The sequence below is a fragment of the Sphingobium xanthum genome (assembly GCF_019737615.1).
Lineage (GTDB): Bacteria > Pseudomonadota > Alphaproteobacteria > Sphingomonadales > Sphingomonadaceae > Sphingobium > Sphingobium xanthum.
Genome location: NZ_JAHKKS010000001.1, coordinates 450,127 through 507,797, shown reverse-complemented (window position 1 = coordinate 507,797; position 57,671 = coordinate 450,127). Strand labels below are relative to the sequence as shown.

The 57,671-nt window shown below is 65.0% G+C and carries 53 protein-coding genes (1 of these 53 running past the window's edge); 26 read left to right on the top strand and 27 right to left on the bottom strand.

Going from position 1 to position 57,671, the window contains the following annotated elements:
* Window positions 1-85: 85 nt before the first annotated feature.
* The 6 genes from KM135_RS02445 to KM135_RS02420 form a co-directional block, all read right to left on the bottom strand.
* On the bottom strand, window positions 86-361 hold the full coding sequence (locus KM135_RS02445) for an osmoprotectant transporter permease (protein ID WP_221712304.1): 276 nt from the start codon (window positions 359-361) through the stop codon (window positions 86-88).
* 175 nt (window positions 362-536) lie between these two features.
* On the bottom strand, window positions 537-1,151 hold the full coding sequence (locus KM135_RS02440; protein ID WP_221712303.1) for a hypothetical protein: 615 nt from the start codon (window positions 1,149-1,151) through the stop codon (window positions 537-539).
* Between the two features lie 147 nt (window positions 1,152-1,298).
* A complete protein-coding gene (locus tag KM135_RS02435) occupies window positions 1,299-2,264 on the bottom strand; it encodes an IS1595 family transposase (protein ID WP_221712302.1) in 966 nt (321 codons plus the stop codon).
* Between the two features lie 170 nt (window positions 2,265-2,434).
* A complete protein-coding gene (locus tag KM135_RS02430; RefSeq protein ID WP_221712301.1) occupies window positions 2,435-3,322 on the bottom strand; it encodes a hypothetical protein in 888 nt (295 codons plus the stop codon).
* A gap of 79 nt (window positions 3,323-3,401) precedes the next feature.
* On the bottom strand, window positions 3,402-3,569 hold the full coding sequence (locus tag KM135_RS02425; RefSeq protein ID WP_221712300.1) for a hypothetical protein: 168 nt from the start codon (window positions 3,567-3,569) through the stop codon (window positions 3,402-3,404).
* A 75-nt stretch (window positions 3,570-3,644) separates the two neighbouring features.
* Window positions 3,645-4,499, bottom strand: coding sequence for a DUF4394 domain-containing protein (locus tag KM135_RS02420; protein WP_221712299.1), 855 nt, complete (start codon window positions 4,497-4,499; stop codon window positions 3,645-3,647).
* Window positions 4,500-4,783: 284 nt separating this feature from the next.
* Between KM135_RS02420 and KM135_RS02415 the strand changes: the two genes are divergently transcribed.
* The 3 genes from KM135_RS02415 to KM135_RS02405 all read left to right on the top strand — a co-directional run bounded on the left by KM135_RS02415 (window position 4,784) and on the right by KM135_RS02405 (window position 6,754).
* Window positions 4,784-5,359: a sigma-70 family RNA polymerase sigma factor gene (locus KM135_RS02415; protein WP_221712298.1), complete on the top strand. Its 576-nt coding sequence runs from the start codon at window positions 4,784-4,786 to the stop codon at window positions 5,357-5,359.
* Complete coding sequence (locus tag KM135_RS02410; RefSeq protein WP_221712297.1) at window positions 5,352-6,095, top strand: anti-sigma factor; 744 nt, start codon at window positions 5,352-5,354, stop codon at window positions 6,093-6,095. Before KM135_RS02415 ends, KM135_RS02410 begins: the two co-directional genes overlap by 8 nt.
* 98 nt (window positions 6,096-6,193) lie before the next feature.
* Window positions 6,194-6,754 (top strand): fasciclin domain-containing protein, encoded by a 561-nt coding sequence (locus KM135_RS02405; RefSeq protein ID WP_221712296.1) that lies wholly within the window; start codon window positions 6,194-6,196, stop codon window positions 6,752-6,754.
* An 85-nt stretch (window positions 6,755-6,839) separates the two neighbouring features.
* Here the strand turns inward: KM135_RS02405 and pnp are convergent, their stop codons facing one another.
* The 3 genes from pnp to truB all read right to left on the bottom strand — a co-directional run bounded on the left by pnp (window position 6,840) and on the right by truB (window position 10,667).
* On the bottom strand, window positions 6,840-9,188 hold the full coding sequence (pnp, locus tag KM135_RS02400; RefSeq protein WP_221712295.1) for a polyribonucleotide nucleotidyltransferase: 2,349 nt from the start codon (window positions 9,186-9,188) through the stop codon (window positions 6,840-6,842).
* A 197-nt stretch (window positions 9,189-9,385) separates the two neighbouring features.
* A complete protein-coding gene (rpsO, locus tag KM135_RS02395; RefSeq protein WP_221712294.1) occupies window positions 9,386-9,655 on the bottom strand; it encodes a 30S ribosomal protein S15 in 270 nt (89 codons plus the stop codon).
* 16 nt (window positions 9,656-9,671) lie between these two features.
* Window positions 9,672-10,667 (bottom strand): tRNA pseudouridine(55) synthase TruB, encoded by a 996-nt coding sequence (gene truB / locus KM135_RS02390; RefSeq protein ID WP_221712520.1) that lies wholly within the window; start codon window positions 10,665-10,667, stop codon window positions 9,672-9,674.
* 136 nt (window positions 10,668-10,803) lie between these two features.
* Here truB and KM135_RS02385 point away from each other — a divergent pair, with 136 nt between their 5' ends.
* A complete protein-coding gene (locus tag KM135_RS02385) occupies window positions 10,804-11,370 on the top strand; it encodes a GNAT family N-acetyltransferase (protein ID WP_221712293.1) in 567 nt (188 codons plus the stop codon).
* A gap of 7 nt (window positions 11,371-11,377) precedes the next feature.
* On the opposite strand, the gene KM135_RS02380 is transcribed toward KM135_RS02385, so the two are convergent.
* The 11 genes from KM135_RS02380 to KM135_RS02330 form a co-directional block, all read right to left on the bottom strand.
* The gene (locus KM135_RS02380; RefSeq protein WP_221712292.1) at window positions 11,378-11,770 is read right to left on the bottom strand and encodes a DUF6491 family protein; all 393 of its coding nucleotides are present in this window, start codon (window positions 11,768-11,770) and stop codon (window positions 11,378-11,380) included.
* An 83-nt stretch (window positions 11,771-11,853) separates the two neighbouring features.
* A complete protein-coding gene (locus tag KM135_RS02375) occupies window positions 11,854-12,441 on the bottom strand; it encodes a thymidine kinase (protein ID WP_221712291.1) in 588 nt (195 codons plus the stop codon).
* Window positions 12,434-12,973, bottom strand: coding sequence for a DUF2239 family protein (locus tag KM135_RS02370; protein WP_221712290.1), 540 nt, complete (start codon window positions 12,971-12,973; stop codon window positions 12,434-12,436). Before KM135_RS02370 ends, KM135_RS02375 begins: the two co-directional genes overlap by 8 nt.
* 61 nt (window positions 12,974-13,034) lie before the next feature.
* Complete coding sequence (gene rbfA / locus KM135_RS02365; protein WP_221712289.1) at window positions 13,035-13,433, bottom strand: 30S ribosome-binding factor RbfA; 399 nt, start codon at window positions 13,431-13,433, stop codon at window positions 13,035-13,037.
* A gap of 31 nt (window positions 13,434-13,464) precedes the next feature.
* Window positions 13,465-14,010 (bottom strand): DUF1697 domain-containing protein, encoded by a 546-nt coding sequence (locus KM135_RS02360; protein WP_221712288.1) that lies wholly within the window; start codon window positions 14,008-14,010, stop codon window positions 13,465-13,467.
* A 229-nt stretch (window positions 14,011-14,239) separates the two neighbouring features.
* A complete protein-coding gene (infB, locus tag KM135_RS02355) occupies window positions 14,240-16,795 on the bottom strand; it encodes a translation initiation factor IF-2 (RefSeq protein ID WP_221712287.1) in 2,556 nt (851 codons plus the stop codon).
* A 66-nt stretch (window positions 16,796-16,861) separates the two neighbouring features.
* On the bottom strand, window positions 16,862-17,533 hold the full coding sequence (locus KM135_RS02350) for a DUF448 domain-containing protein (protein WP_221712286.1): 672 nt from the start codon (window positions 17,531-17,533) through the stop codon (window positions 16,862-16,864).
* 183 nt (window positions 17,534-17,716) lie between these two features.
* On the bottom strand, window positions 17,717-17,956 hold the full coding sequence (locus tag KM135_RS02345; RefSeq protein WP_221712285.1) for a tautomerase family protein: 240 nt from the start codon (window positions 17,954-17,956) through the stop codon (window positions 17,717-17,719).
* A gap of 1 nt (window position 17,957) precedes the next feature.
* Window positions 17,958-19,532 (bottom strand): transcription termination factor NusA, encoded by a 1,575-nt coding sequence (gene nusA, locus KM135_RS02340; RefSeq protein ID WP_221712284.1) that lies wholly within the window; start codon window positions 19,530-19,532, stop codon window positions 17,958-17,960.
* A 5-nt stretch (window positions 19,533-19,537) separates the two neighbouring features.
* On the bottom strand, window positions 19,538-20,089 hold the full coding sequence (rimP, locus tag KM135_RS02335) for a ribosome maturation protein RimP (RefSeq protein WP_221712283.1): 552 nt from the start codon (window positions 20,087-20,089) through the stop codon (window positions 19,538-19,540).
* A 161-nt stretch (window positions 20,090-20,250) separates the two neighbouring features.
* The gene (locus tag KM135_RS02330; RefSeq protein WP_221712282.1) at window positions 20,251-20,454 is read right to left on the bottom strand and encodes a hypothetical protein; all 204 of its coding nucleotides are present in this window, start codon (window positions 20,452-20,454) and stop codon (window positions 20,251-20,253) included.
* Between the two features lie 181 nt (window positions 20,455-20,635).
* Here KM135_RS02330 and KM135_RS02325 point away from each other — a divergent pair, with 181 nt between their 5' ends.
* The 4 genes from KM135_RS02325 to KM135_RS02310 all read left to right on the top strand — a co-directional run bounded on the left by KM135_RS02325 (window position 20,636) and on the right by KM135_RS02310 (window position 25,832).
* Window positions 20,636-21,766 carry a PQQ-dependent sugar dehydrogenase gene (locus tag KM135_RS02325; protein ID WP_221712281.1) on the top strand — a complete coding sequence of 377 codons (1,131 nt, stop codon included), beginning with the start codon at window positions 20,636-20,638 and terminating at the stop codon, window positions 21,764-21,766.
* A 1,038-nt stretch (window positions 21,767-22,804) separates the two neighbouring features.
* A complete protein-coding gene (locus tag KM135_RS02320) occupies window positions 22,805-24,040 on the top strand; it encodes an SGNH/GDSL hydrolase family protein (RefSeq protein WP_221712280.1) in 1,236 nt (411 codons plus the stop codon).
* On the top strand, window positions 24,037-24,969 hold the full coding sequence (locus KM135_RS02315; RefSeq protein WP_221712279.1) for a Gfo/Idh/MocA family protein: 933 nt from the start codon (window positions 24,037-24,039) through the stop codon (window positions 24,967-24,969). Before KM135_RS02320 ends, KM135_RS02315 begins: the two co-directional genes overlap by 4 nt.
* Window positions 24,969-25,832, top strand: coding sequence for an SMP-30/gluconolactonase/LRE family protein (locus KM135_RS02310; protein ID WP_221712278.1), 864 nt, complete (start codon window positions 24,969-24,971; stop codon window positions 25,830-25,832). Before KM135_RS02315 ends, KM135_RS02310 begins: the two co-directional genes overlap by 1 nt.
* Here the strand turns inward: KM135_RS02310 and KM135_RS02305 are convergent.
* From KM135_RS02305 to KM135_RS02295, 3 genes are read right to left on the bottom strand one after another with little or no spacing between them, the layout of a single operon-like run.
* Window positions 25,820-26,461 carry a 2-dehydro-3-deoxy-6-phosphogalactonate aldolase gene (locus KM135_RS02305; RefSeq protein WP_221712277.1) on the bottom strand — a complete coding sequence of 214 codons (642 nt, stop codon included), beginning with the start codon at window positions 26,459-26,461 and terminating at the stop codon, window positions 25,820-25,822. The genes KM135_RS02310 and KM135_RS02305 overlap by 13 nt on opposite strands.
* Window positions 26,458-27,327: a 2-dehydro-3-deoxygalactonokinase gene (locus tag KM135_RS02300; protein ID WP_221712276.1), complete on the bottom strand. Its 870-nt coding sequence runs from the start codon at window positions 27,325-27,327 to the stop codon at window positions 26,458-26,460. Before KM135_RS02300 ends, KM135_RS02305 begins: the two co-directional genes overlap by 4 nt.
* A 10-nt stretch (window positions 27,328-27,337) precedes the next feature.
* Window positions 27,338-28,927 (bottom strand): DUF5060 domain-containing protein, encoded by a 1,590-nt coding sequence (locus tag KM135_RS02295; protein ID WP_343228127.1) that lies wholly within the window; start codon window positions 28,925-28,927, stop codon window positions 27,338-27,340.
* 119 nt (window positions 28,928-29,046) lie between these two features.
* On the opposite strand from KM135_RS02295, the gene KM135_RS02290 reads away from it, so the two are divergent.
* Entirely contained in the window at window positions 29,047-30,330 is a 1,284-nt protein-coding gene (locus KM135_RS02290; RefSeq protein ID WP_221712274.1) for an MFS transporter, read from the top strand.
* Between the two features lie 565 nt (window positions 30,331-30,895).
* Here the strand turns inward: KM135_RS02290 and KM135_RS02285 are convergent.
* The 4 genes from KM135_RS02285 to KM135_RS02270 all read right to left on the bottom strand — a co-directional run bounded on the left by KM135_RS02285 (window position 30,896) and on the right by KM135_RS02270 (window position 37,282).
* A complete protein-coding gene (locus KM135_RS02285; protein WP_221712273.1) occupies window positions 30,896-33,937 on the bottom strand; it encodes a TonB-dependent receptor plug domain-containing protein in 3,042 nt (1,013 codons plus the stop codon).
* Between the two features lie 116 nt (window positions 33,938-34,053).
* Entirely contained in the window at window positions 34,054-35,538 is a 1,485-nt protein-coding gene (locus tag KM135_RS02280; protein WP_221712272.1) for an FGGY family carbohydrate kinase, read from the bottom strand.
* Window positions 35,535-36,497, bottom strand: coding sequence for a transketolase family protein (locus tag KM135_RS02275; protein ID WP_343228126.1), 963 nt, complete (start codon window positions 36,495-36,497; stop codon window positions 35,535-35,537). The genes KM135_RS02280 and KM135_RS02275 overlap by 4 nt, the downstream gene beginning before the upstream one ends.
* A complete protein-coding gene (locus KM135_RS02270) occupies window positions 36,494-37,282 on the bottom strand; it encodes a transketolase (protein WP_246605662.1) in 789 nt (262 codons plus the stop codon). Before KM135_RS02270 ends, KM135_RS02275 begins: the two co-directional genes overlap by 4 nt.
* A 371-nt stretch (window positions 37,283-37,653) precedes the next feature.
* Here KM135_RS02270 and KM135_RS02265 point away from each other — a divergent pair, with 371 nt between their 5' ends.
* The 17 genes from KM135_RS02265 to KM135_RS02185 all read left to right on the top strand — a co-directional run.
* A complete protein-coding gene (locus tag KM135_RS02265) occupies window positions 37,654-38,427 on the top strand; it encodes a DeoR/GlpR family DNA-binding transcription regulator (RefSeq protein WP_221712270.1) in 774 nt (257 codons plus the stop codon).
* Window positions 38,428-38,452: 25 nt separating this feature from the next.
* Window positions 38,453-39,433: a sugar phosphate isomerase/epimerase family protein gene (locus KM135_RS02260; RefSeq protein ID WP_221712269.1), complete on the top strand. Its 981-nt coding sequence runs from the start codon at window positions 38,453-38,455 to the stop codon at window positions 39,431-39,433.
* Window positions 39,434-39,493: 60 nt separating this feature from the next.
* A complete protein-coding gene (gene lldD, locus KM135_RS02255) occupies window positions 39,494-40,633 on the top strand; it encodes an FMN-dependent L-lactate dehydrogenase LldD (protein ID WP_221712268.1) in 1,140 nt (379 codons plus the stop codon).
* Entirely contained in the window at window positions 40,630-41,394 is a 765-nt protein-coding gene (gene lra1, locus KM135_RS02250) for an L-rhamnose 1-dehydrogenase Lra1 (RefSeq protein ID WP_221712267.1), read from the top strand. Before lldD ends, lra1 begins: the two co-directional genes overlap by 4 nt.
* Window positions 41,395-41,406: 12 nt before the next feature.
* Window positions 41,407-42,900: an FAD-linked oxidase C-terminal domain-containing protein gene (locus KM135_RS02245; protein ID WP_221712266.1), complete on the top strand. Its 1,494-nt coding sequence runs from the start codon at window positions 41,407-41,409 to the stop codon at window positions 42,898-42,900.
* A gap of 1 nt (window position 42,901) precedes the next feature.
* Window positions 42,902-44,035, top strand: a complete 1,134-nt coding sequence (glcE, locus tag KM135_RS02240) for a glycolate oxidase subunit GlcE (RefSeq protein WP_221712265.1) — start codon at window positions 42,902-42,904, stop codon at window positions 44,033-44,035.
* A complete protein-coding gene (gene glcF / locus KM135_RS02235) occupies window positions 44,036-45,346 on the top strand; it encodes a glycolate oxidase subunit GlcF (RefSeq protein WP_221712264.1) in 1,311 nt (436 codons plus the stop codon).
* Between the two features lie 84 nt (window positions 45,347-45,430).
* A complete protein-coding gene (locus tag KM135_RS02230; protein WP_221712263.1) occupies window positions 45,431-46,828 on the top strand; it encodes a glycoside hydrolase family 140 protein in 1,398 nt (465 codons plus the stop codon).
* A 13-nt stretch (window positions 46,829-46,841) separates the two neighbouring features.
* On the top strand, window positions 46,842-48,029 hold the full coding sequence (gene rhmD / locus KM135_RS02225) for an L-rhamnonate dehydratase (protein ID WP_246605660.1): 1,188 nt from the start codon (window positions 46,842-46,844) through the stop codon (window positions 48,027-48,029).
* 10 nt (window positions 48,030-48,039) lie between these two features.
* Entirely contained in the window at window positions 48,040-48,897 is an 858-nt protein-coding gene (locus KM135_RS02220; protein WP_221712261.1) for a fumarylacetoacetate hydrolase family protein, read from the top strand.
* A complete protein-coding gene (locus tag KM135_RS02215; RefSeq protein WP_221712260.1) occupies window positions 48,894-49,625 on the top strand; it encodes an SDR family NAD(P)-dependent oxidoreductase in 732 nt (243 codons plus the stop codon). Before KM135_RS02220 ends, KM135_RS02215 begins: the two co-directional genes overlap by 4 nt.
* On the top strand, window positions 49,625-50,536 hold the full coding sequence (locus tag KM135_RS02210; RefSeq protein ID WP_221712259.1) for an amidohydrolase family protein: 912 nt from the start codon (window positions 49,625-49,627) through the stop codon (window positions 50,534-50,536). Before KM135_RS02215 ends, KM135_RS02210 begins: the two co-directional genes overlap by 1 nt.
* Window positions 50,537-50,539: 3 nt before the next feature.
* A complete protein-coding gene (locus KM135_RS02205; RefSeq protein ID WP_221712258.1) occupies window positions 50,540-53,641 on the top strand; it encodes an alpha-L-rhamnosidase in 3,102 nt (1,033 codons plus the stop codon).
* Window positions 53,642-53,644: 3 nt separating this feature from the next.
* The gene (locus KM135_RS02200) at window positions 53,645-54,328 is read left to right on the top strand and encodes an aspartate/glutamate racemase family protein (protein ID WP_221712257.1); all 684 of its coding nucleotides are present in this window, start codon (window positions 53,645-53,647) and stop codon (window positions 54,326-54,328) included.
* Complete coding sequence (locus KM135_RS02195; protein WP_221712256.1) at window positions 54,325-55,578, top strand: MFS transporter; 1,254 nt, start codon at window positions 54,325-54,327, stop codon at window positions 55,576-55,578. Before KM135_RS02200 ends, KM135_RS02195 begins: the two co-directional genes overlap by 4 nt.
* Before the next feature lie 14 nt (window positions 55,579-55,592).
* A complete protein-coding gene (locus tag KM135_RS02190; RefSeq protein ID WP_221712255.1) occupies window positions 55,593-56,999 on the top strand; it encodes a glycoside hydrolase family 140 protein in 1,407 nt (468 codons plus the stop codon).
* Window positions 56,996-57,671, top strand: the 5' end (the start) of a protein-coding gene (locus KM135_RS02185) for a beta-galactosidase (RefSeq protein WP_221712254.1). Its footprint extends 1,400 nt past the window's final position; the window shows 676 of its 2,076 coding nt (coding positions 1-676); it begins with the start codon at window positions 56,996-56,998; the stop codon falls past the right edge of the window. Before KM135_RS02190 ends, KM135_RS02185 begins: the two co-directional genes overlap by 4 nt.

Below are 57,671 nucleotides of genomic sequence, written 5' to 3'. Positions count from 1 at the left end.
CGGAAATATTGACCCGGCGCAAGGCACGTTTGAACGAGAACATTCCCGTCAAACGCGCCTGTTCGCGCGCGCCGCGGCTCCGCCTCTATTGCCAGTTCGGCTGGGTGATCACGATCAGCAGGACGAACAGCAGATAGACAAATGGCGGGATCGCGATCACGCCGAGCAGGGCCGAGGCCTCCCGCCTCTTGCCACCGCTGTGCAGCGCCCACGCCCCGCCCAGCACGCCGAACGCCACCAGCAGGATCGGCGCCCATGCCTCGAAATAGCCGCTGGAGGCATAACGCAGCCCGTCCATGAAGAAGTAGAGCAGCACGGCCAGCGCCAGCAGATCGAAGACGAGGAGGATGCGGAAGAGCATGGGCCGCAGGCTAGCGCATCCGGGAACCGACGCAATGGCTTTTGGGGCCTCATAAGCCCCTCCTCTTTAGAGGAGATTATATACATGACAAAGCATCACGAAACAGTTAAGGATGCTGGCGACAGGCCGGTGTTCGAAATTACGCAGGAAATGATTGAGGCAGCTAGCGCTCGCCTCAATCATCTAGCGGCGTGCTGGCTGGAAGAATGCCCATACTCAATTGAATTGCTTGCGGAGGAACTGTTACGGGCCGCCCTTTATGCTTCCAGCGCTCGTATGAAGTGCAAAGGAATGGCATGTGAAGCATGATAAGTGCAGTTCGCTGAGTTAGGTCTGCTATCTCGCCAACATGAGAAGGAACTGGAACGCTCTTCAGAATAGATTTTGTCTCGCCCGCTCCAAGCTTACGAATTTTGATAGCGTTATTCTGCCGAGTTATTACGTCTTCTTGAGCAAACCAGTCATCATGCACCAAGCGATTGCGCTTTTCAGAAAGGTTGGTGATCTGTATGCACATGCCTATTACACAGTCTCGCCATTCATCCGATGGCGAATGGCCTGGCCGAAGCGCAAACCGTTGAATTAGCCCAGCCCTGCCTTCTGCCTTGCCTATCGATGTGGCAATGCAGTCGCTGGTCCATTCATCTACGGATGCGAGTTTTTGGAGGCAGAACGATAGGGTGTTTTCTAGTGAAGCCCAATAGATGACAAGCAGCCCGAGTGCCTCAGCATATTCGCGAATGAGATTGTATTCTTGGTCTTCAGATGGAGCGCCGGTCATGTCAGACACCGATCAACAGCAAGAGGATGACGTGCTGCGCCGGATGCTCAGCACGCCACCTAAGCCGCATAAACCGGCGAAAGAGTCGAGTCCGAAAGAAAAGAAGCGGCCTAGCGCTTCTTCGTCCAGCGCTGATTCCTAGGCGGCTTGCCGGCCTTAGGCTGCGGCGAGGCCGTCAGTCCGCCGATAGGTGAGGCGCTTGCCTGCGATGCCCTGTAGAGCGATCACGGCGCGCTGGTCATCCTCAACGCCCATTTTGGCGCGATGGGTGTAACGAAAATCGAACTCAGCCAGATAGCGGTGCAGATGCTGCTTTCCGCAGTGCTGATAGACGCCGCGCATGCCGCGCTTGAAGATGGAAAAGCTGCCCTCGATCGTGTTCGTGTGGATGGTGCGATCGTCGGGATCGACGTAGACGCCTTTCATATGTGGCGTCGTTCTGTGACTGGCAAAGTGCGAAGCCATGAAGCGATATTGGCCTGCGTCGTCAGTGAGAAGGTTCGTCTCGCGATCGATGTTGGCACGCAGAATCGGCGTTATTTCGGCAATGGTTACGCTGTTGACGACCATGGAGCGCTTCTCGCCGGTGTCGCGGTCCAGAAGGCTAAGCACCTTCATCTTGTGCTTGTAGCCGCCCTTGGCGGCATCGACGCCCGGCTCGCGGCCGATGAACGTCTCGTCCACTTCCACGGTGCCGCCATTGCCGCCCATGGGAGGTGAACCAATCGGACGCATCGCCTCGCGGATGCGGTGGAACATGAACCAAGCCGACTTGTAGGTGATGCCAAGCATGCGGTGCAGCTGGTGGGCGCTCATGCCCTTCTTGCTGGCATTCAACAGGTGGTTGGCCAGCAGCCACTTGTTAAGCGGGATTTTGCTGCTCTCAAACACAGTACCGACCGTCACACTGTACTGCTTACGGCAGTCGTTGCACTGGATCACGCCAGCGCGCAGCGCGCCCTCAGGATGAGCCTTCGTCGGGCGGCCACGCTGCGCCGGAAGCCGCTTCGCACCGAATGAACCACAATGCGGGCAGAACGGACCCTGCGGCCAGCGCAGAGCCTCAAGATACTCGCGGGCCTTGTCAGCGTCGGTGAAATGAGGGGAGGTCAGGTTCGTCATGCCCTCTGACTACTGCCAGAGAGATTGCTTTGTCAAGTATATAATTACCTCTTTAGAGGAGGGGTTGGGGTGGTGGCGATGCGCCCGCATCGCTCGCGCAGCGATCATCCGGCAAGTCACAGCACCACCCCCAACCCCTCCTCTAAAGAGGAGGGGCTATAAGAAGCTCACTACTGCTCCGTCCCCGCCCAAATCCTCAATCCCCGCACCGGCACGCCCGCCGGATCGCAACGCTCGCCCTGCGCCGCGCTCTCGTCGCCCGCCACCTCGCCCTCCGCCGCAGCCCCCTCCGCCGCAGCTTTCGCTGCCGCCTTCATCTCCCGCTGTGCCTTCCGCGCCGCCTCGCGCTCGTCGAGCCTCGCAATCGCCTCGATCTTACGCAGGATGCTCTTGCGCACCTCGTCCATGTCCGGCGGCCCCGCCAGCCGCCCCGGCCGCTTGCCGATGCCTAGCACGCCATGCTTGTGCATATGGAGCAGGTGGATCGCCTGCGCCGTGGTCATGTCGGGCAGCGGATGATCGAGCGGATAGTCCTCGCGCGAATAGAGATTGGCCGCATTCTCCACCAGCGTGCCCTCCAGCCGGATATAGCCATTCTCCAGCGCCTCGTCCCAGCGCCGCTGAAACGCCGGCCAGCGATTGCGATGCCCATAGGCCGATGCCGGCGTCATGCCGACTTCCGCGCAAGCCGCCTTCACATTGCAACTGGCGGCGAGCTTGGCGAGGAACCGCGTCTCCACGCGCGGCGACCATTGCTTGAGGCGCGATCGGGCGATCTGCGTGCGCCGCCCCCTGCTCCCGCGCACGACCAGCTCGTCGCCATCCTGCCAGCGCAGCGCCTTGTCCTCCGGCCGCCGCTCGGTCGCCGCATCGAGCCGCGCCTTGGCCGCCGCGATCGCCTCGTCCATCCGCCGCCGAAACTCCGGATCGCCCGAGCGATGCAGCGTCACCCAGCTGCGCGACACCTTGGCATGCTCGCACGCCAATGCCTGATTGCCCGTGCGCGCCAGCGCACGAAAAAATGCCTCGCGACGCGCGGCGGTGAACTTGGCGGTCATGATGTGCCTCCGGGGTTCGGATTGAGGGAGGCAGCTTAGGTATGATGGATTGAGGGCTGTAGGACAGGGGGAATTGTCATCAATGCCTCGGCCACTGCATCCTTTTGGGCAGCGTGCGCATCAGGTGACACTTGGACCAATCCAGCAGCTCATGCTTGCGCGTTTCGAATTCGCGTGTCGACACCGCCCCGGTCTCGCGTGCATGAAACAGCCACCGAAGCTCGTCGCCCACCGTGATCCGTTCCATAAGAGCTCTCCTTACTGAGAGGACGAAGTTGGGGGCGGGCACTGCGAGGCACCCGCCCCCGCCGGGGGCTTTCCGTCAGGCGAAGCGGATGGTCTTGCGACGCTTGCGCATTGCGCCGCCCACCAGCGTCATGCCGCCAATCATCATCATCCAGCTTGCCGGCTCGGGTACCGGAGCGATTGCGATCCCGAAGAGCGCCCGATCGGTCATGCCGAGGCTGGTCAGTGCACCGGTGGCGAGGTTGACCCGGTAGAGCCTGCTGCCGTTGAAGGCGAAGGCATCACTTCCGAAGATGTCGAAACTCGTGCGCGATCCGACGTCGATGCCGAGCGCGCCCACGGTCGTCAGAATGCCGGCGCTATTCGCCTGCTTGGCGAGCACGTCGAGCGCGGTGTCGATGCTGTAGAGCTGCGTAGAGGAGCCCGGCGCACCGAAGATCGAACTCGTATAAGCGCCGGCCGTGACATCCGGGTCGGTACCATTATTCGGATCACCGGCGGCATAGAAGACCGAGGTCGCGATCGTCAGGACCCCATTGTTGGGATTGACGACATAATTGTCATTCAGGTTCGACACGATCCGAAGCCGGTCGATCGTCGGGTTGAAGTCGAAAGCGAAGCTCGTGCCGTTCAGCGCAAGCACGCCGCTGACCGCCGTCGCGGCGCCCGTGTTCATATCGATCCGGTAGACGACGCGGTCGAGGCCGAGACCGTAGAGCATCCGGTCGAACGGACGGAAGTCGATCGCACCCAGGCCGGCATCCGTGCCCGTGATCGACACGGTGGACAGCATCGTGCCCGGATTCGCGCTGTCGAATGTGACGAGATTATTGTTCTCGTCCACGCCGTAGATCGTCGCCGCCTGCGCAGCGCCAATCCCGGCCCCGGCCGTGCCGATCAATGCGCAAGCCGTCAGAATCGCTTTGTACATGCTACTCTCCCACAGTGAAAACGGACGATGATCGCCGGCAAGATGGTGCGGTCGCGGGCCGCGGGAAATCGTCATCTTGCCCTTTCCCTACGAAGAATATATTCTTAACATATTGATTGCATTATATTTATTTTTTTATCGCGATGCATCCGGCGGGCTTTTCCTCTCGTATCTACAGTTCCGGTTGATCGTCGGGCGTTCGTCGCATCGGTGCTGGCGGGAGACAGTTTCGGCCTAGGCAGGGCGATCTATTACGGGCACTCTTCCGGCAGGAAGCGAGAGGGATGACGACGGGCGATCTCATCACGCAAGCGGACGAACGACGGGCAAGGCTGACCGCCGCGCTCGACGCCGTTGCGCGTGGCGATCGCGCCGCCCTGCGGGACGTTTACGACCTCACCTCCGCGAAACTATTCGGCGTCTGCCTCCGTATCTGCCAGGACCGGGAGGTTGCGGCGGACATCGTGCAGGAAACCTATCTCAAAGTGTGGCAGCGCGCCGGCCGGTTCGATCCCGCGAAGGCCAGCCCTATCACATGGCTGTGCGCGATCGCGCGCAACGGCGCGATAGACTGGCGCCGCACGCATCGTCCGGCCACCACCGGCATCGAGGCGGCCGACAATGTCGTCGATGACTCTGCAAGCGCCCCGGAGCGGATCGAAGAGGAGCAGAGCCAGGCCCGCATCGTCCATTGCCTCGACGCACTTGGCGGCAGCCCGGCCGAGGCCATCCGTGCCGCCTTCTTCAATGGCTTCACTTATGCCCAGCTCGCCGAGCGCATGAAGGTACCGCTCGGCACCATGAAGAGCTGGATCCGCCGCGGCCTCGCCCAGCTCAAGGAGTGTCTCGCCGATGGCTGACGACACGCCCCTGACGCCCGAGGAGCGCGACCTGCTCGCTGCCGAGCTGGCGCTTGGCGTGCTGGAGGGAGAACTGCGGGCCCTCGCTCTGCGCCTGCAGATCGGCGATCCGGACTTCCGCGAGGCCGTCACCGCATGGCAGACGCGCTTTGAGCCGCTGCTGCATGGTTATGGCGAAGTCGAGGCGCCCGATCTCTGGCAGGCGATCGAGCTGCGCCTCCCCTCCGCCGATCCGGCCGTTGCCGGCCTCGGCGTCGTCACCCGCATCGAGAGCCATGCCCGCGCCTGGCGCTTCGGTGCGCTCGGGGCCGGCGCGCTCGCCGCTGCCCTCGCCGCCTTCCTCGTTTTCCGCGCGCCACCTGCGCCGCCTGCCCAGACCCGTGTCCAGGTCGCGCAATCGGCAGAGCCCTCCGTCGCCCGTCTTGGCGAGGCGGAGAGCCCCGCGCAGTTCGCCGCCAATTACGATGCCGCAACCGGCGAGCTCCGCGTCCGCACGATCAAGCTCCCACCGAGTGATCTCGCGCCCGAGCTCTGGGTTATCCCGGCCGACAATGTGCCGCGCTCGCTCGGCCTGATCCCCGCCAGCGGATCGATGCGCGTCACGCTCACCCCGGCCCAGCGCGCCCATCTCAAGGACGGCGTGACCCTCGCCGTCACCATGGAGCCGCGCGACGGCGCCCCGCACGCGGCACCGAGCTCAACCCCGATCGCCGCCGGCCAGATCCACAAAATCTGATCCCCCATTCCGCAGGCGCTGCATCCGCGCATGCGTCCCTCTCGTAGCTGTATCGTCCCCGCCCCTAGGGGACGCACAGTCAGAGAAAAGGACCAGACATGCGCATTTCCAGCAAGGCTCCCGGCATCGCCGCGGCTCTCCTGCTCGTCTCCACGGCCGGCATCACACTCGCCAAGGCCAATCCGATGGTGGGCGGCGCGGCCATGTATCCGAGCAAGACGATCGTCGAAAACGCCCTGAACTCGAAAGATCACACGACGCTCGTCGCCGCCGTCAAGGCCGCCGGCCTCGTCGATACGCTCTCGGGGAAGGGACCGTTCACCGTCTTCGCGCCCACCAATGCCGCCTTCGCCGCGCTTCCGAAAGGAACGGTCGACAGCCTGCTCAAGCCCGAGAACAAGACGATGCTGACGCAGGTGCTCACCTACCATGTCGTCCCCGGCAAGCACAGCGCGGCCGAGATCGCCTCGATGGCCGCCAAGCACGGCGGCAAGGCCATGTTCAAGACGGTCGAGGGCGAAGAGATCACCCTCGCCAAGGGCCCCGAAGGCGGCTGGTGGGTGATCGACGAGAAAGGCGGCAAGGCCCGCATCACCATCGCAGACGTTAACCAGTCGAACGGCGTCATCCATGTGGTCGACAAAGTGCTGATGCCCTGACGCACCGCGCCGAAAGACAACCAAAAAAGCCCCGCATCTCTGCGGGGCTTTCTCATTCGTATCGAACCTAACGAGGCTCTAACCCTCAGTCGTCATCCCGCGTCAGGAACGCCGGTGCGAACTCGGGTGCCGGACCGTCGTCGTCCGAGCGCTCGCGGCGCGGGCCGCGCTCGCCGCGCTCCCCGCCCCGGTCACCCCGGTCGCCGCGATCACGACGCGGGCCACGGTCGTCACGGCCGCGGCCGCCACGATCGCCACCCCGGCCGCGATCACCGCGGTCGCCACGGTCCCCGCGCGGTTCGCGCGGCTCGCGGGCGGGACGGGTGTCTTCCAGCTCGGCGCCGGTCTCCTGGTCGACCACGCGCATCGACAGGCGGACCTTGCCGCGCTGGTCGATCTCGAGGACCTTGACCTTCACTTCCTGGCCTTCGGAGAGGACGTCGCTCACCTTCTCGACCCGCTCGTTGCGGATCTCGGAGACGTGGACGAGGCCGTCCTTGCCGCCCATGAAGTTCACGAACGCGCCGAAGTCGACCAGATTGACGACCTTGCCGTTGTAGATCTTGCCGACTTCCGCTTCCTCGACGATGCCGAGGATCCAGGCCTTGGCCGCCTCGATCTGGCTGACGTCGGACGAGCTGATCTTGATGATGCCCTCGTCGTCGATGTCGACCTTGGCGCCCGTCTCCGCGACGATCTCGCGGATGACCTTGCCGCCCGTGCCGATGACGTCGCGGATCTTGCTCTTGTCGATCGAGATGGTCTCGATGCGCGGAGCATGAGCCGAGAGCTCGGTGCGGGTCTCGCCCAGCGCCTTGTTCATCTCGGCCAGGATGTGCGCCCGGCCGTCCTTGGCCTGGTGCAGCGCCGCCTCGAAGATCTCCTTGGTGATGCCGGCGACCTTGATGTCCATCTGCATCGTGGTGATGCCTTCGGAGGTGCCGGCGACCTTGAAGTCCATGTCGCCGAGATGGTCCTCGTCACCCAGAATGTCGGAGAGGACGGTGAAGTCCTTGCCTTCCAGGATGAGGCCCATGGCGATGCCCGAGACCGGGCGCTTGAGCGGAACGCCCGCGTCCATCATCGAGAGCGAGCCGCCGCAGACGGTCGCCATAGAGCTGGAGCCGTTGGACTCCGTGATGTCGCTGAGCACGCGGATCGTATAGGGGAACTCCTCCTTGGTCGGCAGCACCGGGTGCAGCGCGCGCCAGGCGAGCTTGCCATGGCCCACTTCGCGGCGCCCGGGGGCACCGAAGCGGCCGACTTCGCCGACCGAATAGGGCGGGAAGTTATAGTGCAGCAGGAAGCTCTCGTAGCTGAGGCCGGTCAGACCGTCGATCATCTGCTCGGCGTCCTTGGTGCCGAGCGTGGTCGTGCAGATCGACTGGGTCTCGCCGCGGGTGAACAGCGCCGAGCCGTGCGTGCGCGGCAGGAAGCCCACCATCGCCTCGATCGGGCGGATCTGCGTGGTCGTGCGTCCGTCGATGCGCTGGCCGTCCTTGAGGATGGCGGTGCGCACGATCTCGGCTTCCAGCTTCTTGACGAGCTTGATGCCGGCCATGACGGTCTGCGCGTCGAGGCCCTGCTCCGTGAAGTGGGCCTTCGCCTTGGCGCGGGCTTCGTTCAGGGCGTTCGAGCGGGCGGACTTGTCGGTCAGCTTGTAGGCTGCCGCGATGTCCTTGCCGATCAGGTCCTTGAGCTTCTTCTTGAGGTCGGCATTGCCGTCGCCCAGGTTCAGCTCCCACGGGTCCTTCGCGGCCTTCTCGGCCAGCTTGATGATCGCGTCGATCACCTTGCGGCTCTCGTCATGCGCGAACAGCACCGCGCCGAGCATCACCTCTTCCGAGAGCTCCTTGGCTTCGGATTCGACCATCATCACGGCCGTGTCGGTGGCGGCGACGACGAGATCGAGCTCGCCGGTCTTCACCTCGTCGAGGCTCGGATTGAGCTGATATTCGCCATCCTTGTAGCCGATGCGCGCCGCGCCGATCGGGCCCATGAACGGCACGCCGGAAATCGTCAGCGCCGCCGACGCCGCGATCATCGCAACGATATCGGGCTCGGATTCGCCATCGAAGCTAAGCACCTGACAAATAACGTTAATCTCGTTATAAAACCCCTCAGGGAAGAGAGGTCTGACAGGACGATCGATCAGGCGCGAAACCAGCGTTTCCTTCTCGGTGGCGCCGCGTTCGCGCTTGAAGAAGCCGCCCGGAATGCGTCCGGCGGCCGAGTATTTTTCCTGATAGTGAACGGTCAGGGGGAAAAAGTCCTGGCCATCCTTCACGGACTTGGCGGCCGTGACAGCGCACAGCACAACCGTTTCGCCATAGGTCGCGATCACCGCGCCGTCGGCCTGGCGGGCAACACGGCCCGTTTCGAGTTTGAGGGTCTTTCCGCCCCACTCGATTTCTACAGTCTTCACGTTGAACATTGGGTATCCTTCCACCCGCGGCGCCCTATTGCACGGCGGGGCTTGCGTGCGGACAAAGGCCGGTCCGCGGCGGCGTGTGGAGCTTTTGCTCCCGGACGGAAAGCCGGATTGCCTCCGCGTCCCGCATGGGTGGCGCCACTGGTCCTTCCGGGCGCCCCATATGAAAAGAGCGCCCGGATGGGCGCCCCTTCCCTGTCTTACTTGCGAAGGCCGAGCTTCGCGATGAGGGCCGTGTAGCGCGCCCCATCCTTCTTCTTCAGATAATCGAGCAGCGAGCGACGCTTGTTGACCATCATCAACAGGCCGCGACGGCTGTGATTGTCCTTGTGATGTCCCTTGAAGTGCTCGGTGAGGTTCGAGATGCGCTCCGTGAGGATCGCGACCTGAACTTCCGGCGAGCCCGTGTCGCCCGGGTTCTGGGCATTGTCTTCGATAAGCGCTTGCTTGCGCTCCGCAGTGATCGACATCGTGACTCCTTTCGAACTAAAGATTGAAGCCCCGCACGACCCGGATGTCCGGCCCCAAAGCCTCCACCAGCGCGACGGGCACATCGCCCTGCGTCGCCAGCATCAGACCCTGCGTGCGAGGATCCCCTGCAAGCGTCCGGCCCTGTTTCAGCGCCATGGCTTGTTCGGAGGTGACGGGGAGAGCCGGGATGTCGTCCAGCCCCGCCGTCAATGGCAGCATATGCTGCGCAATGGCGCGCGCCTTAGCAGCATCGTTCAGAATGTCCAGAGAAATCGCCTGTTTCAGCGTGAACGGACCGGCCTTCGCACGGCGCAGCATGGACACATGACCGACCGTCCCGAGCGCCAACGCGACGTCGCGCGCGAGGCTGCGGATATAGGTGCCCTTGGAGACATGGGCGGTCAGGGTGACCTCCTCCAGATCCTCCCCGGTACGGGGAGGGGGACCGCCGGCATCGCCGGTGGTGGAGGGGGTAGGCGACGGAGCGGCTCCGCTCCACCCCTCCACCAGCTTCGCTGGTCCCCCTCCCCGTGCCGGGGAGGATTGAAGGGAGAGCGCATATATCGTCACCGCCCGCAACTTCATCTCCACGTCCTCGCCCGCCCGCGCACGGTCATAGGCGCGCACGCCGTCGATCAGGATCGCGCTGTATGCCGGTGGCGCCTGCTCGATCGGCCCGGTGAAGCGCGGCAGAACGGCCTCGATATCCGCAAGCGTCGGCCGCACATCGGAGGACGCGATCACCGCCCCTTCCAGGTCCAGCGTATCGGTCTGCGCGCCGAAGCGGATGGTGAAGTCGTAAATCTTGTCGCTGTCGAGCATCCGCCCGGCCAGCTTGGTCGCCTCGCCGATCGCGATCGGGAGCACGCCCTGCGCAAGCGGATCGAGCGTGCCGCCATGACCGACCTTGGCCTTGCCATAGCCCGCCTCGCGCAGCGCGCGCTTGACGGCGCTGACCGCCTGCGTCGAGCCGAGCCCCACCGGCTTGTCGAGGATCAGCCAGCCATGCAGCGGCGGGAGCGAAGGATCGGATGCGGCCATGCCGGCGCCATAGCCACGTCGCGACGATCTGTCAGGCCCCCGCCTTACGGCCCTGTCGTGTCATTGCATATTGACGCAGCGGCCGAGTTGCGGCCTTGGCGCAGGCATGACGACGAGACTTTCGAGCCGGCTGCTTACACCGCTCCACGACGCCGGCCTTTGGCTGATGCCGATGGACGAAACCCATCGCGACGCCTTGCGCGAAGCCTGCGCCGCCGACGCCGACATCTGGGTCATCTATGCCACCAGCTTCGCCCCCGCGCAGTTCGATGCCAGCTTCGACGCCCTCATCGGCAGCGCAACCCGCCTGCCCTTCGCTGTGTTCGTCGATGACGCGCTGGTCGGCATGTCGGCCTATTTGCGGCTCGATGAAGGCGCCCAGACGCTGGAGATCGGCAACAGCTATATCGTCCCGGCCCAGCGCGGCACCGGCCTCAACGGACGGATGAAACGGCTGATGATCGATCATGCCTTCGCCTGCGGCGTCCGCCGGATCGAGTTTCGCGTCGATACGCGCAACAGCCGCAGTCAGGCAGCGGTGCGCAAGATCGGTGCGCAACAGGAAGGCCTGCTCCGCGCCGAAAGGATCACCTGGAACGGCCATGTCCGCGACACGGCACTGTTTGGCTTGCTGGAAAGCGACTGGGCGGCCGTCCGGGATCGGATCGCCTGATCCCGGATCAGCCCTTTTTCTTCGGCGGCGGCGGGCCGCTTTCGGTCAAGGAACTCAGCGGATAGCGCGTTCCCGCGACCACCACGGCGCCAAACTTGTCGAGCTTGTCCACGCCCTTGGTTTCGAAGCCGATCGCCGTCGCAAAGGGCAAGTCGGGCGAGGATATGGCGAGCGTTGCCAGATACCATTTGCCCTTGCTGTCCTGGATGTAGATCTTGTTGTCGTCCGCGACCTGCCAGTCGCGCACGCCGCCATGATTGATGAACGGGATCGACGCTTCGGCCGGCTTGGCGGCAATCTCTGCCTGCACGGCCTGCTCGGCGGCACGCACGCCACCGCTTGCGACGAAGGCAAGCGTCGCCATTGCCGTGGCAAGGGCAAAACGATTGATCTGGCTCATGTCGGGCCTCCTTTCGGCGCAACGCTTAAACGTGTGATGATCCGTCTAGCACGGCCCGCCTGAAGCGGCCATGAACCGCCCTGTCAGCTTGCCCGCTCGCGCAGCCGCGCCATGAAATGCTTGCGGCAGAGCGCCACATAGCGCTCGTTTCCGCCGATCGCGGTCTGCGCGCCCTCATTCACGGCCTTGCCGGCCTCGTCGACCCGCAGGTTCATCGTCGCCTTGGCGCCGCACTCGCAGACAGCCTTGAGCTCGATCAGATGGTCCGCCAAGCCCAGCAAGGCAGCCGACCCCTCGAACAACTCCCCCTGAAAGTCCGTCCGCAGCCCATAGCACAGAACCGGCACGCGCAGCTCATCGCAGACCCGCGCCAGATCGAGCACCTGTGCCCGTGTCAGAAATTGCGCCTCGTCGATCAGCACGCAGGCAAGTGGTCCTTCGTCCATGCGCGCCGCAACAGCCGTGAACAGCGCCGTATCCTCCTCGAAGCTGCGCGCCCGCTCGGCAAGGCCGATGCGCGAGCTGATCCAGCCCGGCCGCCCGCGATCGTCCACGCCCGCCGTCCACAGCATCGTCGCCATGCCTCGCTCGCGATAGTTGAAATCGGCTTGCAGGAGGTTGGTCGATTTGCCGGCATTCATTGATGCATAATAGAAATAGAGCTTAGCCATTGCCGTCCGCTATCACGGCCTCGTCGCCCCAGGCCAGCCCAATCGCATGCTGGCGTATGCCGATCGGCCAGGGCGCGGTCAGCGCCTCAAACCGCGTACGATCGTCAGCATAGAGCGCGCGAACGGCTTCCTCGAAACCGGTGCGATCGCCGGCGATGGCCGACAGGAAGCGGTAGGCGGCGTCCGGGCCTGCGCCGCTGGTGGCCGAGGCTTTCATCCCCTCCTCGACCATGCGGCGCAGCGCAGCAGATGCGCCACCACGCTGCTTGCCCAGCCACTCCCAATGACGCGGCAGCAGCGTCACTTCCCGCGCAGTCACGCCGAGCTTCGGCCGCCCCGGCCCGCGGGGCGCGGTCGGCTCCGGCTCTGTCTCGCGCAGATCGAAATCGATTTGCGCGCCGGTAATATCATCGAACACCAGCAGATCCGATGCGCGTGGCGGAGCGTCCATCGCTCGCAACGTCTCGACGACATGCGCGCGCGTGCCCGTCGCAAGCCAGAGATCGTTGGCGAAGGCGGTATAAGTGGTCATCGGCAACTCCTCGGAGAAGCCAATTATACCCGGACGATAATCCGGTCAATATACCCGGGTCTTATTCTTCGTCCGCGCTCAGATCGCGCGCCACGTTGGGCGAACGCAGTATGGCATCGATATGGCTGCCTTCCTCGAAGCTCTCATCGCCGATGAACTTGAGCTTGGCGGCGAATTTCATCTTCACCCGCTTGGCGACTTCGCGCTGCAGATAGGCGGTGTTGGTGCGCAGCGCCTTGAGAACCACCTCCTCGTCCTTGCCGAGCAGCGGTTTCACGAACACCGTCGCATGCCTGAGATCGGGCGACATGCGCACTTCAGTGACGCTCACCATATGCGCCGCCAGCACATCGTCATGCACGTCTCCGCGCTGGAGAATGTCCGCCAGGATGTGACGCACCTGCTCGCCGACGCGCAGCAGACGGACCGAAGGCTCGCCGGTTCCGGGTTGCTTGGCCATCAGCGCGTCTCCGTCTGCGGGGGAGCATCGATCATTTGCGTGTCTCCATTGCCTCGACGATCCGCTCCAGCGATCGCAGGTTGCGGGCCGTGCCCATGCAGCCGAGATGCTTTTCGAGAAATGGCCGCGTCACCTTGCTGTTCCCCACCCCATCGACGAAATCGATATGGACATGGGCCGATCCGGGCGCGAACTTTTCCTGCCCCTTCCCTTCATGCGCCGCCAGCAGCGCCTTGTAAGCGGCATCGCGCAGCGGCGTGTCTAGAAAGTGGATGTGGATGAACTTGTCGTCGCTATCGCCGCGAAACGGGCTCTCCTTGACCGCCGCCGTCAGCTCTGCCGCCGTGCGCACCGCGGCGAAGGTCCGAAAGCCGAAGCGCTCCTGCACGCAATCGCCGATCTGCTTCGCCAGCGCCGCGTCGGCCGCCTGCGGATGATCGAAGATGACATTGCCGCTCGCCGTCACGGTCGAGACATTCTCAAGGCCGCACGATTCGAGCGCGGCCTTGAGATCCGTCATTTTCACCTGATTGCCGCCGACATTGACGCTGGAGAGGAGAGCTACGTAGCGGGGCATATGAACTCCTGACGAAGCCCTCTCAATAACACTCCGATGCGCTCCTGTGGAGCCGAAGGCGTCGGTCGTTCGAACAGGCGGCCTTAGGTCGTGTCGACATTTGGCTCAGAGCGAGCCGAAAATGGTGGTTTCGTGTGAACCCGGAGCGCAGCGTACCTGATGTACGTGAGCACCGGAAGCGCACGGAACCGCCATTTGCAGGCCGCTATGGGCCGAATGGCGATGCGACCTAGAGCGAGCGCGCCCGCTCCTCGACGTCGAAGAGCTCAAGCATGTCGCCGACCTTGATGTCGTTCGTATCCTGCAGCACCGCGCCGCACTCGACGCCCGCGCGGACTTCGGACACGTCGTCCTTGAACCGACGGAGCGAGGCGATGGTCGTCGCCGAGACGATGACGTTGTCGCGCGTGAGGCGGGCATTGAGGCCCTTGCGGATGACGCCGTCGACCACGAGCAGACCGGCCGCCTTGTCCTTCTTGCCGGCCGGAAAGACCTGCAGGACTTCGGCCATGCCGACGATCGTTTCGATGCGCTCCGGCGCGAGCTGGCCGGCCATTTCGTTCTTCACTTCCTCGATGAGGTCGTAAATCACGTCATAATAGCGCAGCGACACCTTGTCCCGCTCGGCCAGGGCACGCGCCTTGGCATTGGGACGGACATTGAAGCCGATCAGCGGCGCCCGGCTTGCGGCCGCCAGCGTCACGTCGCTCTCGGTGATCGCGCCCACGCCCGAATGCAGCACGCGGACCTTGATCTCGTCCGTGGAGGCGCGGGTCAGCGATCCGACGATCGCCTCGACCGTGCCCTGCACGTCGCCCTTGATGACCACCGGATACTCGATCTGCGTGGTGTTGAGCGCCGAGAACATATGCTCGAAGCTGGTCGGTGCGGAGGTCGTGCGCTTGCGCGTCGCCAGTTCGGAACGATAGGCCGCGACCTCGCGGGCACGTGCTTCGTTCTCGACAACGTTGAGCTGATCGCCCGCCATCGGCACGCCGGAAAGACCCAGCACCTCGACCGGGGTCGAGGGACCGGCTGTCTTCACTTGCTGGCCCTTGTCGTTGACCATGGCACGCACCTTGCCGCTCTGCTCGCCGACGACGAAGATGTCGCCGACCTTGAGCGTACCGCGACCGACCAGGATCGTGGCGACGGCGCCACGGCCCTTGTCGAGCTGCGCTTCCACGACGGTGCCTTCGGCGGCACGATCGGGATTGGCCTTGAGGTCGAGCAGTTCGGCCTGCAGCAGGATCTTCTCGATCAGCTCGTCCAGACCGGTCTTCTTGACGGCGGAGACCTCCACGTCCTGCGTATCGCCGCCCATGCCCTCGACCACGATCTCATGCTCGAGCAGACGTTCGCGGATGCGCTGCGGATTGGCCTCGTGCTTGTCCACCTTGTTGATCGCGACGATCATCGGAACGCCGGCGGCCTTGGTGTGGTTGATCGCTTCGATGGTCTGCGGCATCAGCCCGTCGTCCGCCGCCACCACCAGGATGACGATGTCGGTGACGTTGGCGCCGCGCGCGCGCATCTCCGTGAACGCCTCATGGCCGGGCGTGTCGAGGAAAGTGATGATGTCGCCGCCCTTGGTCTTCACCTGATAGGCGCCGATATGCTGCGTGATGCCGCCCGCTTCGCCCGCGACGACATCGGTCCCGCGCAGCGCGTCGAGCAAGCTGGTCTTGCCGTGATCGACATGGCCCATGATCGTGACGACCGGCGCGCGCGGAAGCAGCGTGCTGTCGGCATCGACGTCGGCGGCCGTGTCGATCTCGACGTCAGCGTCGGACACGCGCTGGATGCGGTGGCCGAATTCCTCGACCAGCAGCTCCGCCGTGTCCTGGTCGATCACGTCGTTGATGGTGACGGGCGTGCCCATCTTGAACAGCGCCTTCACGAGGTCGGCGCCCTTCTCGGCCATGCGGTTCGCAAGCTCGCCGACCGTGATGCCCTCGGGCACGACGACGTCACGGACCTGCTTGGCCTGCGGCTCGCGCGGGCCGCCCAGACGGCGATGTTCCTTCTCGCGAGCCCGGCGCAGCGCGGCGAGGCTGCGCGCGCGGGCGCTGTCGTCATCGGCCAGGGCGCGATTGACGGTGAGCTTGCCCGACTGACGGCGGTCATCGCCGCCGCCGCGCTTGTTGCGGTCCGGCTTGGCCGGCTCAGGGCGCTTGACCGGCGCCGGCACGGGCGTGAACCGGCGCGGCGCGGGCGCACGCTCTCCGGCACCGGCACTGGCGGCGGTTCCGTTTCCGGCGCCTGCTTCGGCTGGTTCCGCGACCACTTCCGGTTCGGGCTGCGGCGCGGCTTCCTTGGCTTCCGGTTCAGCCTTGCGACGCTCGGCTTCCTCTTCGGCGCGACGATTTTCCTCGGCGCGGCGCTTTTCTTCCTCGCTCGCGGCCAGCTTGTCGGCTTCCTCGCGGCGGCGGGCCTCCTCGAGCGCGGTCATGCGAGACTCTTCGGCCTCGCGCAGCAGCTTGGCCTGCATTTCCTGACGGGTCAGGAGCGAGTCGGTCGCCGAGGGACGCTGCGGCGGCGCGACAGCCGGGCGCTGCGGGGCCTGCTGGACAGGCGGCGGCGGCGGCGGCGCTGCCGGTTCCGGCGCGCGCGCGACTTCGGTCTCCCCGGGCTTGCCGAGGATGCGACGGCGCTTGACCTCGACCACGACCGTGTTCTTGCGGCCATGGCTGAAGCTCTGCTGCACCTGGCCGGCCTCGACCGTCCGCTTCAAGCCCAGCGGCTTGCGGCCCAAGGTCGGCTTGTCATTCCCATTGTCACTCATCGACGCAATCTAACCCTTCATCTTCCCGTCCGGCACGGTCCTTGGGACCAGCCGAGTCGTGCGTCCTCACGCTTCCGCGTTCGGACCTTCGTCCATATGCTCACGTTCAGCCGAACCGGAGTTCGGCGGCGCGTTAGCGCATCCCAGATAGCTTTGCCAGCGACCGAGCAGAGCAGAGATTCGGTCCGCTGCCTGAGCGTTCGTCACCGCGACATGGACGACGTTGTTTCGCCCCAATGCCATAGATAGGGCCTCGCGGTCCACCGGCAAGCTGTCCCCGCCAAATTCCTCGCCCTCGCGCTCCTCGCCGACCCGCCAGGCCTGATCGAGCTTGCGCTTGCCGTCATCGCCCGCATCGGCCGCGTGCAGGAGCAGGCGCACCTGCCCACGCCGCGCTGCGACGTCGATCTTGTCGAAGCCGTTGATGAGGTTCGACGCGCGCGCTTCGAGACCCAGCCGCGCCATCAGATCGGCACGCAGCGCCTCATCGATCCGCTCGGGCAGATCGTCCGGCACGCGCAGCGCCTCGCCCTTGAAAGCCCGCGCCAGCGCGCCCTTGAACTTGCCCTTGGCGATCGCCTGCTCGAGCTCGGCGCGCGCAACGCCGATCCAGGCGCCACGCCCGGGCGCTTTCGCCCGGACATCCGGCAACACCTCACCGTCCGGCGAGATCGCCAGCCGGATCAGATGGGCCGGGTCGGCATGTTCGCCCGAGAGGATGCAGCGACGCTCGCTCATGAGATCCTCCCCGGCACGGGGAGGGGGACCGCCGGCGAAGCCGGTGGTGGAGGGGACTTGCCCCGTCGCCAATCAGAATCCATCTCGCCGGAGAGGGTGAGCCCCCTCCACCATTTGCCATGCAAATGGTCCCCCTCCCCGTTCCGGGGAGGAATTGGGTAGCGCTGTCGGAGCCTTAGCCTCTCATTGGGAGGAAACCGCAGCATGGGCGTCCTCCCTTGACGGGGCAGCGGCTGCCATGCGGTCTGCGGCCAGACCGCCGGCAACGCCCCAATTGTCCGCAGGCACGTCATCGATGACGACCCAGACCTGCTCCGGCTTCTTGCCGAGATGCGCGACGACCGCCTGGGTCACGTCGGCGACGAGCGCCGCCTTCTGATCCCGCGTCGCGCCGGCAATGGCTTCGATCCTGACATAAGGCATATCAGGCCTCGCTTTCTTCGTCGGCGAACCAGTGCGCGCGGGCCGCCATGATGATCTCGTTGCCGACTTCCTCGCTCAGGCCATATTCGGCCAGCACGCCGCCCTTCTCCTCGGGCGCGTCGCGGCGACGGCGCGGATCGACGCGCTTCTTGGCGACCAGCTCGTCCGTCGCCAGATCGGCGAGGTCGTCGAGCGTCTTGATGCCGGCCTTGCCGAGCGTGACCAGCATCGCTTCGGTGAGGTGCGGCATTTCGGCCAGCGCATCCTCGACGCCGAGCCCGCGGCGTTCCTCGCGGGCAGCGGCCTCGCGGCGCTCCAGCGCCTCGGCGGCGCGGCTCTGCAGTTCCTGCGCCAGCTCGTCGTCGAAGCCCTCGATCGAGGCCAGCTCGTCGATGCCGACATAGGCGACTTCTTCCATCTCGGTGAAGCCCTCGGCCACCAGCAGCTGGGAGAGCGTCTCGTCGACGTCCAGCTCGTTCTGGAACATCTCGGAGCGCTGGATGAACTCGCGCTGGCGCTTCTCGCTCGCGTCGGCCTCGGTCATGATGTCGATGCCCTTGCCGGTCAGCTGGCTGGCAAGGCGGACATTCTGGCCGCGACGGCCGATGGCGAGGCTGAGCTGATCGTCGGGAACGACCACCTCGATACGCTCCTCGTCCTCGTCGATGACGACGCGGCTGACGGTGGCGGGCTGCAGCGCGTTGACGACGAAGGTCGCCGTGTCCTCGCTCCAGGGAATGATGTCGATCTTCTCGCCCTGCATTTCCTGGACGACCGCCTGCACGCGGCTGCCCTTCATGCCGACGCAGGCGCCGACCGGATCGATCGAGCCGTCATGCGAGATGACGCCGATCTTGGCGCGCGAGCCCGGATCGCGAGCAGCGGCCTTGATCTCGATGATACCGTCGTAAATCTCGGGCACTTCCTGCGCGAACAACTTCTTCATGAACTCGGGATGCGCGCGGCTCAGGAAGATCTGCGGGCCACGGTTCTCGCGGCGCACATTGAGGATCAGCGCACGGACGCGATCGCCGACACGGACGACTTCGCGCGGAATCTGCTGGTCGCGGCGGATGACGCCCTCGGCACGGCCAAGATTGACGACGACATGGCCGAACTCGACCGACTTCACCACACCGGTGATGATCTCGCCGGCGCGATTGTGGAACTCGTTATACTGGCGCTCGCGCTCGGCATCGCGAACCTTCTGGAAGATCACCTGCTTGGCGGACTGGGCGTCGATGCGGCCAAGGTCGATCGCCGGCAGCGGATCGACGATGAAGTCGCCGAGCACGGCGTCCTTCTGCAGCTTCTGGGCGGCCTTGAGATCGACCTGCTTGAAATAATCCTCGACGACCTCGACCACCTCGACGACGCGCCACAGGCGAAGATCGCCGGTCTCCGGGTCGAGCTTGGCGCGAATGTCGTTCTCCGCACCGTAGCGGGCGCGCGCCGAACGCTGGATCGCGTCTTCCATGGCCTCGATGACGATCGCCTTGTCGATCATCTTCTCCGAAGCGACCGAATTGGCGATCGCGATCAGCTCTGCCTTGTTGGCGGAAATGGCGTTGGCCATGGGAGTTAGTCTTCCTGTTCCTGGGTGACGATTTCGTCCGCACCCTCGGTCGAGAGCGGGACAGTAGCAGAAATGAGTGCGTCCGTCAGCACGAGCTTGGCGCTGGCGACGTTGGAAAATGCAGTGACGACGCGGCCGGACTTGGGATCGTCGAGCAGCACCGTGCTGCCGTCGACGCCCGCGAGCACGGCCTTGACCTGCTTGCGCCCGCCCTCGATCGCTTCGGCGAAGGTGACGCGCGCCTCATGGCCGGACCAGTCGGCAAAGTCCTTGAGGCGGGTCAGCGGCCGGTCGATGCCCGGCGAGCTGACCTCCAGCCGATAGGCACCCTCGATCGGGTCCTTGCCCGCCTCTTCCAGCGCATCGAGCCGCGCCGAGACGCCGCGCGACAGGGCGGCGCAATCGTCGATCGTGAGCTGCCGCGTCTCCGGCCGCTCGGCCATGATCTGCAGCGTGCGGTCATCGTCCTTGCCGAACAGGATCACGCGCACGACGTCGAACCCGAGCGCTTTCGCTTCGGCTTCGACGATCTCAACGACAGGCGCGATGTCCGACACAGACTCTCCGGATGAAAAACCATGCAGCTTCGTCGCCGGTCCCTTGCGGAGCCAGCCCTAACAGTCTCGCGATGTCAGGAAAGCAAGGCGCATATAGGCGCGACGGTCCGCAAAAGCAATCGACAAAAGCGCATCGATCAGCCCCGCTCCGAACTCAAGCGTCAGAAACGCCAGCCGATCATCCCTGCCGCCTTCTGCCCCCGCGCGACCCGCCCATAATCGGAATAGCGAAACGCCGCGCGCAGGAAGAGATTGTGCGATAGCGCCAGCTCGCCGCCGCCGCCGATCCGCCAGCCGTCGCCCGTGTAGCGGACCGGCCCGGAGAAGCGGCGATCGGCATGCCGAGCCGCGCGCCGAGACAGCAAGACGGAAATCAGGCATGGGCCGTACCTCCTCAAACAAGCACTGCCCGGCGCTCAAATGGGAGCGCATTTGCCGCCGCGCGAGGTCCGTTTCATTGCCGGCCGCGCGCTTGCCGCGCCACGCGCCGCCCGGTATCGCTATGTCACGACAGGATCGACAGATTCCCTCCGGAGACACCACGCCATGAACGTCCGCACGCTCGGTTTCGCCGCCCTCGTTTCCGCCACCCTTCTCGCCTGCTCCGGCGCCTCGACGCCGAGCGATGCGCAGACGCCGCCGAGTGGCGCACCCTTCGCGGTGAAGGCGGTCGGCACCTTCGATGCGCCCTGGGCCATGGCCTTCCTGCCCGATGGCAAGCTGCTGTTGACGCAGAAGATGGGCGCAATGATCCTGTTCGATCCCGCCAGCGGCGACAAGAAGACCGTGACCGGCACACCCGCCGTGGTGAGCGATCGGCAAGGCGCACTGATGGACATCGTCCCCGCTCCCGATTTCGCGAGCAGCAAGACGCTCTACTTCAGCTATTCCGAAGCGGGCGAAGGCAAGAGCAGCCGCGTCGCGCTGGCGACCGCGACCCTCGATCAGACGACCCCTGCCCTCAAGGACGTGAAAGTCATCTTTCGCGCCAATCAGGATGCCGAGACCGGCGGGCATTATTCCGGCCGCATCGCTTTCTCGCCGGACGGCAAATATCTCTTCTTCACCAATGGCGACCGCCAGCTCTTCGATCCCGCCCAGGACCCCAAGTCGACCCTCGGCAAGGTGCTGCGCCTCAATCTCGACGGCACGCCCGCCGCGGGCAATCCGCTGGCGTCCAGGGGCTTCCATCCCGCCGCCTGGTCCTATGGCCACCGCAATCTGCTCGGCATCGCCTTCGACAAGGACGGGCGCCTGTGGGAAATGGAAATGGGTCCCCGCCACGGCGACGAGATCAATCTGGTGAAGCCCGGCCTCAATTATGGCTGGCCCAAGGCTTCGAACGGCGACCATTATGACGGCCGCAACATCCCCGATCATACGCCGGCCGACGGCTTCGAAGCGCCCAAGATCTTCTGGAACCCCGCCATCTCGCCGGGCGGCCTCGCTTATTACAACGCCAACCTGTTCCCCGCCTGGAAGAACTCGCTGTTCATTACCGGCCTCTCGGGCAAGTCACTGGACCGCATCGCCCTCGACGGCGAAACCGCAACCAAGGCCGACCACTGGGACATGGGCGAGCGCATCCGCGCCGTGCGCACCGGCCCCGACGGCGCGGTCTGGCTGCTCGAAGATGCGCCGGGCGGTCGGCTGCTGAAACTGACGCCGAAGGAGTGAGGGGTTGGCGCTGGGACCTATGAAACAGCATCACCGTAAGGTCCGCTTTACGGTAAAGGCGAGATAGTGCCCTCTGGCTAATTGGGGGTGGGAGGCGGACAATACGAACAATGATGACACGTAGCTCTGAGCGGCCCATAAAGGCCCATCCGTCACAGCTTGCGGCATCCCCGCTCACCCTATGTCCAATCTTTACCGCGCCATTCCAGTTTGGCGTAGAGCGAATGCAACCACCTCGGTTAGATATACTTGCTTTGAGAACCTGTCAGAGGGTGGCTTCTGCGTCCTAACCGCTGACTTTGTCCGATTGCCGTTGGACCCAAAGGCTCAAGCCTATCAGGACGACAACGTGCTTGAGTTGTTCATGGCGCAGGAGTTGTCGTCACGAAATGCATGGTTTCCCAGTCTCGCTGAAGCCATTCAGTGCCACGACCAGGACTTCGAGAATGACTGGCCGACCTAATGTCCGCAAAGTCGTCGTGTCCGGACATTCCGCTTTGCAGGATTGCAACCGTGCTCGCTCCCAGAAGCAGCACTGCTCAACGCGATCAGAACAGTCGTCACAACAACTGTCCTACACCGACTCGAGATGGCATCCTCATAAGCTAACGCCGAGGACACCGGCGCCGCTCCTTCTCATCGTCCAAAAAACCGCAGAAATCCGAGGCCGCCTTGCGGTCGCGAGCCGACTTTTGCGCAATCACCATGGCGCACACGCGCGAACAAGGAGAAGTCAAGATCGTAAGCTCTTGAAATCGCGCGAGCGATGACGGCACCGATATCGCTCAAAAACGGCAAAATCACCGTTCAGCGAAGACCTCCGATAACGTTGAACGTCAGAAGAACCGAAAATCCGATCGACGACTCGCAGCGGCAAGCCTCTCGGCACATCGGCTCCGAGGATCAGCCGCATCCATCATCGAACATCCTCTTTGAACATATATAATATGATGATAATCGGGCCGCGATAATACTTTGTCCGGAGGGGTCGATTTGAAGAGGATTGCCGTTTTCTGCGCGGCCGCAGCCTGCCTTGCCTTGTCATCGCCGCTTTCGGCCCGCAGCGGCGCGGAGACCTGGATCGAGGCCCATCAATCCAGCCCCGCCGACTATGACTTCGTCATTCCGGCCTCGCTTAACCTGCCGCCCGAGGCCCGACAGCGTCTGCGCGACCGCCCGCCGGTCGTCGGCACGCTGCGGATGCGCGTCATCGTGGCGATTGGCGGCAAGGCAATGCGCGTTCGCTTCTCGAACGAGGAAGGTCTTGCACCGCTACGCATCGACGCGGCGACCATCGGCCTTGCCGGCAACGGTTTCGACGCCCGGCCGGGGACGATCCGACCGCTAACGTTCGGCGGGGCGAAGGCCGCGACCATCCCCCCCGGTGCGCCGATGCTCAGCGATGCCATAGCCTTGCCGATCGATGCCCCGACGGAACTGGTCGTCAGCGTCCAGTTGCCCGACGGTCTGAAACTCAAGCCCTTCGGCAATGCCGTGATGGCGATGGCCGAAGGCGACCAGACATCGGCTGAAACGCTCGTTGCCTCCGACACGATCATCGGCCGGCCGCTGGTCAGCGGCGTGTCGATCCTGACCGAGAAGCCCACGCAGATCGTCGTCGCGCTGGGCGACTCGTTGACCGATGCCAATCGGCCCGTCCTCATGCAGGACGGGGGCTGGCTCGCCAAGCTGCGGCGGCGGTTCGTGACCGAGCGTCCGTCGCATTCCGTCAGCTTCCTGGCCGCCGCTATCGGTGGAAATCGCGTGCTCTCGACCAGTTGGGGCAAGTCCGCCCTCGTTCGACTGGATCGCGACGTCCTGCGGATCGCTCATGTCTCGCATGTCATGATGCTCGAAGGCATTAATGACATCGGCAATGGCGGTTGCAGCGCCCTGCTCGGCTGCAATCCCGCGCTCGATCCGGCCGATCTCATCAACGGCTATCGACAGGTCATCGCCCGCGCGCGCGCAGCCGGTGTGAAGGTCGTCATGGCCACCTTGCCGCCCTTTGCTGGCGCGAACTCCTTCACGGCGGAGCGGGAGGCACAAAGAGCCGCAATCAACCACTGGATCAGAAGCTCCGGCGAGCCGGACGCGATCGTAGACTTCGACGCTGCCTTGCGCGACCCGGCCGATCCTTCCAGACTGGCGGTCGCGTTCGATTCCGGCGATCATCTTCACCCCAGCGAAGAGGGCTATGCCGCCATGGCGCGAGCGGTCGATCTTTCCATGTTCGAGACCAGCGGCCGGCGCCGCAAACGAGCCGCACAATGACGGATCGTCGAGCCATCGCCATTGCAGGCGTCGGCAAGATTGCCCGCGATCAGCACATCCCGACGATCGCGGCAGACCCGAATTTCCGCCTCGCCGGGACCGTCTCGCGCCACAGCACGTTCGACGGTGTTCCCGCCTTCACCAGCTTGGCCGACCTGCGAACCGCCCTGCCCGACGTCGCGGCAATCGCGATCTGTACACCGCCCCGCGGCAGGCTGACGCTGGTGCGCGAGGCGCTCGCGCTCGGCCTGGACGTGATGTTGGAGAAGCCGCCGGCCGCGACGATGAGCGAAGCGGAAGCGCTGGTGGCGGCCGCCGCGGCGAGCGGCAGCGTTCTTCATGTTACCTGGCATTCCCGCGAAGCGGCGGCCGTCGAGCCGGCACGGGCCTGGCTTGCCGAGCGAACGGTTCGACGGGTCGCCGTGAACTGGAAAGAGGATGTGCGCGTCTGGCACCCGGGGCAGGAATGGATCTGGGAACCCGGGATCGGCGTGTTCGATCCGGGCATAAATGCGCTCTCGGTCGTGACCCGGCTGCTGGACGGCGACCTGCTGCTCGACCGCGCAACGCTCCGTTTCCCCGCCAACAAGGCGGCCCCAATCGCGGCCGATCTTTCGCTCACCGGCGCGGAGGGCGTGCCGATCGCTGTCGCATTCGACTTCGACCAGCGCGGCCCGCAAAGCTGGGATATCATCGTCGAGACCGATCGCGGCACGCTCATGCTCAGCCACGGCGCGTCGAAAATGGCGGTGGACGGCATGGCAATCGACGTCCCGGATACTCCTGAATATGCCCGCCTCTACCAGCGTTTCGCCGAGCTGATCGCGACACGACAAAGCGACACCGATCTTGCGCCGTTCCGCCTCGTCGCCGACGCCTTCCTGCTCGGCGAACGCGAGACGGTCGGCCTATTCGACTGGAACGGGTGATGGACGAGGTGCGGATCATAAGGCGCGACCGGCCCGACCAGCTGGGGGAGGGCCTGCTCTGGTCGGATCGCGATCAGGCCGCCTACTGGACGGACATTCTCGGCCGCCGCGTCAATCGGCTGCTGCTGGCCGATGAAAGTGTTGCAAGTTGGGACGTACCGCAGATGATCGGCTGGCTGATCGAACGGCGCGATGCACCGGGCTTCATCGCCGGGCATGGAAGCGAGATCGTGCGGCTCAAACTGGACCCGCTGGCCATAGAAACGGTCGTGGCGCCCGAGCCGGACCTCGACGGCAATCGCATGAACGACGCCAAGGCCGATCCACAGGGACGCATCTGGGCCGGCACGATGCCGATCTCTTGCGACCGCCCGAGCGGCGCCTTCTATCGTCTCGATCCGGACGGCAACATCGCGCAGGTCGACGGCCCCTATACTATCGCCAACGGTCCCGCGATCGCGCCGGATGGACGCTCGCTGCTTCACACCGACACAGCGCTCGGCACGATCTTCCGCTTCGCCATCAACGACGACGGATCGCTGGGACCGCGCGAGCCATTCATCCTTTTCGACGACAGCTGGGGATGGCCAGACGGCATGACGCTCGATGCGGACGGTTGCCTGTGGGTGGCCTGCTGGGGCGGATCGGGCGTGATGCGCTTCGACGCGGACGGGAAGCGTCAGCGATTGATCCGGCTGCCCGCCTCGCAGATCACCAACGTGACGTTCGGCGGGCCAGCGCTCGATCGGATGTTCGTGACCTCCGCCGCCGATGGTGTCGAACAGGCCGAGCCGCATGCCGGTGCCCTGTTCGAGGTCGATTCCGGTTGTCGGGGCCTGGCAACGGAGCGTTACGCGGGCTGACCGGCCATGGCGGCGCGCCAGTTCGCGATGAAATCCCGTGCGGCGATGCCCACCTGCTCAGCGCTCGCGCCGGGCTTGTAGAGCGCCGAACCCAGACCGAAACCGGCCGCGCCGGCCGCGAGCCAGGGCGCCATATTGGTCGGCGAAATCCCGCCAACCGCCAGCACCGGGACATGCTTGGGTAGCACGGCGCGCTGCGCCTTCAGCACAGCGGGGCTGGCGCCCTCGGCCGGGAACAGCTTGAGCGCGCTCGCGCCGGCGGCAAGTGCGGCGAATGCCTCGGATGGCGTGAAGTAACCCGGCAGCGAGGCCATGCCCGCGGCCACGCTGGCGCGGATCACCGCTTCGTTCGTGTTGGGCGAGACGACCATGCGGCCGCCGGCATCCGCCAGCCGCTCGACGGCCGCAACGTCCAGCACCGTGCCGGCGCCGATCGTCGCCTGTCCGCCGAAGCGCCCGGCGAGGCGCGAAATGCTCTCGAACGGGTCCGGCGAGTTCAGAGGCACCTCAATCAACGTGAAACCCGCACCGATCAATGCGGCGCCGATTGCCTCGACCTCATCGGGCCGGACACCGCGCAGGATCGCCACCAGCGGGCATTGCGCGAAAGCTTCATCGAACGTCATCATCGCATCAACTCCCAAAGCCTGACGATCCCGGCAACGAAGGCGGCATGGCTATCGACGAGCATTGCCGTGCCGCCGTTGGCCGAAATAGCGGTCGCGTAGAGTCCGCCCAACACGGGGTCGGCGAGCAGGAAGACGTCGCGCCCGCCATGGCGGAGCCGCGCGCGACAATCGCTGCCGATCAGCAGCCCGCTGACATAGGAAGCGGCGTCCGGATCGTTGCGCAGCCCGAGCAAGCTCGCCGGCCGCACGCCGAAGAGGCGCGCCAGCAAATCATCGTCCGCGGCATCGGCGACGCCCTGCGCGAAAACTGTGTCATTTGCGACCTCCCCCGCCATCGCGCTGCCGATCAGGGCATGCCCCTTGAGAAGGGCGAACAGTTCGCCAGTCATGGCCGTGACGAAGTCGGTGATCGCGCCGTCCTGCATCGTCGCCCATTTGCAATGGGTGCCGGGCTGGCAGAGCAAGGCATCGTGCGGCGCCATCCCCGAAGCGACCGCGCCGAGCAATTGGACCTCCTCGCCGCGCATCACATCGGCGCGGTGGTCATCGATGCGCGAGACGCCGGGGATGACGTGGACGCCGTGGATCGGCGTTTTCGCTGCAGCCGCCAGCGCCTCAAGCCCGGCCGGGCAGCCGACGTAACCGGCATCGATCCAGCCCCGGTTCGATCCGACCATGCCGGCAAGGATCATCGGGACCGCGCCGTAACGGACACGCAGAGCGGCAATCTCCGCCGCGAAGCCGCCCGGCGGCACCGCCAGGATGCCGGTCGCGTCGCGCTCCGTCGATACCACCGCGCCGTTCTCGATCAGAAATGCACGCCGGTTCGTCGTGCCCCAATCGACCGCCAGGAAGATGTCGCTCACGCGCAATCACTCAGACTTTGGTCAGGCGAAGCGCGATCCAGGGCTTGCCCGGTAGCGTGATCTTTTGTCTTTCAGGATCATGCACTTCATAGTCGTTCTTGCGCGCCATAGTGAATACCCCATCGACCGGCGTCACGGTCATGTTCCAGGTATCGATAACCTCTGCGCGATAGCGCAGTTGCGCTTCCTGGCCCCGCCCGGGCAGCACGACCGCCCACTCCGTCAGCGCCTCCGCACCGAAATATTTGAGGTAATATTCGTTCTGCTTGCCGCCGAGATGATAGTTCCACCAGGGCTGGATCGGCTCGATGCCCGGCACTGGACCTTCCTCCATCACCTTGCGCAGGAAGGCGAGCCGCGGCACGCTGCTGCCGACGAGCTTCCCGCCCTGCCCCAGCCACGAGAAATCGGCGTTGCGGTTGGGATCGAAGGTCTCGCTATGGCCCACATAAGTGCCGCCGATCAGGCCCCACCAGAAGCGCTGCACCATATCCTCACCGGTCAGATTGCCCCAGCGCTTCTCCGAATTGCCCTCATAGACCACCTCGTCGAAGATCACCGGCTTGAGCGTCATCGTGCGGTGCAGTTCGGCGCGCAGGTCATCGAGCACGGCAGCGCCGTTCTGCACGCTCGCGTGCGTGATCCACGGCTTGCGGTGGTCGTAATAGACGTTGATCTGGTGGATCGAGCGCAGCCTGTCATGCGGATCGGCCGCGACGAGGATCTGGAACAGATGGTCCCAGTCCGCCATTTTCTTGGTTTCGATAGCGTCATATTCGTTGGCCATCGACCACCAGACGTTGCGATAGGCACCCCAGCGCGCGACAACGTAACGCAGATAACGCTCGTCATCGGCGCGCGTCATGTCGTTATAGCCGCGCTTCTCGTCATAGGGATGGAAGAGGATGACATCCGCCTCGATGCCAAGCGCACCGAGGCGCTGGATGCGGTCCTCGTAGCGACGGAAATAAGCGGGATCGAAGCGGGTCGGGTCCCAATCGCGCGGGCCATCGCCGGTGCGGACGAACGGATTGGTCGCGACCGACTCCACATTCGGAAAGACCAGCATGCGCATCTTGTTGAACGGGGCGCCGGCCAGCGTCTTCAGCGTCTCGGCGCATTTCGCATCCGACTGGAGCGCCCAACTATAGCAAGTCGTGCCAATCTGGCGGAAGGGCGTGCCATCGGCATAAGCGAAGTGGTAGCCATCTTTGGTTACGCGCACAGGGCCGCGATTGCCCCGGATCGGCGCCGTCGCCGCGAAGCTACCGGAGCGCCCGTCCATCGCCGGCGCATTGCTCTCGACCCGCCATTGCCACGTGCCAATCTCCGGCGGGCTGAAGCGAATGCGGTACACGCCCTCGCCATCGTAGAATCCCGGCACGCGCAGTTGCCTGCCCGCGCTCTCGAATGTCGCGACGAGTGCCATGTCGATGAAGGGATTGCCTTCGCGCGGGCCATCGAGAACGATTTCATAGACACCCCAGCGCTCGACACTGCGCGGCGGCTCCGGAAACCGGGCGGCAGCGAGCGGCCCAGCGGCGGACACAGCGCCGATCGCGGCTGCCTGAGCGAGGAGCCCCCGTCGCGAAATCGTCACTTCCAGCTCTCCTTTTCTGCATGTTCCCGGCATTCTCGCGCTGCGAACGCTTGCTCGCGGGGCCGACCGTCGCTAGTCTATAAATAATACTATCATATGTTCAAAGGGAGAGTCTGTCCATGTCGAGCAGCAGCGCTGCGGGGGAGCCGCGAAACGAGGACTGGAAGAACACGATCCTCGCCGGACTCGCCAACTATATCGATGCCGGATCGATCGTCTCAGGCTCCGCCGCGCTCGCCTTGTGGCAGGAAGCCTATCGCCTCGACAATGACCTGATCGGGATGATCGGCGCTTTCGGCCCCAACGCCATCTCGGCAGGCGTCGGCGCGCTGATCGGCGGACGGCTCTGCGACCTGTTTGGGCGCAAGAAGATCTACCAATATGACATGCTGTTCTACGCATTCGGCATGTTGTGGCTGGTCTTCGCGGTCAATGCGTGGATGGTCGTGCTCGGCTTCTTCCTCGTCGGCCTCGCGGTCGGCGCGGACATCCCGGCCTCCTGGTCGTTGATCGCGGAAATGGCGCCGAAGGACGGGCGCGGCAAACATAGCGGCGTGGCGCAGATGCTCTGGTATCTCGGACCAGTTGTGGTGCTGCTGATGTTCCTGGTGCTCGCACCTTTAGGCCTGCTCGGCGCACGGATCGTGTTTGCGCATCTTGCCATCCTCGCGATAGGGCTGACATTCCTGCGATCCCGCATGCAGGAGTCCAAGCGCTGGCTGGAGGCGCAGGAATCGGCGCCACGCGAAACCAAGCAGGCCCGCCCCGGCCGGATCCGCGAGCTCTTCACGCGCCAGCATATCGGCTCGATGGCCTTCCTCAGCGGCATGTATCTGTTCTGGAATCTCTGGGCCGGCACCAACGGCTTCTTCTTCCCCTACATCTTGCGGACCGTCGGCGATCAGAGCCAGGCAGTCGCCGTGGCCGTGCAGACACTGAGCTTCCTGCTGGGCATGGGATCGATCTTCTTCATCTTCATGAAGCTCGCCGACCGCGTGAACCAGCGACTGCTGTTCGGCATATCAGCGGTCACCCAGATCATCGGCATGTCGCTGCTCGCGCTGTTTCCGCTCACGCTGCCGCTGGCGATTCTGCACGTTTTCCTGATGTCGATCGGCGGCGGTTTCGGCGCGCAGAGCTTCTTCCAGCTCTGGAGCTCGGAGATGTTCCCGACGCTGCTACGCGCAACGGCTCAGGGTGTCATGTTCGCCGCCGTCCGCATCGCGCTCGGTGCCTTCAGCTTCTTCGTGCCCGCGCTGACCGCAGCCGGGTTCACCAACCTCGCCTGGATCCTGGTCGGCTTCCTCGTCATCAGCGGCCTCGTCGGCTTCATCTGGGCGCCGCGCAACGAGGGCAAGTCGCTGGAGGAGCTTGAGGCCAAGCTCAAGGTTACGGTCATTTAGGACGGATCGGCGGCAACGGGCTGCGAAGGGCGCTTTTCGCGATCACCAGTGGCGCGGGAAGAGATGTTCGAATGTGAGGAACAACTCGCTCCGGGCTGCCATGCGTCGGGGGCCGCAAGACAGCGATTTTCCGGACGACAGCCGGCCCCTGCCGCCTATTGAATGTTGATCCGCCCTGAACCGCGACGCATCTCCAACCTCGACTGTCACCCGGGCAGACCCCCGGGTGACGTCGATCCGGGGCTTCGCGCTGAGACGCACAAAGCGCTGTCCTACAAGCGGCATCGAATGTCATAACCTCCCGTCAGGCGCCCGCCGGCCGCCGCTCTTTGACCCCGTAAAAATCTCGGAAAACCGCACGCCCCGCTCACGCCCGGGGGCCGGACTTTTGCGCATTCACCATGCGCGATACGCGGGAAGTTTGTGAAGTTTGAGCCCGGAACCCACGGAAATCAGCGCTTTGACGTCACCGACACGGCGAGCGAAAGCATGCAGTTCCGACCTGATTCACAAAAAAGGGCGGCGCACAGCGCCGCCCCGAGGGGGAGAGTGTGTCAGAGGACGATCAGAACTTCACACGCACGCCGCCATAGAAGCGCCGCCCGATGATATCCCAGACCGCGTTGGGGCTGCCGTTCGGCGTGCCGACCCAGAGCGGCGGCGCCTGGACGTTGAACAGATTGTTCGCACCGACGAAGAGTTCGAAATTCTCGATGCCCTTGTAGCGGATCTGGGCGTCGGTGTAGATTTTCGACCCCACCGTGAAGTACTTCTGATCGGGCAGCGAGCCGTTCGCCAGACGGAAGTTCGTCTGATAGTTCTCGTAGTCGAACATCTGCTTGCCGATATACCGGTTGAAGAGCGTTACGCCGAACGTGTCGTCTTCCCAGGTCAGCGTGACGTTGGCCGTGTCGCGCGGCGTGCCCATTTCGCCCATGGTGTTGTCATAGGCGTCGCCGGTGAGCTGGATGACACCCTGCTTGAGCAGATGCGTCCAGTTCGCCTGCACGGAGGCAGTGCCGCCGAACAGCGGCCGCGTGTAGCCCAGCGTGAAGTCGAGACCGCGGGCGAACGAGCCGCCGCTGTTGATCAGGCCGCGAACGACCTGCTCGACCGAGCCGACGCTGAACGCGCCTGACGGCTGTTGGCGGCGCGTGATGAACTGGCAGAAATCCGCCAGACCATTGACGTAGCACTTGTTGAGTACCGTCGCCGCTGCGAGGCGGTTGATCGCCTGCTCCAGCTTGATGTCGAAATAATCGACCGTGAAGGTGAAGCCGCGCAGCGCCTCGATCGAGCGCGGATTGACGACCAGACCCAGGGTCAGCGTCTTGCCGGTTTCCTGAGCGATGTTCGGGTTCGCCGCCGTGATGCTGCCGACGCCCGCCGTATCCGACGAGGTCAGGACCATCGATCCGTTTTGCTGGATATTGGCCAGCACGCCCGGATCCTTGCGACAGTTCACCGCCACGGCACTGGTCTGCGCCATGGTCACGCCCTGGCACGGATCGGTGATGGTGATGATGCCCGCTGCTGCTGCTGCATAGAGCTCGCCGATATTCGGTGCGCGGACGGCGTGTGCATAGACGCCGCGGAAGCGGATATCCTCGACCGGGGACCATTCGGCGCCCACATTCCATGCCCAGAAGCTGCCGACCGTCGAATAATCGGAGACGCGGGCAGCGCCGCGCAGCGTCAGGTTGTGGATGAACGGCGTGTCATGGATGACCGGCACGACGACCTCGCCATAAGCTTCCTTCACCGTGAAGGAGCCGGACGTGTCGAGCAGCTGGACATAGCCGTTGCGCGCGGCGTTGGTCAGCGGATCGAAGTCGTCCATGCTGGACTCTTCGCGCCATTCGCCACCTACGGACACCTGCACCGGGCCGGCCGGCAGGTTGAACACGGTGCCGCCGACGTTGAACGAGGCGGTCTGCATCTCCTGCTTCGAGTAACGGCTCATCTCCGTATAGAGCCAGGCTGCGGCTTCCTTCGAGACCTTGCTCGAACCATCCGCATTCAGGCCATAGACGTTGATCGGAACGCAGCCCTGCGAGCGCGCATTGGCATCGACGCAGGTCGCCTCGGTCGTGTTGCCGTCGCGGTCATAGTCGAACACGTCGGGAATGACCTGCACCGCCTGGGCAAGGCGATAGAGATCGGCGAGACCCGTCATCCCCTGGCGTTGCTTGCTGTAACCGTACTGATAGTAGAAGTCGGCCGCCCAGTCGCCGCCCAACTCCCACGTACCGCCAGCCGCGACGCGGAAATTGTCGCGCTCGGTCGGCGTGCTGCGCGTGCCGTCCCCGAACATGGTCGTGCGCAGCAGGAAGCTGACGTCCTTGGACGCGAACGAGTCGTTGACGGCGCGGTTGTCGGCCGCATTGAACACAGCGGTCGGGACGAGCGGATTGTTGAGGATCCGCACGTCATTGGGGTTGGTCGGGTTCACGACCTGGAACTGGATCGGGAAGAACCCGTTCGTTCCCGTGAACGCGCCAAGCGCGCTGTCGGTGCGCATCGGCGAGGCCTCGCGCTTGCCGTTCGTTTTGTAGTTCGAGAAGGTCGATTCCGCGAACAGGTTCAACGTGTCCGTCACATCATAGTTGACGCGCATGGCGACGGTGATCTGGTTCGACGGCGAGGCCTGCTGCCCTAGCGCGGCGGCATTATAGCCATATTTGTTGATCTTCGCTTGGATGGCCGGATCCAGATAGTTCGATGCGTTGAGGCCGGGATAGCTGTCCAGCGTGCCATCGGGCAGGATCAGCCGGCTGCCGGAGCCGCCGAAGTTGAACGCACCGCCCGGACCGACATTGGACGGCTGATAGAAGCGATCGAACAGTTTCTGCGCAGCCGTCAGGTTCTGGTCGCTGTTGCCACCGACGCGCAGCAGGTTGCCGACGCTGCTGTAGCCCGCGGCCGTGCGCTCGCGCTTGAAGTTGGGCACATTGCCTTCGTGGTTGAACCCGGCATAGACCATCACGTTGCCGCGGTTGTCCGCGAAGTTCTGACCCAGGGTCGCATTGAGCGAATAGCGCTTGTCGTCGCCCAATTCCGAAATGCCGGCCTGCGCATTGGCCAGGAAGCCGTTGAAGTTCTTCTTGTAGATGAAGTTGACGACACCGGCGACGGCGTCAGAACCGTAGACGGCCGAAGCGCCACCCGTCAGCACATCGACGCGCTCGACGAACGAACTCGGGATCATCGACAGATCGACCTGCGCCGTACCCGGGATACCCGCGACCGTGCGGCGGCCATCGATCAGCACCAGTGTGCGATCACTGCCGAGATTACGGAGGTTGACCGTGGCGAGACCGGGGCTGGTGTCGCCGGCATTGCTCACGCGCGTCTGGCTCGGCACGCCGACGGCAGGAACCTGCGTCAGCACTTCCTGCACGTTGGTCGCGCCGGCATTTTCGAGCTTCTCGGCGGTGACGACCTGCAGCGGCGACGATGAGGTCAGCGCCGGATTGCGAATGCGGCTGCCCGTGACGACGATCTCTGCGTCGGCGGCACGGTCTTCAGCCTGCTGCGGCTCGGCCCCACCCTGTGCGAAGGCCGACGAGCTCGCGAAGAGCGTCATCACGCTCGTTCCGAGCAGCATTCCACGCAACAGCGCGGGACGCGATGTTCTGGAAATCCTCATCATCCACTCCCTTTCCCATGTTCTTATGTGTCCACCGGACACCACACGTTCCTCGGTACGGCCCCGCCGTATCGTCACGTTCCTCCTTGCGCGGCGTCGCGCACGGCGCGCGCCACAGCATCGCGCCAGCGGCGCACAACGCGCGCACGCTGCTCGGCCGACATGGCCGGCGCGAAGCGCTCTGATTGAACCGGATTGCCGCCAGCGGTCGCGAGGCCCAGCGCCTCGCGGGCCAGGCGTGCCGCGCCAAGGGCACTTGCTTCCGCAATGGCAGGCCGCACGATCTCGCGGTCGAGCAGGTCGGCGAGCAATTGCATCAGCAAATCGTTCCGCGCGGCGCCACCATCGACCGATAGCTCGGGCAAGGTCGCGCCGAGATCGGCATCGAGCGCGGCAACGACATCGCCGATCTGCAGCGCAATCGCCTCGATCGTCGCGCGAGCAACATGAGCCGGGCTGCTGCCGAGCGACAGGCCGGTGATCTCGCCACGCGCGTCGCTGCGCCAGTGCGGCGCACCGAGGCCCGCGAGCGCAGGCACGAACACGACTCCGCCGCTGTCCTCGACACTTGCCGCCAGGCTGGTCAGCGCTTCCTCGTCCGGGAGCCCGAGCAAAGCCGTGGCGAACGAAGCCGCGTGGCCGGAGACCGAGATATTGCCCTCGAGCGCGTGCTGCACGGCGGCGCCCTGGCTCCAGGCGATCGTGCTCGACAGGCCGTGCGAGGAATGCACCCGGCCTTCCGTCGCGGTCATCAACGAGCTGCCGGTGCCAATCGTTACCTTGAGACGCGCGCCGCTCGCCGTATGCGAGAACAGGGCCGCGTGGCTGTCACCGATCATCGCTTGAATTGGCGTCCCGTCACCCAGCGCCGTCAGGCCGGGCGCGACGGTGCCGAAGCGCGTATCGGACGGCATGACCGTGGGCAACAGCGCGAGCGGAACGTCGAACAGCCGGGCCAGTTCGGCGTCCCAGGACAGGGTATCGAGATTGAACAGCTGCGTGCGCGAGGCATTGCCATGGTCGGTCGCATGCACAGCGCCGCCGGTCAGGTTCCAGAGCAGCCAGCTGTCGATCGTACCGCACTTGAGCTCGCCGCGCTCGGCCCGCGCGCGCGCGCCCGGCGTCTCGTCGAGCAACCACGCAATCTTGGCGGCGGGAAACAGCGGATCGATGCCCAGACCCGAGCGCGCGACAATCTCTGCCTCATGCCCCGCAGCCCGCAACGCATTGCAGCGATCAGCCGAGCGGCGGCACTGCCAGATGATGGCCGGGCCGATGGGGCGGCCCGTCTCCGCGTCCCAGACCACGATCGTCTCGCGCTGGTTGGAAATCGCGACCGCGACGATGTCGGCCGGATTGGCGGCGGCAGCGATCTCGGCGATGAGCGCGGCGACCGATTCCCAAATGTCCGACGCCGACTGCTCGGCCCAGCCGGGATGCGGATAGTCGATCTTCATCGCCCGCGAGCGCGACAGGCGGACCGAACCATCGGGCGCAACCAGCAACGCCTTGGTGTTGGTCGTACCCTGATCGATCGCGAGGACGAACTGCCCGGTCATGAGCGCTTGCCCGCAACCAGAGTGCGCGCGGCCGAGGCGATGCCGTCAGCGGTGAGGCCGTAGCGCTCCATCAGCCACTTCGCCGAACCGGTGGGAAGAAAGCCCGGAAAACCGAGCATCTTCATGCGGACCGGGCTGTTCTCGGCGCAATATTCCGCAACCGCGCCGCCAAGGCCGCCGGTCGCCAGCCCTTCCTCGGCCGTGACGATCGCGCCCGTTGCGGCGGCTGCAGCGATCGCCTCGACGTCGAGCGGCGAGATCGTCGCCATGTTGATCACGCGCGCGGCGATGCCCTCACCCGCCAGCGCCGTGGCCGCGTCGAGCGCGCGATGCACGAGTGTGCCGTTGACGATGATCGCGACGTCGTCGCCATCACGCAGCGTCTCGGCCTTGCCGATCGCGAAGCGGGCGCCCTCGGGCCGCTCGATCGCGGGGACAGGCATGCGGCTGATGCGGACATAGACCGGGCCGTCAAGCGCCGCGGCCGCCTTGATCGCTTCCGCCGTCTCCCACGGATCGGCAGGCACGATGACCGTCAGCTTGTCGATGGCGCGCAGCCAGGCGATGTCCTCGATGCTGTGATGCGTGGCGCCGAGCTCGCCATAGGCAACGCCCGACGAGATGCCGCACAGCTTCACATTCTGTTCGCTATAGGCGCAGTCCGCCTTGATCTGCTCCAGCGCACGCGCCGTCAGGAAGCAGGAGGCGCCGCTTACGAACGGGATCTTGCCACCATTGGCGAGACCGGCGCCGACGCTGACCATATTCTGCTCGGCAATGCCGACATTGATGAGGCGCGTCGGGAAGCGCTCGCGAAACTTGCCCAGCTTCGACGAACCGACCGAGTCATTGACCACCGCGACGATGCGATCGTCGCCCTCCGCCAACTCCTCGACGGCACGGACATAGGCATCGCGACAATCGAACATGCCGGCGATGACGGGCACAGCGGCGCTCACTTGCCCATCTCCGCGTCCAGCTCGGCAATCGCCTGGGCATATTGCTCCGCATTGGGCACCCCGTGGTGCCAGCCGGCCTGATCCCGCATGAAGCTGACGCCCTGGCCCTTGAACGTATTGGCGATGATCACCCGCGGCTTCGTGCGCGGCTCGGCAGCGGCATCGAACGCCGCGAGCAAGGCAGCATGATCATGGCCATCGACCTCGACGACCTGCCAGCCGAAAGCGCGCCATTTGTCGCCGAGCGGCTCCAGCGAATTGGTCTCTTCGGTGCGCGCGCCCTGCTGAAGCCGGTTGCGATCGACAATCACGGTCAGGTTGCCGAGTTCGCGGTGGCCAGCGAACATCGCGGCTTCCCACATGCTGCCTTCCTGAAGCTCGCCGTCGCCGGTGAGGACGAACACGCGATAGGCGGCATTGTCTATCTGCCCCGCCACCGCGATGCCGACACCCACGGGCAAGCCATGGCCGAGCGGGCCGGTGTTGGTTTCGACACCGGGGAGATAGGCCCTGTTCGGATGACCGTTGAGCCGCGACTCGGGCTTCAGATAGGTGTCGAGTTCGGCTTCGGCAAAGAAGCCCGAGGCGGCCAGCGCCGTGTACAGCACGCCGGTGCAATGCCCCTTGCTCAGCACGAAGCGATCCCGTCCGGGAGCGGCAGGATCTTTTGGGTCGATCCGAAGAATATCGAAATAGAGCGAAGCCACGATATCTGCGGATGAAAGGTCACCGCCAGGGTGACCCTGACCGGCATCAACAATCATCTTCAGCAGCCGACGGCGCATCCAATTCGCCCGCTCACGGACATGCTCTGCCCGCTTGGCGAACGAATCGCGTGCATTCGCCGAAATGGCCGAATCTGACATATGCGGACTGCCCATCACCCTCTCTCTTAGCGCCACAACTAACCGACCCTTTCCTGTTTCGCAAGAATTTTGCTTTCGATTATTTTCGTTTCTAAAGCCATCTCATAAAAATTGACAAAATACGTAACTGAGCGATACCTGATGAAGCCACGACCGCCCTGTCCGAGGTGCGGCACCCCGAGAGGATGCGCGTTGAAAGGTCTTGCCAAGTGCTTGTCACGCGATTGTACAACGGCGGCGACCCTGTTTTTCGGTCTTTGTCGGACCGATCATCAAGCGAGCTCGCCTCAATGAGAACCCGTCTCCTCGCCGAAACCCGTCGCAGAAAAGTGCTGGACTGGCTCCAGGAAGAAGGCAGCGCGCGTGTGCGGACACTTGCCGACGCCTTCAACGTCTCTGAAGTCACGATCCGTCAGGATCTCGAGAAGCTGGAGGCGGAAGGCTACATCACTCGCGAGCATGGCGGCGCCTTCCTGAAGTCCGTGCCGCAGCAAGTGCGCGAAATGGCCCTGCAGCACCGGGACAATATGGATGCGAAGCAGCGCATCGGCCGCGCCGCAGCGCAGCTTGTCGGAGACGGCGAAACCATCGTGCTCGATTCCGGCTCGACCACTACGGAGGTCGCCGCCAATCTGCTCACCCGTCGCGACATGACCGTCATCACCAATGCGCTCAACATCGCGCTGATGCTCGGCGCGGAGTCGGGTTTCGAAGTGCATATGACTGGCGGCCACTTCAAGGCGCCGACCCTGTCGCTTAGCGGCGAGCGTTCGGCCGACTATTTCAAGGGCCTGTTCGTCCGGAAGTTGTTCCTGGCCACGGCCGCACTCGATCTGGAGGCGGGGCTCACCTACCCGGCACTGTCCGACATCGCGGTCAAGCGCGCCATGATCGAGGCGGCCGAGCGCGTCTATCTGGTCGCCGATTCGAGCAAGATCGGGGTGCGCTCCTTCTCGTCCCTGGGCGGACTCGATCTCGTCCATGTCCTCATAACCGACGACGGCATCAAACCCGAGGATCGCGCCGCGATCGAAGCCATCGGGGTGCAGGTGATCGTCGCCTGACATTTCCTCACAGGAGAGAATGACCGTGAGCAATCAGAAATATGGTGCCGGCATCTGGCACTTCGCGACCTACGTGGACCGCTATGCGACCGACGGCTACGGCCCTCCCCGCACGCTGATCGAGATGATCGACCTCGCCGGGCAGGTGAACGACCTCTCCGTGGTGGACATCAACTACCCCTTCCCCGGCGGCGAAACCTCGTTCGAGAAGGTCGAGGACGCGCTGAAGCGCAACAACCTCTCCGTCATCGGCATCACGCCGGAAATCTACACGCGCCAGTTCGCCAAGGGCGCCTTCACTAACCCCGATCCGGGCGTGCGCAAGCTCGCCAACGAGATGGTCAACGACGCGGCCAATGTCGTACGCCGCTTCAACGCCAGCTATGTGAAGCTCTGGCCAGGGCAGGACGGTTGGGATTATCCCTTCCAGGTCGACCATGGAAAACTCTGGCGTCATTCGATCGACGGCATCGCCGAACTGGCCGGGCAGAATCCCGATCTCAACTTCGTCATCGAATACAAGCCGCGCGAGCCGCGCGTCCACATGAGCTATGACAGCGTGGCGCGCACCCTGCTCGGCATCGAGAAGATGGGCGTGCCCAATGTCGGCATCCTGCTCGACTTCGGCCACTCGCTCTACGGCGGCGAAAGCCCGGCCGATGCGGCGCAGCTCGCCATCGATCATGGACGGCTGTTCGGGATGGACGTTAATGACAATTTCCGCAGCTGGGACGACGATCTGATCGCCGGTTCCGTCCATCCGATCGAGCTGTTCGAGTTCTTCTACACGCTGCGCAAGAACAAGTGGGAAGGCGTGTGGCAGCTCGACCAGTTCCCGTTCCGCGAGGATTCGGTGGCGGTCGCCAATTCCGCGATCGACTTTCTCAAGGGCATCGAGCGGGCGCTCGACAAGCTCGATTTCGATGCGATGCAGAAGGCGCAGGACGCGCATGATGCCGTTACGGCACTAAAGCTTGCACGGGAAGCGCTGTTCACGTCCTATTGAGGCGCATTCTCTCCGACACACCTCTTGACGGCACGCCCATGGCGCGTCACGGCGAATAATATGATTATTTCATCCGCTACGGATTTTCGGGAAGCCGCGCGGCGCAAGCTGCCGCGCTTCCTTTTCGACTATGCCGATGGGGGCGCCTATGCCGAGGAGACGCTGCGCCGCAATGTGAGCGACCTTGCCGGCATCGAACTGCGTCAGCGCGTACTCAAGGATGTCGCGTCGATCGATCTGTGCACGACCCTGTTCGGTCGGCAAGTCTCGCTCCCCGTCGCGCTCGGCCCGGTGGGGATCGGCGGCATGTATGCAAGGCGCGGTGAATTGCAGGCCGCCCGCGCGGCGAAGGCGGCCGGCGTGCCCTTGTGCCTGTCGACCGTGTCGATCTGCCCGATCGAGGATGTGGCGCGGATTGCGCACCCCTTCTGGTTCCAGCTCTACGTCATCAAGGACCGCGCGTTCATGCGTGACCTGATCGCTACGGCCAAGGCGAACGGCGCGCAAGCGATGGTGTTCACGGTCGATATGCCGGTGCCGGGCGCTCGCTATCGCGATGCGCATTCCGGCATGTCCGGCCCCAATGCCCCGCTCCGTCGCGTACTGCAGGCGATGACGCATCCGCGCTGGGCGCTCGATGTGGGCCTACTGGGCCGGCCACATACGCTCGGCAACCTGAAGCCCGTGCTCGGCAACAAGAGCGGTCTAAACGACTATATGGGCTGGCTGGGCGCAAACTTCGATCCGTCGATCCAATGGCATGATCTCGACTGGATTCGCGCCGAATGGGACGGCCCGCTCGTCATCAAGGGTATTCTCGATCCGGAGGACGCGCGAGAAGCGGCGGCGATCGGCGCCAATGGCATCGTCGTCTCCAACCATGGCGGCCGCCAGCTCGACGGTGTCAAGTCGACCGCACGCGCCCTCCCCGCCATTGCCGACGCGGTCGGCGACAGACTGACGGTGCTGGCCGATGGCGGTGTCCGCAATGGTCTCGATGTCGTGCGCATGCTGGCGCTCGGCGCCAAAGGCGTCCTGCTCGGCCGAGCATGGGTCTACGCGCTCGCCGCGCAGGGTGAGGCGGGCGTCACCAAGCTGTTCGAGCTGATCGCCAAGGAAATGACGGTCGCGATGACACTGACCGGCGTGAACCGGATCGATGCGATCGACCGCTCGATCCTTGCAGAGGATGTGCGATGAAACTTCTCGAAGGCAGGACCGTGCTGATCACCGGCGGCTCGACCGGCATTGGCCGCGCGGCGGCGATTGGCGCGGCGCAGCATGGCGCGAACGTCGCGATCAACTTCGCCTCGAGCGATGACAAGGCCGCCTCCTGCATCGCGCAGATCAAGGCGCTCGGGCAGAGGGGTCTCGCCGTGAAGGGCGACGTTGCGCTGCCCGAGACCGCGACCGATTTTGTCGCAAAGGCGGTGGAGGCATTCGGGCGCGTCGATGTGATGGTCTCGAACGCCGGCATCTGCCCGTTCCACGCTTTTCTCGACATGCCGGTCGAGACGGTCGACCGCACCTTCCGCGTCAACCTGCACGGCGCTTATTATATGGTGCAGGCGGCCGCCAACCAGATGGTGAAGCAGGGCGACGGCGGCGCGATCGTCGCGGTCTCCTCCATCTCGGCGCTCGTCGGCGGCGAGTTTCAGACGCACTACACCCCCACCAAGGCCGGCGTGCATTCCCTGATGCAGTCGGCCGCGATCGCGCTCGGCAAGCACGGCATACGCTGCAATTCCGTGCTGCCGGGCACGATCCTGACCGAGATCAACAAGGAGGACCTCGCCGATCAGGACAAGCGCGATCGCATGACCGCGCGCATCCCGCTCGGCCGACTTGGCGAATCCGAGGACCTGGCGGGGCCGATCGTGTTCCTCGCCTCGGACATGGCGGCCTATGTTACTGGCGCCGCGCTGCTCGTTGATGGCGGCGCTTTTGTAAACCTGCAATAGACATCGACGTCAATGTCGCTGCTCATGCCCAAGCCTGATGAAGAGACGCTCGCCCGCCGTGGCGAGATCGTCGCTGCGATGCGCGCGATCGTCCCGGGCGAAGGCGTGATCGACGATGTGGATGGCTTGCGGCCCTATGAGACGGACGCGCTGACCGCCTATCGCCAGCTGCCGATGGTCGTCGCGCTGCCCGAAACGACCGCGCAGGTCGCGGCGATCCTCGCCTGGTGCCACGCCAATAAGGTCAAGGTCGTGCCGCGCGGCGCCGGCACATCTCTCTCGGGTGGTGCCCTGCCCCTGGCCGACGGGGTACTGCTCGGCATGGCGCGGTTCAACCGTGTCCTCGATATCGATTATGTCGACCGGATCGCCGTCGTGCAGCCGGGCGTCACCAATCTCGCAATCACCCGCGCCGTCGAGGACGAGGGCTTCTATTATGCGCCCGATCCCTCCAGCCAGATCGCTTGCACGATCGGCGGCAATGTCGCGGAGAATAGCGGCGGCGTGCATTGCCTCAAATATGGCCTCACCACCAACAATGTGCTCGGCGTCGAGCTGGTGACGATCGAGGGCGAGATCATCCGCCTCGGCGGGCGCGGGTTGGAACCGGCAGGCCTCGATCTGCTCGGGCTGATCGTTGGATCGGAAGGTCTGCTCGGCGTCGTCACCGAAGTGATCGTGCGCCTGCTTCCTCGCCCCGAGACGGCGCGCGCATTGCTCATCGGCTTCCCGAGCGTCGAGGGCGCGGGCAAATGCGTCGCCGACGTGATCGCGGCCGGCATCATCCCGGCCGGCATGGAAATGATGGACCGGCCCGCCGTCCATGCGGCCGAAGCGTTCGTGCAGGTCGGCTATCCGCTCGATGTCGAGGCGCTGCTCATTGTCGAGCTCGATGGCCCAGCGGCGGAGTGCAATCATCTCCTTGGCGAGGTCGAGGCAATTGCGCGCGCCAATGGCGCGATCTCGGTCCGAACCTCGCGCGACGACAGCGAACGCCTCGCCTTCTGGGCCGGACGCAAGGCCGCCTTCCCCGCCGCCGGACGCCTCGCGCCGGATTATCTCTGCATGGACGGGACGATCCCGCGCCGCCGCCTGCCAGATGTGCTGGCGCGGATGCGCGAACTGTCGGATCATCACGGCCTCGGCGTCATCAACGTGTTCCATGCCGGCGACGGCAATCTCCACCCGCTCATTCTCTACGATGCGAACCAGCCGGGTCAGCTCGACGAGGCAGAGGCGTTCGGCGCCGATATCCTTAAGCTGTGCGTCGAGGTTGGCGGCGTGTTGACCGGCGAGCATGGCGTCGGCGTCGAGAAGCGCGATCTGATGCCGGAGATGTTCAGCAAGGTCGATCTCGCGCACCAGCAGCGCGTCAAATGCGCGTTCGACCCGGAATTGTTGCTCAATCCTGGCAAGATGTTCCCGGAGCTGCATCGCTGCGCCGAGCTTGGCCGTATGCATGTCCACAAGGGACAGGTGCCTTTCCCCGATCTGCCGCGCTTCTAGGATGCTGCGACCGGCCACCACAGATGAGCTGTGCGAGGCAATCTCGGCTGCAACCGCCCCGCTGATGCTGCGCGGAGGCGGCAGCAAGGATGCGATCGGCGCGCCCTCGCCCGACGCGACGCGCATCGACATGCGCGGCTTCACTGGCGTGGTCGACTATGATCCGCCCGAGCTGGTGCTGACCGTCCGCGCCGGCACGCCGCTTGTCGATGTGCAGGCTCTGGTCGCGGGTGAAGGACAGATGCTGGCCTTCGATCCGTTCGATCATGCCGCGCTACTTGGCGGAACACCGGGACAAGCGACGATCGGCGGCGTGATCGCGGCGGGCGTCTCAGGCCCCTCGCGCCTCAGCCGCGGCGCGGCGCGCGATCATCTGCTCGGCTTTGAGGGGGTCTCGGGCCGCAGCGAACGCTTCATCGCCGGGGCAAAGGTCGTCAAGAACGTCACCGGCTATGATCTGCCCAAGCTGGTCACGGGCAGTTGGGGCCGGCTGGTGGCCATGACGGAACTGACGCTGAAGGTCCTGCCTGCACCTCGCGAGCAGCGGACGCTCGTGCTACGGGGCCTCGATCCTGCGGCGGCAGTGGTAGCCTTGGCGCGCGCGCTGGGATCGGCGGCCGAGGTCTCGGCGGCGGCCCATCTTCCGAACTGGAATGGGGACGCGCTGACCGCGATCCGGCTCGACGGCTTTCCCAGCTCCATCGACGCTCGGGCCGAGACGCTGGTTCGCTTGCTGGGCGGCCTCGATACGCTCGACGGTCCAGACGGCGCCGCTCTTTGGGAGGCCGTAAGACACGCCAGCCCACTGCCTTCCGACAAGCCGCTTTGGCGGATCATCGTGCCCGCGAAGGAAGCAGCGACCGTCGTCAGGACGCTTGGCGACGCCGACTGGCTGTTCGACTGGGCCGGTGGCCTGATCTGGCTGGCGAGTGCGACCGACTCGCAGGCAATCCGCGCCGCCGCAAGCAAGGTGGGCGGCCACGCGACCCTGATCCGCGCCGATGCCGCGATGCGCGCGACCGTGCCGACGCTTCATCCGCAAGCCGCGCCCCTTGCAGCGCTGGAAACACGTGTGCGGCGTGCCTTCGATCCCAATGGGGTATTCGAGACCGGACGGTTCGGGGGCCACAGCTAGATGCAAACGCAATTCACCCCCGAGCAGCTCGCCGATCCGGCCATGGCGTCATCCGAAGGCGTGATCCGCAAATGCGTGCATTGCGGCTTCTGCACGGCGACTTGCCCGACCTATGCGCTGCTCGGCGACGAGCTCGATAGCCCGCGCGGCCGCATCTACCTGATCAAGGACATGCTGGAGAATGAGCGCCAGCCGAGCGCCAAGGTGGTCAAGCATATCGACCGCTGTCTCTCCTGCCTGTCCTGCATGACGACATGCCCATCGGGCGTGAACTACATGCACCTCGTCGATCATGCCCGCGCCTATATCCACGAGCGCTACGACCGCCCCTGGCACGAGAAAATGTTGCGCAGCATTTTGGCTTGGGTGCTGCCGAATCCGGGACGTTTCCGGCTCGCGCTGGGCGCCGCAGCCCTCGGACGCCCTTTCGCACCGCTGTTTGCCAAGTTTGCTGCGCTGAAGCCGCTTGCAGCGATGCTCGCCCTCGCCCCGAGAAGCCTGCCTCCGCAGGCAAGCCTGGAGCCATCCAAGGCAACCCACGCGAAAGGCCGCGTGGCCCTGTTGCAGGGCTGCGCCGAGCCCGTGCTGCGACCCGAGTTTCGCGCAGCCGCCGTCCGTCTCCTCAACCGCGCCGGCTATGACGTGGTGTTCGCGGCGGGCGAGCAATGCTGCGGCGCGCTCGTCCATCATATGGGGCGCGAGGAAGACGGCCTGAATGCCGCGCGGCGCAACGTCGACGCCTGGACGCGCGAGATCGAGACGGGCGGGTTGGCCGCGATCATCGTCACCGCTTCGGGCTGCGGCACGACGATCAAGGACTATGGCTTCATGCTACGCAACGATCCCGCTTATGCGGAGAAGGCGGCGCAGGTGTCGGCGCTCGCCAGGGATATCAGCGAATGGCTGGTCGAGGCCGACTTGCCTGTCGGCGACGGACGCGGGCTGACAGTGGCCTATCATGCCGCCTGCTCGCTGCAGCACGGGCAGAAAGTCACCGAGGCCCCCAAGCGACTCCTGGTCAACGCCGGCTACACCGTGCGCACGCCGGCCGAAGCGCATCTCTGCTGCGGCTCGGCAGGGACCTACAATATTCTCCAGCCGGAGATTGCCGGGCAGCTCGGCGATCGCAAGGCGGCCAATCTCGCCCAGCTCGACGCAGACGTCATCGCGACCGGCAATATCGGCTGCGCGATGCAGATCGGTTCGCGCATCGGCGTGCCCGTAGTCCATACCGTCGAACTGCTCGATTGGGCCACCGGCGGACCCGCTCCGGAGCAATTAAAGGCGCATGCAGCACGCGCCGGCGGTTGACTCAATTAATAATATTATACAATGAGACGTCTCAGGCGCGGGCATCGCAAAGGCCCGTGCTTTCAGGGGAAGGACGTCTGGACAATGCACCTCCGCTCGATCTCGCTCGCAGCGCTCGCCGCCATCGCGGCGATGCCCGCAGCGGCCGAGACGCAGGCGCTGTCGGTCGCGCCCGGTGGTCATTATCTCCTTGCCGGCGGCAAGCCTTTCTTCTGGCTGGGTGACACGGCCTGGCTGCTGCTCAGCCGGCTCGACCGGGCCGAGACGGAAAAATATCTCCAGACCCGACAGCGTCAGGGTTTCAACGTCATCCAGGTGATGGTGCTGCACACGCCGAAGATGACGAGCCGCAACGGATCGGCCGCGCTGATCGACGGTGATCCCGCCCGCCCGCGCACGACGCCGGGGAGCGACCCCGCCCAGAGCACGGAATATGACTATTGGGATCATCTCGACTGGGTCGCCACGCGGGCCGAAGAACTTGGTCTCTATCTCGCTTTGGTGCCCGTCTGGGGCGACATCGCGATGAACAAGATTCTCACGCCCGCCAATGCGCCGACCTACGGCCGCTTCATGGCGGAGCGCTATGGCAAGCGGACGAACATCATCTGGCTGAACGGCGGCGATACCCGCTCCGAACAGAACAGCGCGGCATGGGATGCGCTCGGCACGACGATCAAGTCGATCGCGCCGCAGCAGCTGATGACCTTCCACCCGATCGGCCGCACGGACTCATCGTGGCAATGGCATGACGCGAAATGGCTGGACTTCAACATGTTCCAGTCCGGCCACCGCTCCTATGCGCAGGAAGGCGCGAACGCTAAGGGCGAGGATAATTGGCGCTATGTCGCCGAGGACTGGGTGAAGCTGCCCGCCAAGCCGACGATCGACGGCGAACCTTCCTACGAGAATATTCCGCACGGCCTGCACGAGAAGCCGCCGCAGCCGCGCTGGCTGGCGGCCGACGTGCGCCGCTATGCCTGGTGGGCCGTGATGGCCGGCGCCTTCGGCCACACCTATGGCGAGAATAACATCATGCAGTTCTTCCTGCCGGGCGCCGACACGAAGAATTTCGAGGCGGACATTCCCTGGTACGAGGCCATGGAGGCGCCGCGCGCGCCCGGCGCGGACCAGATGCGCCATGTCCGCACGCTGATCGAAGCACGCCCGATGCTCGAGCGCGTGCCGGATCAGTCGCTGATCACCGACAATGGCGAGCGCTACGAGCGCGTGCTGGCGAGCCGGGGCAAGCGCTATGCCTTTGCCTACACCTATACGGGGCGGCCGTTCACGATGCGGCTCGGCACGATCGCCGGCAAGCAGGTGCGCGCCGGCTGGTACTCGCCGCGCGACGGCAAGACGACGCCGATCGGCACGTTCGCCAACACAGGCACACGCCGCTTCGATCCGCCGGGCGAGATCGCACCGGGCAATGACTGGGTGCTGGTGCTCGACGACGCCCGCCGCACCGCGACCGAATAAAGGAACTACCGCCTTGGCTCTGCCGAAGATCAAACATGTCCGCGCCTTCACCGTCCGTGGCGGCGGCGCGGACTATCACGACCAGGGCGCCGGTCACTGGATCGACGACCATATCGCCACGCCAATGGCGAAATATCCCGCTTATCGCCAGTCGCGACAGAGCTTCGGCATCAACGTGCTCGGGACGCTCGTCGTGGAACTGGAAGCCGATGACGGCACGATCGGCTTCGCGGTGACGACCGGCGGCGAGCCGGCCTGCTACATCGTCGAGAAGCATCTCTCGCGCTTTCTGATCGGCCGCAGCCCGGCGGAATATGAGCTGATCTGGGACCAGATGTATTTCTCGACCCAATATTATGGCCGCAAGGGTCTGGTCATCAACGCCATCTCCGGGGTCGACCTCGCCATCTGGGACCTGCTCGGCAAGCTGCGCGATGAGCCGGTCTATCACATGCTCGGCGGCGCGGTGCGCGACGAACTGCAATTCTACGCCACCGGATCGCGCCCGGACGTCGCCAAGGAGCTGGGCTTCATCGGCGGCAAGCTGCCGCTGCATCATGGCCCCGCCGAAGGGCTGGAAGGCATGGAGAAGAACATCGCGCTGCTGGCCGACATGCGATCCAAATGCGGCGACGACTTCTGGCTGATGTACGACTGCTGGATGGCGCTCGACATCGATTATGCCACGCGCCTCGCCCACCGCGCCTACAAGGAATGCGGCCTCAAGTGGATCGAGGAAGCGCTCAGCCCCGATGACTATTGGGGCTATGCCGAGCTCAAGAAGAATGCGCCGCGAGGGCTGCTCGTCACCACCGGCGAGCATGAAGCGACGCGCTGGGGCTTCCGCATGCTGATGGACATGGAGTGCTGCGACATCATCCAGCCGGACGTCGGCTGGTGCGGCGGCGTTACCGAGCTCATCAAGATCGCCAATTATGCCGACAGCAAGGGCGTGCTGATGATCCCGCATGGCTCGTCGGTCTACAGCTATCATTTCGTGATCACCCGCCACAATTCGCCGTTCGCCGAGTTCCTGATGATGCATCCGGGGCCGACCGAAGTCGTGCCCATGTTCGCGCCGCAGCTGCTGGGCGAACCCGTGCCCGTGAACGGCAAGATCCGCGCGAGCGAACTCGACAGACCGGGCTTCGGCGTCGAGCTCAATCGCGACATCGCTCTCCACCGCCCCTATTCGAACTGAGGACTGACCTATGAAGCTCTGCCGCTATGGCGCCGCTGGCGCCGAAAAGCCCGGTATCATCGACGCCGATGGCCGCATCCGTGACCTCTCCGGCCATGTCGCCGACATCGGCCCGGCCGAGCTGGGCAAGGACGGGCTGGCGAAGCTCGCCGCGATCGACCCAGCCTCGCTGCCGCTGGTGGACGGCGACGTGCGCTACGGCCCCTGCGTCACCGGCACGCGGCATTTCGTCGCGATCGGCCTCAACTACGCCGATCATGCCGCGGAATCGAACCTGCCGATCCCCGACGAGCCGGTCGTGTTCAACAAGTGGGTGAGCTGCATCCAGGGTCCGAACGACCCCGTCACCATCCCGCGCGACAGCCTCAAGACCGACTGGGAAGTCGAGCTCGGCATCGTCATCGGCACGGCTACCTCCTATGTCGAGGAAACCAATGCGCTCGACTATGTGGCGGGCTATTGCGTGGTGAACGACGTCTCCGAGCGTCACTGGCAGATCGAGCGCGGCGCGACCTGGGACAAGGGCAAGGGCTTCCCCACCTTCGGTCCGGTCGGCCCGTGGATGGTCACGGCGGACGAGGTCGGCGATCCGCAGCAGCTCTCCATGTGGCTGGACGTCAACGGCGCGCGCAAGCAGGACGGCTCGACCGAGACGATGATCTTCTCCGTCGCGCATATCGTCTCCTATCTCTCGCAGATCATGACCCTGCTGCCGGGCGACATCATCACGACCGGCACGCCGCCGGGCGTCGGCATGGGCCAGAAGCCCGAGCCGGTTTACCTCAAGGCCGGTGACGTGGTCGAACTCGGGATCGAGAAGCTCGGCAGCCAGCGTCAGGACTTCGTCGCCTGGAAGGCCGGCCAGTGAGCGGCCGCTTCGAGGGGCGCGTCGCGGTCATCACGGGCGGCGCCGCCGGCATTGGCCGCGCAACCGCCGAGCGACTGGCGGCGGAAGGCGCGAAAGTGAGCGTCTGGGACATCTCGCCCGATGCCCTCGCCGATTGCGCCTTCGCGGCGCATACCGCGCAGGTCGACCAGTCCGACGAAGCGGCCGTGATCGCCGCCGCGCAGGACGTGGTGGCCAAGCTCGGCCGGCTCGACATCCTCGTGGTCTCGGCCGGTATCACCGGACCGAACACGACGCTGGAGACCTATCCGAGCGACGCCTGGCGCAAGGTGATGTCGATCAATGTCGACGGCACCTTCTACTGCAACAAGGCGGTCGTGCCGCTGATGAAGGCGAACGGCTATGGCCGGATTGTCAACATCGCATCGGTCGCGGGCAAGGAAGGCAATCCCAATGCCTCGGCCTATTCGACCTCCAAGGCGGCCGTGATCGGCATGACCAAGTCGCTGGGCAAGGAACTCGCCAAGGACAATATCACCGTCAACGCGGTCACGCCGGCCGCCGTGCGCACCGCGATCTTCGACCAGATGACGCAGGCGCATATCGACTTCATGCTCTCGAAGATCCCGATCGGCCGCTTCGGCACGGTGGACGAGAATGCCGCGATGATCTGTTTCCTCGCCAGTGAGGAAGCCAGCTTCTCGACCGGCGCCGTCTTCGACACGTCCGGCGGGCGAGCCACCTACTGATGACCAACCGCCCCGTCTTCGTCGATCCGCACGTCCACCTGTGGGACCTGTCGCATGTGCGCTATCCGTGGCTGATGCCGCCGTTCAGCGATGACGGGCCCAATGGCAGCGTGGAGCCGATCGCGTCCGATTACGGCCTCGACGAGTATCTCGCCGACGCCGGCAATTGGGATGTGCGCGGCATCGTGCATATCGACGCGGGCGCGCATCCCGATGATGCGCTCAAGGAAACCGAATGGCTGCAGGCCATGGCCGACGCGCGCGGCATGCCGAGCGGCATCGTCGCGTTCGCGGCGCTCGAGAGTCCGGAGCTGGAGCCGTTGCTGGCAGCGCAGGCTGCACATCGCAACGTGCGCGGCATCCGCCACATCATCAACTGGCACCCTGACCCGCAGCGCAGCTACTCGGCGAGCGACATCACGACCTCGGACGCATGGATTCACGGCTTCGGCCTGCTCTCCCGCTATGGCCTCAGCTTCGATCTCCAGGCCTATCCCGGCCAGTTCGCGCATCTCGCGACGCTGATCGCCCGGCATCCGGACACGCAGGTCATCCTCGACCACACCGGCATGGCCATCCCGAACGACGAGGACGGCTGGGAGGTCTGGCGCAGCGGCATGGCAGCGCTCGCGGCGCTGCCCAATGTCGCGGTCAAGATATCGGGTATGGGCTTCACCTGGCGCCCGTGGGACGCGGCGCAGGCACGGCCCTATGTGCTGGAGACCATCGACCTGTTCGGCACCGACCGCGCGATGTTCGCCAGCAATTTCCCGACCGACAAGCTGTTCGGCAGCTTCGACAAGCATCTGGACACCTATAGCGCGATCACGATCGGCTTTTCGGAGACCGAACGTGCGGCGCTGTTCGCGGGCAATGCCAACCGCATCTACCGGCTGGGGCTGGCGCTCTAGGCCATGCTTGTCGTCGATCTGCGCACCGAACACACCGTCGAATTGCTCGGCACGGAAGTCACACGTCCGCGCCTGTCGTGGCGGATTGAAAGCGACGCGCCCGATGCTGCGCAGGCCCGATACCGCATCCGCGCCGCAGCGAGCAGCGAGGCGCTGGAAGGCGGCGCGCTGCTCTGGGATTCCGGGCGTGTTGCAAGCGATGCGAGTTTCGACATCGTCTATGGTGGCCCCGCCCTTCAATCGATGCAGCGCGTCTGGTGGTCGGTCGAGGTGACCGACAACACCGGCGCGACGGCCCTCTCCGCGCCGTCCTGGTTCGAGGCCGGCCTGCTCTCGACCGAAGGCTGGCGGGCGGACTGGATCGAGGCCGAAGACAGCTTCGCCGCTGCCGAGCGCGCCGCGGGCGTGAGCTGGGTATGGAGCGAGAAGGCGCTCGACGATCGCCCCCATGCCTTCCGCCTCGATTTCGAGGCCCCGGACGATCTGGTCCGTGCCGAGGTGCTGATTGCCGGCAAGGACCATCTGCGCGGCGTCTGGGTCAACGGGGCAAAGTCGCCGCTCGACTGGCATTTCGACTGGGACACCTATCTGCCCTTCTGGGGCACGCTTGCGCCTTATGAAGGCGAGATCCGGCCCGGCCGCAACAGCGTCTGCGCACTGGTCGAGGCGGACACGGTCGGCTTCTTCCCCGTGGATGGCGGCGCCTTCGCCGCGCTCGTTCGCCTGCATCGGACGGACGGCAGCATCGATCGCATCGTCGGCAAGGCGTTCCGCGTCATGCCCAACCCGACCGAAGGCTGGACGGCCCCGGACTTCGACGCAAGCGGCTGGGCGAACGTCGTGCTGAGCACGAGCTGGGCGCAGGGCGACCCGCGCCCCAGCGAACCGGCAATGCTGCTGCGGACCGAATTCACCCCGGACAAACCCGTCGTCGTCGCGCGTCTCTATGCGACGGCACTCGGCGCCTATGATGCACGCATCAATGGCCAGGCCGTCAGCGACGCGATCCTCGCGCCCGAGATCAGCGTCGCGAAGGATCATGTCCTCTATCAGGTTCATGACGTCACCGATCTGATCCAGCCCGGCGCCAATGCCTTTGCCGCCACTGTCGGCGACGGCTGGTATGCGAGCCCGTTCGGCTGGCGGATCGAGCGCTATGGCTTCGGACCCGCGCCGCGCAGGTTCCGGGCACAATTGCGGCTGGATTATGCGGACGGCAGCAGCGAATGGGTGACGACCGGGCCAGACTGGCGCCTTGCCCCTTCGGCCATCACCAAATCCGAAATCTATGACGGCGAAACGCGAGATGCCCGGCTCGAAGAGGCAGGCTGGGACAGTGCGGGCTTCGACGATGCCGACTGGGCGGGTGCCGTGCGGGGCGCGGAACCGGATACGCGCCTGATTGCCCAGACATCCCCTGTCCTGGCACGCATCGGCACACGCCGCGCGCTCAGCGTGCAGGAACCTCAGCCGGGCCGCTATCTGTTCGACTTCGGTCAGAACTTCTCCGGCTGGGTCCGCATCCGGGCGAACGGTCCAGCGGGAACGATCATCACCGCCAAATTCGCCGAACTGCTCAATCCGGACGGCACGGCCGATCTCGCGAACCTGCGCCTCGCCCGAGCGACGGACACCTTCATCCTCGCGGGCAACGGTGAGGAAAGCTTCGAACCGAGCTTCACCTATCATGGCTTCCGCTATGTCGAGGTCGTCGGCTATCCCGGCGTGCCGACGGCGGACGACATCGAGGGCATCGTCGTCAACAGCGCTTGCGCCGAGACCGGCAGCATGACCTTCCCGGACGCGCCTTTGCTGCAGACCATCTGGCAGAATGCGCTCTGGAGCCAGCGCAGCAATTTCTTCGCCGTGCCGACCGATTGCCCGCAGCGCGACGAGCGCATGGGCTGGATGGGCGATATCCAGGTGTTTCTCGACGCGGCCGCTTTCAACATGGACGTGGACCCGTTCATCCGCCGCTTCCTGCTGGAGGCGCGCGCCGCACAGCGGGAGGACGGTGCTTATCCGATCGTGGTGCCGCAGCCCCTCTCCTTCCCAGACGTCGTCACGGCGGGCTGGAGCGAGGCCGGCATCATCCTGCCTTGGCAGCTCTGGCAGCGCTATGGCGACACGGCCGTCATCGACGAGAACTGGGACGCGATGGAAGGCTGGATGGCTTATGTCGCGCGCGCCAATCCGGACGGCATCTGGCGCAATGATCGCGGGCTCGATCTGGGCGACTGGCTCTCGGTCGACGCGATCAAGCCGGATGACGAGACGACGCCGCGCGTCCTGTGCGCGACCGCCTATTGGGCGTGGTGCGCCGAGCTCATGGCCGACATGGCGGACGCGACCGGACGCAATGGCGATGCCCGCTGCTATCGCCAGTTGCGCGACCGGATCGGCGAGGCTTTCGCGCGAGAGTTCGTCAGCGAGGACGGCACGGCCGGCAATGGCAGCCAATGCAGTCAGGTGCTGGCGCTCCATATGGGGCTGGTGCCGGACGCACATCGTGCAGCGGCGGCCGAAGTGCTGGCTCGCGACATCCGCGCGCGCGGCATGAAGCTCTCGACCGGCTTTCTCGGCACGCCCTACATCCTCGACGTGCTCGCCGACGCCGGACTGCACGAGGAAGTCGCCGGACTGCTGCTCCAGACGCGCTATCCGAGCTGGGGCTATATGCCGAGCCAGGGCGCGACGACGATGTGGGAGCGCTGGAACGGCGACACCGGCGACCTGTCGATGAACAGCTACAACCACTATGCCTTCGGCGCGATCGTCGGCTTCTTCTATCGGCGCCTGGCCGGTATCGCGTCTGCGACGCCCGGCTTCCGCACGATCGCCGCGCGGCCGCTCTGGTATCCGGCGATCGGCCGCGTGAGCGCACGCTATGACTCGATCGTCGGCACGATCACGGCCGAGACCGACGGTGACGCGAGCGGTCTCACGCGCTTCAGACTGACAGTGCCTGCCAATGCGACGGCCGAGGTTGAACTGCCCGGCAATGGCTGGCGCGCAGGCGGCCAAAGTCTGCCCGGCGACGGCACGGCCACCCGCATCACGGTCGGCTCTGGGAGCCACGATTTCAAAAGATCCGGAGAGGAATGAACCATGCCCACGCTCGGACTCGTCCATAATTCGCCGATGCTCGCCGGCGTGTTCAATGAAATCGCCGCGCGCATCATGCCCGCCGACGTCAAGCTGCTGCACTTCGTCGACGAGAGCACGATCAAGAACACGATCGCCGCCGGCCATCTGCAGAAGGCGACGATGCGCCAGGTCATCCGGCTGATCGGCTCCACCTTCGATGCCGGTTGCGACGTCGCGACGGTGACGTGCTCGTCGATCGGCAAGGCCGTCGAGATGGCGGCCGAGCTTTACGATCAGCCCGTGCTGCGCGTCGACCGCGCGATGGCCGAGAAAGCCGTGACGACAGGCAAGCGCATCGGCGTCGTGGCGACGCTTTCGACCACGCTCGCGCCCACGGCCGATCTCATCCGCCGCGTCGCCGCCGAGCGGGGCAAGGAGATCGAGCTGGTCGAGCATCTCTGCGAAGGCGCGTTCGACGCCGTGATGGCCGGCGACGGCGCCACGCATGACCGCATCGTCGGCGAAGGCCTGACCGTCGGGCTCAAGGGCGTCGATGCCATCGTCCTCGCGCAGGCCTCCATGGCGCGCGTCGTCGCGAGCCTGCCCGAAGGCGCCGTGTCCGCGCCGGTCTATGCCAGCCCCGAGCTTGGCATGCTGCATGCGCGCGATGTGCTCGCGGGCCTCAGCCAGGGCGCCGGCAAGTGACCAAACGGCGCGCCGTCCTCGGCTTCCTCGCCGCGCTGTCGATCATCACCTTCATCGACCGGCTCGCGATCGCCGTGACAGGGCCGACGATCCAGAAGGACCTCGGCATCACGCCGGACGAATGGGGCTGGGTGCTGAGCGCCTATGTCATCGCTTATGCGGTGTTCGAGATCCCCTCCGGCGCGATGGGTGACAAGCATGGCTATCGCAAGGAGCTGATGCGCATCACCGTCTGGTGGTCGTTCTTCACGGCGATCACGGCGGTCTGCCGCAATTTCTGGCAGCTGGCCGGGGCGCGCTTCCTGTTCGGTCTTGGCGCGGCGGGCGCCTACCCCAACATGACCGGCGTGCTCTACCGCTGGCTGCCGGCGCGCGAGCGCGCACGGGGTCAGGGCGTCATCTGGGCGGCCAGTCGCCTCGGCGGCGGGCTTGCACCGCTGCTGCTGGTGCCGGCCAACAAATATCTCGGCTGGCAAGCGGTGTTCGTCATTCTCGGCGCGGTCGGCTTCATCTGGGCGGTCGTCTGGTGGCGCTGGTTCCATGATCGCCCCGCCGATCAGCCGGGCATCACGGCGGAGGAAGTCGCGCTCATCGGCACCGACGAGAGCGCCGGTCATGCGGGCACGCCCTGGCGCAAGCTGATGAGCCTGCCGCAGCTCTGGCTGATTTCGGCCGCTTATTGCTTCTACGCCTTCGGCAGCTGGTTCTTCTTCGGCTGGTTCCCGACCTGGATGGTCAAGGGCGCCGGATTCACGGTCGAGGAAATGGGGCTCTATGGCTCCATTCCGTTCCTGCTCGGCATCGTCGGCAATCTCGTGGGCGGCAACCTGTGCGACCGGCTGGCCGAGCGCATCGGCATGCGCCGGGCCTACAGTCTGATCGCCAGCGTCTGTCTGACGCTGACGGCCGCGCTGCTGGTCGCGATGAGCCTGGCAACCGGCAAGGTCGCCATCGTGGTTCTCGCCGGCCTCGCCTTCATGGTCATGGACCTGATGCTGCCGGCCGCCTGGGCGATGTGCATGTCTATCGGCGGGCGCTACGGCGGCACGGCGAGCGGCGTCATGAACACGGCCGGCAATCTCGGCGGCTTCGTCTGCTCGGTCGCCTTCGGCTACGTGGTCGCCGCGACCGGCAACTATAATCTGCCGCTGCAGGGCATTGCGGCGATGGTCGTGCTCGCCGCCGCCCTGTTCGCCTTCATCGATTGCAGCAAAGGGTTCGATCACAAGCCCGCGCCTGTCGCGGCCTGAGCGGGAGCGAAGGGATGAGAATGCGCAAGCTGATGACCGCCATGGCCGCCGTCGCTTTGTCGACGATGGCCGCGCCGACGCTCGCGCAGGACAAGACCCCACCTCTCAAGGTCTCCGCCAATGGCCGCTATCTGGAAGCAGGCGGGAAGCCGTTCTTCTGGCTCGGCGATACCGGCTGGCTTTTGCTCGGCAAGCTCAACCGCGAGGAGACCGAGCACTATCTCGCGACCCGCGGGGCACAGGGCTACAATGTCATCCAGGTGATGATGCTGCATCGCCCGAACATGGCCAATCCGGTGGCGGGCGCGGCCCTGATCGATGGCGATCTAACCCGGCCGCGCATTACGCCGGGCAACGACCTCAACAAGCCCGGCGAATATGATTATTGGGATCATCTCGACTGGGTATTCGACCGGGCGGCGGCGCATGGGCTGTATATCGCGCTGGTACCGGTCTGGGGCGACTTCGCCGACTTCCGCCTGCTCAATGCCGGCACCGCGCCGGTGATCGGCACGTTCGTCGCAGAGCGTTATAAGTCTAAACCCAATCTCATCTGGATGAATGGCGGCGATCGCTATCCCGAACTGTCACCGCTGGCATGGGACCTGCTCGGCAAGACGATCCGCGCGATCGATCCCGCTCATCTCATGACCTATCACCCGGCCGGCCGCGCCAGCTCCTCCTGGATGTTTCACAAGGCAGCCTGGCTCGATTTCAACATGTACCAGTCCGGCCACCAGAGCTACGCGCAGGACCAGCAGCTCAACGCGCGCGGCGAGGATAATTGGGTTTACACGCAGGACGATCTCTCGCGCAGCCCGGCCAAGCCGACGATCGACGGCGAGCCTTCTTACGAGAACATCCCGCACGGCCTCGACCGTGAGCCGGAGCCGCGCTGGGGGCCGGCGGACGTGCGGCGCTATGCGTGGTGGTCGGTGCTCGCGGGCGCCTTCGGTCATACCTATGGCGAGAACAGCGTCATGCAGTTCTTCGTGCGCGGCAAAGAGGCCAATGCCTATTGGCCCAGCCTCTCCTGGACCGAGGCGCTGACCGCGCCGGGCGCACTGCAGATGCATCATCTGAAGGACCTGATCCTCTCGCGCCCCTTCCTCGAGCGCGTGCCCGATCAGTCGCTGATCCTCGACAATGGCACGCGCTACGAGCGCGTCGCCGCGACGCGCGGGCTGAGCTATGCGATCGCTTACAGCTACACCGGCAAGCCCTTCCGCGTGCAGATGGGCAAGATCAGCGGCAAGCGCGTCCGCGCCGCCTGGTTCGATCCGCGGACGGGCCAGACGCAGCCGATCGGTACGTTCGCCAACAAGGGCACGCGCATCTTCACGCCGCCCGGCACCCCTGCCCCCGGCAACGACTGGGCGCTGCTGCTCGACGATGACGCCATGACGAGGACCAATCCATGAAGACGCTCGCCTTCCGCCTCGCTGCCGCAGCCCTGCTGGCGAGCGCTGCGGCCTTCCCGACTGTCGCGCAGACGCCCGCCGCCAAGGCATCAGCTGCCGCGCGCGACGTTGCGCACGAGCGGCTCTGGCTGGGATCGGCCTGGTATCCCGAGCAGTGGCCCGAGAGCGCCTGGGAGGAAGACCTGCGCCTGATGCAGGGCCATGGCGCGAATGTCGTGCGCATCGGCGAATATGCCTGGAGCAGGATGGAGCCGACCGAAGGCCAATATGAGATGGACTGGCTGGTCCGCGCCGTCCGCCTCGCCGGCAAATATGGGATGAAGGTCGTGATCGGGACGCCGACCGATACCCCGCCTGCCTGGATGACGCAGAAATATCCCGACACGCTGCAGATCGACGGGAATGGCAAACGCCTCGGCCATGGCGGACGCCGGCAATTTTCCATCTCCTCGCAGCGCTACCGCCAGTTCGCGCAGATCATCGTCACGAAGATGGCAGAGGCCGTGAAGAACGAGCCGAACGTCATCGGCTGGCAGATCGGCAATGAGCCGACCGACGAAAGCTACGACCCGGAAGCGCGCGCGGCCTGGGTCGCCTGGCTCAAGCAGCGCTATGGCACGCTCGACAAGCTCAACGAAGCCTGGACCACGGCTTATTGGTCGCAGACCTATA

What these genes read in the sequence shown, in the direction of transcription:
- KM135_RS02220 (WP_221712261.1), top strand. Translation starts at nt 48,040, where the DNA reads ATGAAGCTCTGCCGCTATGGCGCCGCTGGCGCCGAAAAGCCCGGTATC.
- KM135_RS02265 (WP_221712270.1), top strand. Translation starts at nt 37,654, where the DNA reads ATGAGAACCCGTCTCCTCGCCGAAACCCGTCGCAGAAAAGTGCTGGAC.
- KM135_RS02415 (WP_221712298.1), top strand. Translation starts at nt 4,784, where the DNA reads ATGACGACGGGCGATCTCATCACGCAAGCGGACGAACGACGGGCAAGG.
- KM135_RS02210 (WP_221712259.1), top strand. Translation starts at nt 49,625, where the DNA reads ATGACCAACCGCCCCGTCTTCGTCGATCCGCACGTCCACCTGTGGGAC.
- KM135_RS02305 (WP_221712277.1), bottom strand. Translation starts at nt 26,461, where the DNA reads ATGATGACGTTCGATGAAGCTTTCGCGCAATGCCCGCTGGTGGCGATC.
- pnp (WP_221712295.1), bottom strand. Translation starts at nt 9,188, where the DNA reads ATGTTCAACGTGAAGACTGTAGAAATCGAGTGGGGCGGAAAGACCCTC.
- glcF (WP_221712264.1), top strand. Translation starts at nt 44,036, where the DNA reads ATGCAAACGCAATTCACCCCCGAGCAGCTCGCCGATCCGGCCATGGCG.
- rbfA (WP_221712289.1), bottom strand. Translation starts at nt 13,433, where the DNA reads ATGGCCAAGCAACCCGGAACCGGCGAGCCTTCGGTCCGTCTGCTGCGC.
- KM135_RS02420 (WP_221712299.1), bottom strand. Translation starts at nt 4,499, where the DNA reads ATGTACAAAGCGATTCTGACGGCTTGCGCATTGATCGGCACGGCCGGG.
- KM135_RS02280 (WP_221712272.1), bottom strand. Translation starts at nt 35,538, where the DNA reads ATGACCGGGCAGTTCGTCCTCGCGATCGATCAGGGTACGACCAACACC.
- lldD (WP_221712268.1), top strand. Translation starts at nt 39,494, where the DNA reads ATGATTATTTCATCCGCTACGGATTTTCGGGAAGCCGCGCGGCGCAAG.
- KM135_RS02230 (WP_221712263.1), top strand. Translation starts at nt 45,431, where the DNA reads ATGCACCTCCGCTCGATCTCGCTCGCAGCGCTCGCCGCCATCGCGGCG.
- KM135_RS02310 (WP_221712278.1), top strand. Translation starts at nt 24,969, where the DNA reads ATGGACGAGGTGCGGATCATAAGGCGCGACCGGCCCGACCAGCTGGGG.
- lra1 (WP_221712267.1), top strand. Translation starts at nt 40,630, where the DNA reads ATGAAACTTCTCGAAGGCAGGACCGTGCTGATCACCGGCGGCTCGACC.
- KM135_RS02410 (WP_221712297.1), top strand. Translation starts at nt 5,352, where the DNA reads ATGGCTGACGACACGCCCCTGACGCCCGAGGAGCGCGACCTGCTCGCT.
- KM135_RS02245 (WP_221712266.1), top strand. Translation starts at nt 41,407, where the DNA reads ATGTCGCTGCTCATGCCCAAGCCTGATGAAGAGACGCTCGCCCGCCGT.
- KM135_RS02380 (WP_221712292.1), bottom strand. Translation starts at nt 11,770, where the DNA reads ATGAGCCAGATCAATCGTTTTGCCCTTGCCACGGCAATGGCGACGCTT.
- KM135_RS02425 (WP_221712300.1), bottom strand. Translation starts at nt 3,569, where the DNA reads ATGGAACGGATCACGGTGGGCGACGAGCTTCGGTGGCTGTTTCATGCA.
- KM135_RS02325 (WP_221712281.1), top strand. Translation starts at nt 20,636, where the DNA reads ATGAACGTCCGCACGCTCGGTTTCGCCGCCCTCGTTTCCGCCACCCTT.
- KM135_RS02385 (WP_221712293.1), top strand. Translation starts at nt 10,804, where the DNA reads ATGACGACGAGACTTTCGAGCCGGCTGCTTACACCGCTCCACGACGCC.
- KM135_RS02360 (WP_221712288.1), bottom strand. Translation starts at nt 14,010, where the DNA reads ATGCCCCGCTACGTAGCTCTCCTCTCCAGCGTCAATGTCGGCGGCAAT.
- KM135_RS02270 (WP_246605662.1), bottom strand. Translation starts at nt 37,282, where the DNA reads ATGCGCCGTCGGCTGCTGAAGATGATTGTTGATGCCGGTCAGGGTCAC.
- KM135_RS02435 (WP_221712302.1), bottom strand. Translation starts at nt 2,264, where the DNA reads ATGACGAACCTGACCTCCCCTCATTTCACCGACGCTGACAAGGCCCGC.
- KM135_RS02445 (WP_221712304.1), bottom strand. Translation starts at nt 361, where the DNA reads ATGCTCTTCCGCATCCTCCTCGTCTTCGATCTGCTGGCGCTGGCCGTG.
- KM135_RS02375 (WP_221712291.1), bottom strand. Translation starts at nt 12,441, where the DNA reads ATGGCTAAGCTCTATTTCTATTATGCATCAATGAATGCCGGCAAATCG.
- KM135_RS02430 (WP_221712301.1), bottom strand. Translation starts at nt 3,322, where the DNA reads ATGACCGCCAAGTTCACCGCCGCGCGTCGCGAGGCATTTTTTCGTGCG.
- KM135_RS02345 (WP_221712285.1), bottom strand. Translation starts at nt 17,956, where the DNA reads ATGCCTTATGTCAGGATCGAAGCCATTGCCGGCGCGACGCGGGATCAG.
- nusA (WP_221712284.1), bottom strand. Translation starts at nt 19,532, where the DNA reads ATGGCCAACGCCATTTCCGCCAACAAGGCAGAGCTGATCGCGATCGCC.
- KM135_RS02190 (WP_221712255.1), top strand. Translation starts at nt 55,593, where the DNA reads ATGAGAATGCGCAAGCTGATGACCGCCATGGCCGCCGTCGCTTTGTCG.
- KM135_RS02205 (WP_221712258.1), top strand. Translation starts at nt 50,540, where the DNA reads ATGCTTGTCGTCGATCTGCGCACCGAACACACCGTCGAATTGCTCGGC.
- infB (WP_221712287.1), bottom strand. Translation starts at nt 16,795, where the DNA reads ATGAGTGACAATGGGAATGACAAGCCGACCTTGGGCCGCAAGCCGCTG.
- KM135_RS02370 (WP_221712290.1), bottom strand. Translation starts at nt 12,973, where the DNA reads ATGACCACTTATACCGCCTTCGCCAACGATCTCTGGCTTGCGACGGGC.
- rpsO (WP_221712294.1), bottom strand. Translation starts at nt 9,655, where the DNA reads ATGTCGATCACTGCGGAGCGCAAGCAAGCGCTTATCGAAGACAATGCC.
- KM135_RS02350 (WP_221712286.1), bottom strand. Translation starts at nt 17,533, where the DNA reads ATGAGCGAGCGTCGCTGCATCCTCTCGGGCGAACATGCCGACCCGGCC.
- glcE (WP_221712265.1), top strand. Translation starts at nt 42,902, where the DNA reads ATGCTGCGACCGGCCACCACAGATGAGCTGTGCGAGGCAATCTCGGCT.
- KM135_RS02315 (WP_221712279.1), top strand. Translation starts at nt 24,037, where the DNA reads ATGACGGATCGTCGAGCCATCGCCATTGCAGGCGTCGGCAAGATTGCC.
- KM135_RS02290 (WP_221712274.1), top strand. Translation starts at nt 29,047, where the DNA reads ATGTCGAGCAGCAGCGCTGCGGGGGAGCCGCGAAACGAGGACTGGAAG.
- KM135_RS02405 (WP_221712296.1), top strand. Translation starts at nt 6,194, where the DNA reads ATGCGCATTTCCAGCAAGGCTCCCGGCATCGCCGCGGCTCTCCTGCTC.
- KM135_RS02200 (WP_221712257.1), top strand. Translation starts at nt 53,645, where the DNA reads ATGCCCACGCTCGGACTCGTCCATAATTCGCCGATGCTCGCCGGCGTG.
- KM135_RS02285 (WP_221712273.1), bottom strand. Translation starts at nt 33,937, where the DNA reads ATGCTGCTCGGAACGAGCGTGATGACGCTCTTCGCGAGCTCGTCGGCC.